The sequence below is a fragment of the Kitasatospora sp. NBC_01560 genome (assembly GCF_045208415.1).
Lineage (GTDB): Bacteria > Actinomycetota > Actinomycetes > Streptomycetales > Streptomycetaceae > Kitasatospora.
Genome location: NZ_CP109364.1, coordinates 6560687 through 6618357, shown reverse-complemented (window position 1 = coordinate 6618357; position 57671 = coordinate 6560687). Strand labels below are relative to the sequence as shown.

Below are 57671 nucleotides of genomic sequence, written 5' to 3'. Positions count from 1 at the left end.
GGCTTCCCAGTCAAGGGCTGCGGTAGCGGTGGGTGGGAACCTGTTCAGGCTCGCCGCTTCGAGCTCACGGCTCTCCCCGAGGCCCAGCCTTAGGACCAGGTGCCCTTCACTAACACGGCGGTCGTTCATGAAGCCAGGGAGGAGATCCGGGCGACTGCCGTAGGAGTTTCTTTCAGTCACGTGTTCCGCCTCAACCAGGGAGCGACACTCGTACCGGGCCATCGGATAGCCCACTTGCGAACCGACGCGCCCTTTCCAGTCATGACATTTATGTGCGTCCCCTTTTTGGAGTCGACGTCAAGGCGAAATTCTCGATAATCTCCACCACTTCTTCCCGTGAACCCAACCAGCTTTCCATAGGTTTCAGTGGCGGCTTCGAGTCGGCCGATAAGCGGTGCCCTTGAACCTGCGTCAAGGCTTCCTACCAGATCCAGTCCGGTGTTCCTGGCCTGCTCAAACGAATCCGTGTCAAGAGTTACCTCACTCCTGGGATTCTCGGGATTACATTCGCAGGTCGGGGAGTGCCCATCAACCGCGCCACCGCAGTTGTGAACCAGAACCGGCGTGGTCCCCGCCAGCACATAGTACGTGTGGAGCAGGTTGACCGTCAGGTTGTGGGTGGTGACGGCGTAGGGGTAGTTGCGGACGGACGTGATGGTGAGAGTGGTGCCGTCCGGCTGGCGGAGGTGTTCGCCGGGGGTGAGGTCGCCGGCGTCGACCCACTGGTGGCGGGTCTCGCTCCAGTAGGGGTGGTGGTAGGTGGAGGTGATCTTCGCCTGGTCGGCGGCGGGCGGGCCGCGGGGGTTGGCGTCGTCGGTGAGGGTGAGGTCGGTGAAGTCCTTGTCGTCGGGGGTGGTGATGGTGGCGGTGACGGTCTCGGGGTGGGTCTCGCCGGTCTGGGGGTCGGTCGCCATGACGACGTCGCCCTCGTGGACGTCCTCGATGTTCCTGAGGCTGCCGTCACCCATCAGCACCTTGGTACCGGTGGGGAAGCTGTTGCGGACCAGGGAGCAGCTGGAGCCCGCGGCGTCGTCGGCTTCCGAGGCGACGGCCTTGCTCTCCGTTCCCGCCGCGTCCGTTGCCGTTTCTTTGGCCGCTTTTTCCTCTGCCGCCTTGGCTGCCGCCTTCTCTGCCGCTCTTGCCTCCGAGGCCGCCGTTTTCGCGCCGACCAGGGCGGCTTCGGCCTCCTTGGCTGCGCGTTCGCCGGAGCGGATCATGTCGTAGGCCTTGTCGATCTCCTTGTAGATCTTGAGGGCCTTGATGCCGACCTTGATCGCCTTGAAGAGCTTGCCCCAGGGCACCGCGTTGAGCGCGGTGTTGACGCAGGCCATCACGTCGCCCTTGGTGAAGCAGTCGCGGGCGTCGTTGAAACCGATCAGGTCACCGATCAGGTCGACGACCTTGTGCACGATCTCGTCGCGCTTGCGCTTGCCCTCCCTGACGACCTGGTCGGCCGTGTCCTTCTTCGCCTGCGCCTGCTGCACGGCGGCCGTGGGCGGCGGGGTCACGGACGGGGTCGGCGGCGGGCTGTAGATGAACACGGCGTCGACGGCCTGGCCGTTGCTGCGCGTGCTGGTGCGGTTGTTCTCGCACTCTGTCGGGTTGTCGCAGCCGACCTTCAGCCCGTTGGCGTCGGACTTGTTGATCGGGCTGTTGTTGGCGTACGCGTAGGCGTTCCACTGCTGCGGGTCGCCGGCGTCGGTGATCGGGTCGGGGCTGATGAAGCGGCCGGCCCTCGGGTCGTACTCGCGGGCCCCGAGGAGGGTGAAGCCGGTGGCTTTCTCCTTGGTGCCCCCGACGAAGCCCTTGTCGCCCGCCCAGACACCGGCGTCGGGCTGGGCGCCGCGCTCGTTGCCGAACGGGTCGGTGGGGCGGCGGTGCTGGGCCAGGCTGGCGAAGTCGATCTGGACACCGGCGGTGCCGTGCGGGTCGGTGGACTGGTAGGCGAGGGTCGAAGTGCCGCTGGCGGTGGTGCGGGTGATGGAGAGGCCGTTCGGCGCGCCGTAGGAGCGGACGTCGGTGACCACTCCGGTCGTGGTGTCCAGGGTGAGCTGGTCCGCGCCGAGGTTGAGCGTGGTCTTTCCGGGGTCGCGGCGGAGCAGTTGGCCGCCGGCGATGTCGTACAGGTAGCTGGTGGCGTCGCTCTGGCCGGTGCCGGTGATCTGGTCGAGCTTGCCCTGGGCGTTCCAGCTGAGGTTCCTGGTGCCCGGGGTGTCGGTGATCGACGTGGTGTTGCCCGCGGCGTCGTAGGTGTACGAGGTCACCGCGGTGCCGTCCGGGCCGGTCTGCGTCGACTTCATCAGCGCGTGCGGGCCGCCGGTACCACCGCCCGTCCTCGGGTCGGCGGACGGGGTGTTCGGGCCGGTGCCGAAGGTCTGGGTGGTGGTGACGTCCTTCGACGCGTCACCGGTGACGTCCTTCTGGACCAGCTTGGTGCGGTTGCCGATCAGGTCGTACTCGTACTGCTGCCAGTACGGCGCCGGCCCGCCGACGCTCGGCGTGCCCGCATCCACCGCCGGGCCGTTCTCGTTGGCGCAGGCGCCGGTGGCCGGCACGTTCGGCTGGTCCAGGGTGGTCTGGGTGCCGGTGTCGGTCCAGGCCTGGGTGAGCCGGCCGAGGTAGTCGTGATTGAAGCACTGCAGGTCGGCGACCTGGCCGTCCTGGGCGTTGCGGGCCGAGGTGACCTGGCCGAGCGGGTTGTAGGTGTAGTCGACGACGTCGACGCTGGCGGTCGGCGCGTTCTCCTTGTCCAGGATCGAGCGGGTGACCCGGCCGGTGGCGTCGTCGATCATCATGGTGGCGACGACGTTCGCCCCGCCACGGCCGAGCGTGGTGCGGAACGCCCGCCCGTAGGGGTCGTACCGGACGTCGGCGATGAAGGTGCTGGCCGGGTCGCTGCCGAAGGTGCTGGTCAGGGCGGCCAGCTGGCCGACGTCGTCGGTGGTGAACTTGAGCTTCTCCCGCCCCATGCCGGCCACCGCGGGCATCAGGGTGGTCAGCAGGCGGCCGGCCGCGTCGTAGGTGTTGTCGGTCGCATAGGTGCCGGCGAGGTTGCCCTCGACCGCGGGGATGGTGGTCCTGGCCCCCAGTTCGCGGTAGCCGACGTCGTAGCCGGTGATCTCCGACTTGTACGCCGCGCCGGTCGCGCCGCCGACGTACCGGGTGCTGGAGGTGGGCTTGCCCTTGGCGAGGGTGTCGTAGACCCAGCCGGCCACCTGCTTGGCCGGGTCGGCCGCGGTGCCTTCGTAGGCGGCGACGGTGCGGCCGAGCAGGTCGGTGACGCTGGTGGCGCTCCTGCCGCGGGAGTCGGTGACGGTGACGAGGTTCTTGCTGTCGTCGTAGCTGGTCGTCCCGATGCCCGAGTCCGGGTCGGTGCCCTTCACCGGACGGCCGAGCAGGTCGTACTCGTACGTCCACCGGTTGCCGGCCGCGTCCTTGCGCCAGGCCTCCTTGCCCTCCGGGGTGTAGCCGTACGTCGTCTCGTCGTACGCGCCGGTCGGGGTGTTGGACTTGTACTGGCGCAGGGCGACGGTGTTGCCGCGGCCGTCCATGAGGGTCGCCGTGGCGTACCCGCCGGCCGGCGGGACAGTGCGGATCTCGTCGGCACCCGCGTACTCGGTGCGGCTGCGCCACTGCTCGATGCCGTAGGACTGGAAGACCGAGTCGGTGACCCGGCCCATGCCGTCGTACGTCTGGACGGTCTGGGAGGGGATCTTGCTGTCCGGGTTCACCCCGCCGTTGGGCAGGAACAGCTGTCCGGCAGGGGATTCCTGGTCGTTGTAGTACGCGGCGCTGGTCTTGGTCTGCCAGCTGTGCGAGTCGAACAGCGCGTCGGTGATCATGCGGCCGGGCGCACCGGACGGGGTGCTGGCCTGGGTCTGGCGGATGCGGCCGAGGCCGTCGTAGATGGTGTAGCTGGACGTGTAGGTCTTCAGGTCTCCCATGAGTGCCTGGCTCAGCACCTGGGAGGGCGAGTTGGTGCCGTTGACCGCGTACGAGAACTTCCGGTTCGGCCGGTTCGGGTTGCCGGCCCGACTGTTGCCCGGGCTCCACCCGGCGACCGCGCGGCCGAGGGCGTCGAAGTCCTGCTCGGAGACGCGCCCGTTCTCGTCCTGGACCTTCAGCGGCGAGCCGCGTCCCACGTCCAGGGTGCTGACGGCCTGCCAGCCGAGCGGGTTGGTGTGGGTGATCTGGGTGGGCAGCTGGCCGGTGGCAGGTGAGTAGGCCGTCCTGGTCTCGGCGCCGGTCGCGTGGGTGGCGTCGGTGCGGCTCGGGTCGACGGTGCTGGTGACGCGCCCGTAGTCGTCGAAAGTGGCCCGGGCGGTGGCCCGGTAGACCGGCTTCCCGGTGCCGTCGTACTTCTCCAGCACCTCGGTGCCGGTCTGCTCGGCCTTGGCTCCGGCCTGGCCGAACGGCAGGTTGTCGAAGTAGGCGCGGGTGTCGGCGACCGTGTTGTCCTTGGTCGCTGTCTGGCCGCACGCTCCCCTGAGCAGCAGGGTGCGCGAGGCGAGCTGCGTCACGGCGCCGTTCGGGCCGGTGGCGTAGGTGAAGGCGGTGCAGAGCAGTTGCTCGGGGTGGGCGAGGTCTCCCTTGTCGTAGACGACGGTGGGCCGGGCGACGAGCGTGCTGTCGTACTGGGTGGAGCTCTCGCTGGTCCGCCAACCGCTGACCAGCTTCTCCCTGGACGTCACCTTGGCGGTGTTGACGGCGCGCGCGGTGATCGCCGGCATGCCGCCGGACTGGTTGCGGGTGGCCGTGACCGGGCCGAGCCAGGGGTCGGACACCACGGTGGATATGACGTTGCCGTTCTCGGCGTCGTAGTTCGTGGTGTCGCGGATGTAGCCGGCGAGGACGTTCTCGTCCTTGATGCTGCCGCCGTGGACGTCGGCGACGTCGGCCGTGCGCTTGGTGCCGTTGGCCAGGACGTCGCCGTCCATGCCGCGCAGGAAGGTGGAGACGGTCTTGGTGCGCGGCGCCTCCACCTCGCTGCCACTGCCGGACAGGGTGGTCACCTTGGCGTAGCCGCGGAAGTCGTCCCAGGTGCGGGTCTTCGGGTCGGCGAGCTCGGAGTCGTTGCGATGCCAGGCCGCGCCACCGTCGTACCGGTAGTCGGTGACGACGGCGACCGCCCCGGCCACGGAGTCCTGCGTGGTGACGGACTCGACCACGATCTTGTTGAACCAGTCGTTGACCGGGTCCGGTGCGGACTGCCCGGGCAGGTACCACTTGACCGGCATGCAGGCCATCTTGTTGTCGTCCTCGGAGGACGGCATCCGGCCGGCTTCGCGCGAGCACTCGGCGGGCCTGTAGACGATGTTGATGAGGCCACCGGTCTCGGTGGTGATCGTCTGGAGACGCGGGCGCTTGTACGGCTCGACGGAGGCCTTGGTGCCGTCGGGCCGGGTGATCTGGCCGTCGACGCGGTTGGCGATCTGCTGGGGCGTGAAGGAGACCGCCGGGATGGTGATCGGCGTCCTGCCGTTGCTGCCGGTGCGCTGGACGGAGTCCAGCCAGAGCGACGGCGAGGTGCCGTCGCCCGGCTCCTGGAAGGACTGGTTGAGCGCGAAGGAGTCGACCGGACGGTAGCCGGCGCCGTCCAGCACCTCGGTGTCGATCTTCGTCAGACGCTTGCTGGTCCAGAAGGTGGGTGAGTAGACGGTGCAGTCGCCACCGGCGTCGCAGGTCTGGTCGACGGGCGTGTCCGGCCAGGACTTCGCGTTGGCCTTGGTGCGCTGCGACGGGTCGCAGCTGATCGTGTCGCTCGGCAGGCAGCGCTCGTCGGTGCGGAACCACACCTGAGCGGCCGGCTTGGCCTTGCCCTTCGCGGCGATCTGCTCGGGCAGGCGCTGGCCGTAGCCCACCCACACCGGGTAGCTTCCGCGCTGGTACTGGGTGCGGGTGCCGTTGCCGTTGTTCTGGCCGCCACCGCGCGCGTAGCTGTTCTGCTCCTGCTCGTACCGGTAGGTGATCAGGTTCTGGTGCGGGTCGACGACGTGGTCCAACGACCACTGCCAGCCCATCTGCGACCACGAGTTGGTGGCCGGCGAACCAGCCTTCAGGCACGGGTCCTGACCGCCCGGCCAGTACACCGGCACCGTGGAGACCGAGTTCGCGGCCTGGTCGGTGCCGTCACCGCCCGGCAGGTGGTTGGCCCCGAAGTAGAACTGCGTGCCGTCGACGGTGGTGACCCGCCAGGCCTCGCCCTTCCAGGCGCCGTTGTTCTGGTCGGTCAGCCGCTCGACCTTGGTGCCGTCCTCGCCCTGGAGGTGCCAGACGCACGAGGTGTCGTCCCGGACGAGCTGGCCCGCGTGGCCGGCCAGCGACAGCGACAGCAGGTCGCCGCCCCAGCACTGGTCACCGGACTTGTCGATCCCGGCGTCCTTGCACCCCTTGTAGCCACGGGTGATGGAGCCCGGGTGCCAGTTCCAGCCCTCGCCGATCCAGGACGGCTGCGCGTTGGTGGACGCCGTCCGGCCGTCGGCGGCGGAGGAGTCGTAGCCGAGCGAGACCTCGGGCGCGGCGCCGGCGAGCGCGGAGGGCAGCTCGACGGTGTACCCGTAGGTGAAGTTGCCCGCGTTGGCACCGGCCTGCCAGGAGGCCGACGGGGTGATCGGCGAGGCGGAGAAGTCACCGGCGCTGCCGGACGGACCGGCCTCGACCGCGAGCGCGAGCGCCGGGGAGGCCGACGCCGGAGCGGCGAAGGCGCTGGAGGAGGAGGACTTGGCCGCGACGGCGGCCGGCTGCGGCACATCGACCTCGGCCACCAGCCGGCCCGCGCCGTCACGGTGCGAGGCGACCGGCGTCCGGGTGGTGCAGCCGGGCGCACCGGGCGTCGTCAGAGCGCAGCCGGGCAGCTGCACGACCCGGGCCCGGGAACCCCAGTCGGCACCGGCGGCCTTCGCCCAGGCCGTGGTGTCGATACCGACCTGGACCCGCCCCGGCCGGCCGCCTTCACCGGAGTCGGTGAGGGCGACGAGCGCGCCGGTGACACCGGCGGCCGCGGCGACGCCCTTGTCGGCCACCTCGGCCTGGAGCCGGGCGGGGCCACCCTTGGCGGGGGCGAGAGGTGCGTTGTTCTTGGCGGCGGCTGCGGGTGCCTGCGTCGGGGTGATCCAGACGGGCAGCGAGCCGGCCTGCACGGCAGCGGTCGGGGCAGCAGGTGCAGGAGCGTCCGCGGCGGCCTGGGCGGAGGCCTGTGCGGCCGCACCACCGAGTACCGCGGTGGCTCTGCCGGACGGGGGCCCGGGGTCCGCCGGGGGCTTCCACTTGACGCCCGGGTCGACCTGGTGACCGGCGGGCTTCGCGGCGGAGCCCTTCACCGGCTTGGTCTCCGGCACCGGGGTGTTCGGCGGCACCCAGATCTTCTCGTCCGCGGTCGCGGCCGCGACCGCCTCGGCCGAGGGGATCGTCACCATCGACATGAGGACCGCGAGCGCCGCGGCTGCCGCCAGGCGTGAGCTGCGCGAGCGCGTGAACAAACGGGCACGACGAGACAACTGATCCCCCCACAGAATCCCTGGATCTCGGGCGCGGCCGTGGATCGGCCCAAGTCAACGGGCACCTTATGGGCGGCCGATCGCCTACAGATAGTGCAGGACGGGAATCCCCTGGTGTGATCAGAGTCACTTCGTATCCAATGCATCATCAGGTCGAACAAATCGGACAGGTTGTCGACAAAACTCTTTGACACCTCGTCGAATGTGGCGGCAGCGTGCGGCTGATCTCTGCTCACCTTCACAACTGATCTCCACTCACCTCACCTCCGAGGACAGGTTCTTCATGTCGAGCCCACAACCTCCCGTGCCCACCGGCCGGAGACGCCGCGTCGCCGGCCGGGCCTTCGGAGCAGTCCTGCTCCCGCTCGCCTGCACCGCGGCCCTCACCCTCGGCGCCGGCCTGCCGGCCGCCTCCGCGGCGGCCGCCGCTCCCGCCCCCGACCGCAACCACGGCCCGGCCGACCCCTCCTGGCCGCCGACCCCGGCGAAGGCCGGCGGGGGCGGCACCTCCGCGACCGTCGCCGCGGCGAAGGCCACGGCGAAGAGCACCGGCAGGCCGGTGCAGATCGACGCCCTGACCACCCCCACCGGCACCACCACCGCCAACCCGGACGGCACGCTCAGCACCACGTCCGCCCCGGTGGTGGAGCACGTCAAGAACGCCGACGGCACCTGGCGCGCCGTCGATGCGACGCTGCGCGCCAACCCGGACGGGACGGTCACCCCGGTCGCCGTTCCCTCCGCGCTGGCCTTCTCCGGCGGCGGCAAGGGCCCGATGGCGACCATGACGACGGCGGACGGCAAGAAGCTGGCGCTCAAGGCACCCTTCGACCTTCCGAAGCCCGAACTCGACGGTGCCGGTGCGCTCTACCGGTCCGTGCTGCCCGACGTCGACCTCCGGCTGAGCGCCACCACCGCGGGCGGCTGGCGGCAGGTCCTGATCGTCCGGACCGTCACGGCCGCGGCGAACCCCGAGGTCCGCAAGCTCCGTCTGGACGTCCTCGGCGACGGCCTGACCGTCAAGGCGGACGCGCACGGCAACCTGACCGCCGAGGACGCCGCGGGCACGCCGCGCTTCACCGCCCCGGTCCCGGCGATGTGGGACTCGACCCCGGCCCCCGCCGACACCGCGGCGCCGCCGGCGCCCCGGACCCGCGGGAAGTCCGCCGAGGCTCCGCCACCGGACAGCGCGTCGGCCCCGGTGCCGTCCGGCCCCGAGGGACCGGGCAACCACGCCAGGCGGGCGTCGATCGCCACCGTCGTGAACGGCGCCGGCATCGAGCTGACTCCCGACCCGGCACTCCTCGGACAGGGCACCGGCCCCTGGTTCATCGACCCGGGCTGGAACCCGAGCGTGGACAACGGCTCCCAGGCCTGGGCGCAGGTCCAGGAGGGCTGGCCCGAGACCATGGAGTACAACGGAACGGTCTACGACCAGGACAAGCCCGCCGCCGGGTACTGCGACTTCGTCCAGCCCTCGCCGTGTGAGCGCAAGGGCCGCGAGCGCGCCTACTTCCAGATCGGTCTGAACCCGCAGTTCCGGGATGCCACGGTGCTCAGCGCCAAGCTCTACGCCAACGTGGTGGCCTCGTCCAGCCCCGGCACACCCACGCCGATGAACCTGTACTCGACGGGCACCGCCAACTCCAACCCGATCAACCGGTGGACCCGCTGGAACGCCCAGCCGTGCCAGGACGTGCCGATCCAGAAGGCCTGCGGCAAGGTCACCACGACATGGATGAAGGGCACCGGCGGGATCGAGTTCGACGTGGCGGGTGTGATGGCCCAGGCCGCCCGTGAGCACTGGGACGGGTGGACGTTCGCCTTCGCGCCCGACGACGAGACCTACAGCGCCTACCGTCAGCGGTTCGCCAACAACCCGCACATCTCCGTCACCTACGACTTCCAGCCGCACGTCGGCTCCCCGCAGGTCAGCCCGACCCCGGGCTTCGCGGCCAACAGCGACTACCGCTACCAGTGCCAGTCGCCGGACAACCTGTACCCGTGGACCAACCCCGGGTGGATCGGCGTCAACAGCAACATCAACCTGAGCAGCGACACGTGGTCCCCGACCGGCGAGCAGCTCTGGACCGCCTTCAGCATCTGGGACGACGACGACGGCGGCGCCACCAAGATCCACGAGGTGAGTTGGAACAACTCCGGCCGGGTCGGGGTCGACGTCGGTCCGCTGACCGACGGCCACCAGTACGGCTGGTTCGCCCGCACCGGCGACGGCACGCTGGACAGCGCCAACGGCCCGATGTGCTACCTCCGCATCGACCGCACCCCGCCGACCGCCCGGATCACCTCGACCGACTTCCCCGAGTCGGGGACGCTCGGCGGCCACCCGAAGATGACCGGCCAGCAGGGCACGTTCACCCTGACCGGCACCGATCCGATCCCGGCCGGCGGCGCCCGCTCCTCCGGCCTGGCCTGCGCGCGCTGGACCAACGACCCGGTCAAGGCCTCGGCCACCGGGTGGACGTGCAACGACGGCGGCAACATCGTCAAGATGGACGGCAACGGCAACTACCAGCTGCCGTACACGGCGTGGCGCTGGGGCACCAACTTCCTCTACCTGCAGGTCCAGGACAACGCCGGCAACATGTCGCAGCCGGTCGCGTACACCTTCTACGTCCCGCACAACCCGGCCGGACCGGACCCGGTCTACGGTGACCTCGACTCCGACGGCAACCCGGACCTGCTGCTGCCCGACAGCACCGGCAGTCTGCGGCTGACCGGCGCCGGCGCGGACCCGCACGCCTCCCCCAACGCGGTCAAGTCGTCCGCTCCGGGTGGCAACGGCTGGGGACAGGTGGACATCACCCACCGCGGCTCGTTCAGCAACCGGAACTACGACGACCTGATCGCGCACCGGCCGGGCGACGCCTCCGCCTCCCTCTACGCCAACGACGGCATCGTCGGCCGGTTCGACGGCCAGGCCCCGGTCTCGCTCCACAAGCCCGTGGACTGCGCGCTGCCGGACGCCGACGGCACGACGATCACCTGCTCCGACTACGGCTACGGCCCGGACTGGTCCTCGGTGACGCAGATCGCGGCCTTCGGCTCCCCCGAGGGCGACACTCCGACCACCCTCGCCTCCGGGCTCAAGGGCCTCCCGGCGACCTCTCTGCTCTTCGTCGACAACGGCCGGCTCTGGCTGGCCCGCTCGGACGGCGGCAAGCAGCTCGGGACGGCCGTGCTGCTGTCGCAGAACAACCAGGACTGGAGCCACTACGACCTGATCGCCCCCGGCCCCGCCAAGGGGACGGACACGCCCACCCTCTGGGCCCGGTCCAAGAACGACAGCACCATCCACGCCTACGCGTTCAAGAAGAACGGTTCGGCGTTCGACACCACCGCGTTCGCCGACCCCACCCAGGGCTGGATCGCCGGCGGGGTCGACCGGAGCCTCTACCCGAAGGTCGGCTCCAGCGGCGACATCACCGGTGACGGCATCCCCGACCTGTGGGCCGTCGACACCAACCAGCAGTTGGTCGCGTTCCCGGGTACCGGCGCCAAGGCCTCCGGCGCCGACCGGAGCGGCCCGACCGTGACCGGGCTGGAGCAGGCGCCGGCCGTGCTCGGCAACCTCAACCGCCCGGTGGCCAACTGGCTGGCCTCCCCGAACGGCAGCAACACGGTCACCGACGGCCAGGGCAAGGCCGACGGCACGGCCTCCGGAGTGAGCTGGGGCTGGGACAACGTCGGAGGCCGTGGCACCACGGTCGCCCAGTTCAGCCCCGGAGCCGGCTCGAACATCACCACCCAGGGGCCGGTGGTCGACACCCGGAAGAGCTTCACCGTCTCGACCTGGGTGAAGTCCGGCCCCGCCGGCGGCGTCGTCGCCGGCCAGACCGCCGACCACGCCAGCGACTTCATCATCTACAACGACGGCGGCACCGGCCCCTGGCGCTTCGCGATGAGCTGGCGCGACACCGGGGAGGGGTGGCCGTTCCACTACACCAGCACCGTCAACGCGAACGCGACGTCGCGGGTCGGGGTGTGGACGCAGCTGACGGTGTCGTTCAACGCCGACACCGGGCTGATGTCGCTGTACGTGGACGGGATCCTGGCCGGTACGGGCTACCACCCGGCCGGTGAGAGCTCCCCGCCCTCGGGCCCGTTCGTACTGGGCCGTTACAAGGCGGGCGACCAGCTGAGCGCCTCCTTCGACGGCGCCGTCGGCAGCACCGCCGTCTTCCCGTACGCGGTGGCCCCGGCCGCGCCCGACGCCACCGGCCTCATCCGCTCCGGAGTCAACGGGAACACGTGCGTCGACGACGCCGGCTTCGGCCGCGCCGACGGCACCCCGATCCAGGTCTGGGGCTGCCACGGGGACACCTCGCAGCAGTTCGCGTACGGCAGCGACGGCAGCGTCCGGGTGCTGGACGGCTGCATGCAGCCGGTCAACGGCGGCCGCGACAACTTCGTGAAGATCGAGTACCACAGCTGCAACGGCACCATGACGCAGAAGTGGCTGCCGCTCGCCAACAACACGCTGTACCACCCGGACTCCGGGCGCTGCCTGGACCTGACGGGCTGGGACGCCGGCAACGGCAACCAGCTCCAGCTGTACGACTGCCACTGGAGGGAGTCGCAGCAGTGGTACAGCGACCTGGTCCGGACCGCCGTGCTCCCCGCTCCGCCGACGTCCTGACGTCGGGGGCCTGAGCGTGCCCCCCGGGCCCGTCGTACCGATCGGTGCGGCGGGCCCGGGGGCGTTCCGGGGAGAAGTGGTGAAGGTGATAAATGCGACAAAATAGTCATACCCGTCGGCGGCGTTGACACCGGCTGGGCCAACTGGTGGGCTTTGGGCCGATGTGGTCGTTGCCTGGCGAGGAGGCTCCTGTGCAAGCCCGAGTGTCCGTCGCCGCCGGACGGCGGCTGCGCCAGCAGCTGGAACAGAGCCCGTCACTGCGGGACGTACTGCACCACCCGGCCGCGGTCGCGGCGCGGCAGTTGACCGCGCGGACGTGCCGTCAGCTGGCGCCGCGGACGGCCGACCGGCTGATCGCCGATCTGAAGGGGACGCCGCCGCTGCTGGCCTCGGTGCGCGCCGAGCGGGCGCGGGCCGAGCGGCCGGGGGCGCCGAGCCGGCGGACGCTGCAGATCGCGGCGACGCTGTCGGCGGCGGCCGTGGTCGGCGGGCTGCTGGTGAGCGGGCCGGGTGTGGCGTACGCGGCCGGGCCGGGGCCGGACGTGGTGAGCACCGCGGCGCAGACGCCGCTGGGGAGTGTGAGCAACCCTCAGGTGTTCCCCCGGCCGCAGGAGCTGAGTGCGGCCGGGAAGCCGGTCGTGGTGCCGGCGGCGGTGACGCTGGTGACGGCGCCGAAGGCGGACCACGGCGCGGTGGACGCCGTCCGTGACGTGCTGGGCGTGGCCGGGGCGACGGCGGTGACGCCGCAGGCCGACGCCGGGGTGCCGGCCGCCGGGTCGCTGGTGGTGTACATCGGCGGGCCCGCCGAGGGCGCCGACGGCGAGGTGGACCGGGTGCTGCGGGAGCTGACCGTGGCCGCGGGCGGCAAGGACAGCGCCGCCCCCTCGACGGCGGGGATGGCGGCGGGCGGCTACGTGCTGTCGGCGGGTCAGCTGCCGGCCGCGGGCGGCGGGACGTACGGCGCCGTGGTGCTGGCCGGGGTGGACGGGGCGGGCACCTTCTACGCGGCGCAGTCGCTGCGCCAGCTGCTGGCCGCGGTGCCGGCGGGGCAGGGCCAGACCGGGCAGGGGCAGGCGGCGGGTGCGGCCGGCCTGGGGCTGCCGGGGATCACGCTGCGCGACTGGCCGTCGGGCGCGCCGGTGCGCGGGACGGCGGAGGCCTTCTACGGCACGCCGTGGAGCGCGCAGCAGCGGCTGGACCAGATGGACTTCCTCGGCCGGTCGAAGCAGAACTTCTACCTGTACGCCCCGGGCGACGACGCGTACCGGCTCTCACGCTGGCGGGACGGGTACCCGCAGGCGCGCGCCGAGGAGCTGAAGGCGCTGGCCGCCCGGGCCCGGGAGAACCACGTCACGCTGGGCTACGCGATCGACCCGGGGCAGTCGCTCTGCTACAGCTCGGGCAAGGACGCGGACGCGCTGGTGGCGAAGCTGGACGGGCTGCGCAAGCTCGGCTTCGGCGCCTTCCAGCTGCAGTTCCTGGACGTCTCGTACGACGAGTGGCACTGCAGCGAGGACCGGTCCAAGTACGGCACCGGGCCGGCGGCCGCCGCCAAGGCCCAGGCCGAGCTGATCGCCAAGGTGCAGGACCGGCTGATCGCCAAGAACCCGGGGCTGGCGCCGCTCTCCGTGGTGCCGACCGAGTACCACCAGCAGGGTTCGACCCCGTACCGCAAGGCACTGGCGGCGGCGCTGCCGGAGGGCGTGCAGGTGGCGTGGAGCGGGGTCGGGGTGATCCCGGAGAAGATCACCGGCGCTCAGACCGCGGAGACCGCTGCGCTGTACGGGCGGCCGCTGGTCACCATGGACAACTACCCGGTGAACGACGCCAACCCGGACCGGCTCTTCCTGGGCGCCTACACCGGCCGGGACGCGCAGGTCGCCACCCGGTCGGCCGTCATGCTGACGGGCGCGATGGAGCAGCCGGTGGCCTCGCGGATCGCGCTGGCCACGGCCGGCGACTTCGCCTGGAACCCGGACGGGTACACGCCGGAGGACTCCTGGCAGGCCGCCCTGCGGTCGCTGGCGGGCCCGACCGGCGCCACCAGCACGCCCACCGGCGCGGCGCTGGCGGCCGTCACGGCGCTGGCCGGCAACAGCGCGTCCTCCCCGCTGTCCAAGCAGGAGTCCGGCTACCTGGCGCCGTCGCTGGAGCGGTTCTGGGCGACGGCCGAGCCGAACGCCGGGGCGGCTCCGGAGCTCGCCAAGCTGATCGAGGCGGCGGTGCCGCTGCGGGAGTCCTTCGCCGCGATGGCGAGGGCGCAGCAGACGCTGACGGCCACCCCGGCCACCGCCGCGCTGGCCGCCGAGGCGGGCCCGTGGCTGGCCCCGCTGCGCGACTACGGCCTGGCCGGTCAGGCGGCGCTGGACATGCTGCTGGCGCAGCGCGGCGGCGACGGTGCGGCGGCCTGGAAGGCCCGGGTGGAGCTGAACAAGCTGCGCGAGCAGCTGGGGCAGAGCCCGGCGACGGTCGGCGCGGGCGTGCTCGGGCCGTTCCTGGAGCGGGCCGTCCGCGCGGCCGACAACTGGGCCGGTGTGGTCGGCGGCGGGATCACCCCGACCACCACCCTCGGCACGGCGCACGACCACCTGCCGGCGCTGATGACGGACGGGGTGGCGGACACCTTCTACTGGAGCTCGGCGCCGCCGCAGCCCGGCGACGCCGTCGGCCTGGACCTCGGCGGCGGCCGCCCGGTCGGCAGTGTCACCGTGCTGATGGGCTCCTGGGGCAGCGGCCCGGACGGCGGGAGCGCGCTGGACGACTACATCCGCGACGGCGTGCTGGAGTACTCCACCGGCGAGGGCGGCTGGAAGCAGCTGGCGCAGGTGAAGAACCAGAAGAGCGTCACCGCCCAGCTGCCGGCCGGCACCGTGGTGCGGGCGGTGCGGCTGCGCGCCACCGCCGCCCAGAAGACGGCCGTGGCGGTGCGCGAGTTCTCGGTGACGGCGCCGGACGAGGCGCCGGCCAGTGTGACCGGCGGTCCGGCGGCGCTGCCGGGCGCCTCGGCGGCCGCGGTGCTGGACGGCAACCCGGACACCGCCTACCGGGCGGCCACCGCGCCGACCGCGGCGGACGAGCCGCTCACCGTCGAGCTGGGCGCCGCCCGGCCGCTGGACCGGCTGACCATCCTCACCGACCCGACCGTGCGGGCCAGTGCCACGGTGGCGCTGCGCCGGGCGGACGGCACCTGGGTGGAGATCGGCACCGTGCAGCCGGGCTACAACGAGCTGCCGGCCGGCGGCCAGAGCGCGGACGCGTTCCGGCTGGCCTGGAAGCCGGGCGGGGAGCCGCCGGTGGTCAACCAGGTGATCCCCTGGTACGCGGACGTCCCGGCGGCCCGGCTCAGCCTGGCCGACGCGGCGCTGGACGTGGTGACCGGGGCGGCCGCCCCGGTGCAGGCCCGGGCAATGGTCGAGGCGGGCCGCCCGGAGGGCGTGTCCGGCGAGCTGCGGGCCGAGGTGCCGGTCGTCGCGAAGGGCCTGACCGTGGCCCCGGTGTCCGGGGTGAACGTGCCGCGCGGCGGCCGGGTGGGCGTGCCGCTGCTGGTCAGCGCCACGCCGGAGACGCCGTCGGGGACGTACCAGGTGCCGGTGCTGTTCGTCGCCGGACAGACCACCGTGCGGCAGGTGCTCCAGGTGCACGTGGTGCCGCCGACCGGCGGGCCGGACCTCGCGCCCGACGCGCAGGCGAGGTCCTCGGCCGACGAGACCTCCGCCTTCCCCGCCTCGGCGGTGGCGGACGGCGATCCGAAGACCCGCTGGTCCTCACCGGCGAAGGACGACTCCTGGGTGCAGCTGGAGCTGCCGAAGGCCGCCCATCTGGGTTCGGCGGTGCTGCACTGGCAGGCCGCGTACGCCTCCGCGTACAAGGTGCAGACCTCGGCGGACGGCGTGAGCTGGACGACGGTGGCGACGGTCGACGACGGCAAGGGCGGCAACGAGACGGTGCGCTTCGACGCGCCGGGGGCGAAGTTCCTGCGGGTGCAGGGCGTGGCCCGGGCCACCAAGTACGGCTACTCGCTCTGGGGCGTCGAGGTGTACGCCGTCACTCCGGCGGCCCCGCCGGCCGGACAGCAGCCCGGCACGCCGCCCGCGCCGGTCGTGCCCGCTACCCCGGCGAACCCGCCGGCCACGCCGCCGGCCGCCCCGGCCGCAGGGGCCACGGCGCCCGCGAAGCCTTAGGAACCCGCACGCGGCCGTAGGAAGCCGTAAGCGGCGGGCCGCCGCGCTCCCCGGTGGGGTGCGCGGCGGCCCATGAGGCGTACCGAAGGTATGACGGGCAAGCCCTTGTGGAGCGGGTCAGGCGGAGAGCGGTTCGGGCTGCTCACCGCGGCGGACGGGGGCGGAGTGGGCGGAGTGCGCCCGGCCGAGCGGCAGGGTGTGCCCGGCGTCGGTATGGTCGAGGTGCTCGTACTCGCCCCACTGCGGGGCTCGCAGCTGGTCACCTCCGCCGTACGGCTCCAGGTAGGGCCGCCAGCGCGGGTCCTTGATCCCGGTGCCGATGATGCGCCAGGCCAGGCCGCTCGGCGGGGCCGGCGGGCGCTTCATGCGCCAGCCGAGTTCGGTGAGGTGGCGGTCGGCCTTGGTGTGGTTGCAGCGGCGGCAGGCGGCCACCACGTTGTCCCACCGGTGCTGGCCGCCCCGGCTGCGCGGGATGACGTGGTCGACGCTGGTGGCGGCGGCCCCGCAGTAGACGCAACGGCCGTGGTCACGGGCGAACAGCGCCCGGCGGGTGAGCGGGACGGGCCCGCAGAACGGGACCCTGACGAAGCGGGTCAGACGGACGACGGACGGCGCCGGAAGGGCGCTGGTGGCGCTGTGCAGAGTGACCCCGGAGTCCTCCAGGCTGACCGCCTTGTGATTGAGGACCAGGATGAGTGCGCGGCGCATCGATACGACGCCGAGTGGCTCGTAGGACGCGTTGAGGACCAGGACATGCGGCACGGATGCCTCCTTGGACGCCTGCGGCGCGTGGCTCGCGCCGGGACGAGCGGTTCGACCGCGCAACGGGTGCGTGATCTCCCCCAGTGTCGCCTTACGCCTTTGTACGGCGCCACCACTCCTGTGTAACGGACCCGGCATGAACTCCCGGTGTGCTTTCCGTCATACCCCGTATGCCCGGGCGGAGGACGCGTTGCACCCGGGCGCCCTCCCGGAGGGCGGCGCGGGTTACGGCGCGGGTCGCGGCTCGGCCGGTCGGAGCAGCGCGGGGCGGCGGCCGGCCGGGGCCCGGCCGGGGCGTCACCGGGGCCCGGCGGGGCGGGCGCCGCAAGGGTGGTCGTAGGGGTACCGCGGGGCGACGCGGGGCGCGCCGCAGGAGCGCTTCGGGGGCGGTGGAGCGGGTGCTGAGGGGGCGGTCCGGGGGCGGATCACCGGCGTGCCGGGGCGTTGACGGGGCGTCCGGGCACCCTCCGCGCGCCCGGCAGCGGCGCCTCCCCGGCCCCACCGGACGACCGCCCGACGACCGCCCACAGCCCGCCCGACGACCGCGTACCCGCTGCCAGGACGCGGCCCGACCGCCTGCTGACCGGCCGCCGATACCCGGCCACCCCCTCCCGCGGGCCGCCCGCAGACCGCCGGCGGACCGCCCGGCGGCCGACCGGCGTGTCCGGCGGGCGGTTCGGCGGCGGATAGGCTAAGGCGGACGGTCCGCAGGCCAGGGGCATGCTTCCGCGGCAGCGGGCTGTGCCCAGCCCCCTGCAGGAAGGTCCCGCACGTGTTCCGGTCCGGTGCCGCCGGCATCCTCGCCGACGCGTCCACGACGCTCACGTCCACGACGGACTCGTCCACACCGCCGAGCCCCTCCCCGAGCCCCACCGCGCCCGCGCTGCCGCAGCTCGACCTCAGAATCCCGACCAGCGCGCAGGAGGTCAGCGACACCACCAAGCAGGCGGCCGGCTGGTTCGACTCGCACTGGCAGGAGTGGCTGGCGAGCGGGGTACGGATCGTCTTCATCATCGTCCTGGCCCTGGTGCTGCGGGCCGTGGTCCGCAAGCTGATCACCCAGCTGATAGCGCGGATGATCAAGCCGGGCGAGGGCGACGAGGAGCCCGGGCGGTTCGGCGGCCTGCTGGCCAACACCGGGGTGGTCAACCCCGAGCGCCGTCAGCAGCGTTCGGAGGCGATCGGCTCGGTGCTGCGCAGCGTGGCGTCGTTCACCATCCTGGGCACGGCCGCGCTGATGGTCCTGGCGGCGCTCGGGGTGAACCTGGCCCCGCTGCTGGCGAGCGCCGGTGTGGCCGGTGTGGCGATCGGTTTCGGCGCGCGCAACCTGGTCACCGACTTCCTCTCCGGGGTCTTCATGATCATGGAGGACCAGTACGGCGTCGGCGACGAGATCGACACCGGGGTGGCCACCGGCACGGTGCTGGAGGTCGGCCTGCGGGTGACCAAGCTGCGCGGTGCGAACGGCGAGATCTGGTACATCCGCAACGGCGAGGTGAAGCGGATCGCCAACATGAGCCAGGGCTGGTCGACGGCCTCGGTGGACGTCCAGATCGGCTACAAGGAGGACCTGCTCCGGGTCGAGGCCCTGATCCAGGAGACGGCGGAGGCGCTGGCCAAGGAGGCCCCGTACGACGAGCTGGTCTGGGCGCCGATGTCGATCCTGGGCGTGGAGTCGGTGGCGGCGGACTCGGTGGTGCTGCGGGTCGAGGCGCGGACGGCGCCGGGCCGGTCGCTGACCGTGGCGCGGGCACTGCGCCAGCGGCTGAAGACCGCCTTCGACCTGGCCGGGATCAAGGTCAAGGAGGAGGTCACGCCGGCCGGCGCGGCGGCCGCGGCGGCGGCCGGGCCGGTCGCGGCCGGGGTGGTGCTGGCGACCGCGCCGATGGGCACGGAGGCCGCCGCGCCGTCCGCGCTGGCGGACCCGGCCTCGCCGCGCTACCTCGCGACGGCGCCCATACCGGCGCCGGTCAGGCCTGCCGAGGACGTCACCAAGTCACCCTGACCGCCTGCGAAAGCAAGCCGAAACCGGACGAATGCCCCGCCTCCCGAACGCCGGGGGGCGGGGCTTCCGCGTCGGCCGGTAACGCTTCGGCATCCACCGCGGAAAGGGCCATTGACACGCTCCGACGGGGACCGTACGGTCCTGTCTCAAGCGACTGGAAAGTTTCCTAACTATTCGCCCAGGGCCCACCCAGGGCCCACCCAGGGCCCACTCACGACCCCACGCCGACGCCACCCCGGGCCCACCCCGGCGGCTGCCCCGACCTGCAGGAAGAGGAGGATCTTCGCGTGACCAAGACGACCGCCAAGGCCCCCCTCGCCGGCACTCCCAGCCTGCTCCGGGCCATCAACGACCGCGCCGCCCTCGAACTGCTGCTGGAGAACGGACCGCTCTCCCGCACCCAGGTCGGCACCCTGACCGGGCTCTCCAAGCCCACCGCCTCCCAGCTGCTGGCCCGCCTGGAGGCGGCGGGGCTCGTCCTGCCGGTCGGCACCACCGCCGGCGGCCCCGGCCCCAACGCGCAGCTGTACCAGGTCAATCCGGCCGCCGGTTACGTCGCCGGGCTGGACGTCACCACCGGTCACGTCCGGGTCGCCGTCGCCGACATCACCGGCACCACGCTGGCCGAGCACCTCGTCCCGGCCAAGGGGTGGCCCGCCGCCGGGACGGTCGCCCGGGTCGCCGAGGCCGTCGCCGAGACGGTGCGCGCCGCCGGGCTCCCCGCGGGCAGCCTGCACACCGCCGCGATCGGCGTCGGGGGCGCGCCCGACCCGGTGACCGGCAAGCTCCGCTACGCCTCCCACCTGCCCGGCTGGCACTCGCCGCGGCTGGTGCAGGAGCTCTCGGAGGCGATCGGCGCCCCGGTGTCGATCGAGAACGACGTGAACCTCGCCGCCGTCGCCGAGCAGGCCTCCGGCGCCGCGCGCGGGTTCGAGGACTTCGTCCTGCTCTGGGCCGGCGAGGGCACCGGCGCCGCGATCGTGATCGCCGGCCGGCTGCACCGCGGCTTCACCGGCGGCGCCGGGGAGGTCGGCTACATGCCGGTGCCCGGCTCACCGGTCGTGCGGGACGTGCGCCGCCGCAACTCCGGCGGGTTCCAGGAGCTGGTCGGCGCACCCGCCGTCCGCGCCCTGGCCAAGGAGTACGGGCTCGGCGCGCCCACCGCGGAGGAGTCGCTCGTGAAGGCGCTGGAAACCCCGGGCGCCGGCGACGAGTTCCTCACCGAGCTGGCCGGCCGGATCGCCGTCGGCCTGGCCGTGATCGTCGCCGTCGTCGACCCCCAGCTCGTGGTGGTCTCCGGCGGGGTGCCGGGTGCGGGCGGCGAACGCCTGCGCGCACTCGTCGAGGAGGAGCTGGCCAGGATCTCGATCGCCCGGCCGGAGGTCCGCAGCAGTGCCGTGCCCGGTTCGCCGGTCCTCACCGGTGCACTGCAACGCGCCCTGTCCGCCGCCCGCGAGGCGGTCTTCTCCACCCACTGAACCACCCACTGCACCACCCACTGCACCACCCACCGAGCCACCCCCGGATCCACCCACCGACGCTCCCCGGCGCACCACGGCACCACCGCACCACGGCACCACCGCATGACCGCACCACCGCTGACGCGCCACCTGCACCCACCTCTCCCCCAACCCCCGAACGCGGGACCCGAGGCAATGACGCCTGCCCGCGCACCCCCAGGAGGATCTCGAAGTGCACTCCACCACCTCCCGCAGAGGCCGCCGCACGCTCGCCGCCGTCACCGGCAGCGCCGTGCTGGCCCTGCTCGCCACGGCCTGCACCGGCACCAACGACGCCGGCGGCAACGACGACTCGGCCAGCGGCAAGGACGTCACCATCTCCTTCTGGCACGGCTGGAGCCAGGACTCCGAGGTGAAGGCGATCAACGACAACATCGCCGCCTTCGAGAAGGCCCACCCGAACATCCACGTCAAGGCCACCGGCAACATCGCCGACGACAAGGTCAACCAGGCCCTGCGGGCCGGCGGCGACGACGCCCCGGACGTGGTCTCCTCCTTCACCACCAACAACGTCGGCATGTTCTGTTCGACGAAGGCCTTCGCCGACCTCAAGCCCTTCCTGGAGAAGGACAAGATCGACCCGGCGAAGACCTTCCCCGCCGCGATGCTCAACTACACGCAGTTCCAGGGCAACCAGTGCTCCCTGCCGCTGCTCGGCGACGCGTTCGGCCTCTACTACAACAAGAAGGCCTTCGCCGACGCCGGCATCGCCGGCCCGCCGAAGACCTTCAGCGAGTTCGCCGCGGCCGCCGCCAAGCTCACCGTCCCCGACGGCGACAGCTTCAAGCAGCTCGGCTTCATGCCGCTCTACCACGGCTACGAGTCCACCACCGAGCACTTCCTCGGCCAGTACGGCCCGAGCTACTTCGACGGCTCCGGCAAGTCGAGCATCGCCACCGACCCCAAGGTTGCCGCGATGCTGAACTGGCAGAAGGGCCTGGTCGACAAGCTCGGCGGCTACGACAAGCTGGACAAGTACCGGGCCACCTTCGGCGAGGAGTTCAGCGCCAAGAACCCCTTCCACACCGGCCAGGTCGCGATGGCGATCGACGGTGAGTGGCGGACGGCCTCGCTCGCCGAGAACAAGCCCGACTTCGAGTGGGCCACCGCGCCGTTCCCGGTGCCGGACGACCAGGCCGACACCTGGGGCCGCGGCTACCAGACCGGCACCATCGTCGGCGTCGCCAGCAGCAGCAAGAAGCAGGCCGCGGCCTGGGAGCTGGTCAAGTTCCTGACCACCGACACCGACGCCGTGGTGTCGTTCGCCAACGCGATCCACAACGTGCCCAGCACCTTCGCCGCGCTCGACTCGCCGAAGCTGATCAGCGACCCGAACTTCAAGACCTTCCTGGACATCGCGAAGAACAAGAACTCCGGCACCACGCCCGCCAGCGTCAACGGCGGCGGCTACATCGTGTCCCTGCAGAACCTCGGCTACGCCTACGAGTCGGGCCAGCAGGCCGATCTGACGGCGGGCCTCGCGGCCACCGCCAAGGAGATCGACGCCGCCATCGCCCAGGCCAAGTAACAGCGCGTACGGTCCACGGAGCTCCCATGTCACTTGCGTCCGCCACCCGCAAGGGCGCCGGACCGACCGTCCCGGCGGCGCCCTCCACGCAGCACCTGCTGCGCCGGAAGCGCCGCCGGGAGGCGGCCCGCACCCTCGCCTTCCTCTCCCCCTGGCTGATCGGTTTCGGCGTCTTCTTCCTCTACCCGCTGATCTCGACCATCTACTTCTCGTTCACCAAGTACAACGGCTTCGGTGCCCCCACCTTCAACGGCCTGAAGAACTGGGACTACGTCTTCAACGACCTCCCGGCGTTCTGGCAGGGCCTGCGCAACACCGTCTGGCTGGTGTTCGTGATGGTGACCCTGCGGGTGGCCTTCGGCCTCGGCATCGGCCTGCTGATCACCAAGGTCAAGACCGGCGTCGGCTTCTTCCGCACCGCGTTCTACCTGCCGTACCTGGCACCGCCGGTGGCCGCCACCGTCGCCTTCGCCTTCCTGCTGAACCCCGGCACCGGCCCGGTCAACCACTTCCTCGGTGACCTCGGGCTGCCGCAGCCCGGCTGGTTCGCCGACCCGGACTGGTCGAAGCCCGCACTCACGATGCTCGCCATGTGGGGCATCGGCGACCTGATGGTCATCTTCATGGCGTCCCTGCTCGACGTCCCGAAGGAGCAGTACGAGGCGGCCGAGCTCGACGGCGCCGGCCCGTTCCAGCGGTTCCGGTACGTCACCCTGCCGAACATCTCGCCGATCATCATGTTCGCCGTGGTCACCGGGGTCATCCAGACCATGCAGTACTACACCCAGGCGATCGTCGCGGGGAAGGTCGCCGGCGGCATCGCCGGCAACTCCGGGCAGCAGTTCGAGCCCGGCTACCCGCAGGGCTCCACCTGGACCCTCCCGCAGATGGTCTACAACCTCGGCTTCCAGCGCTTCAACTACGGCGCCGCCTGCGTCGTCGCCCTGGTGCTGTTCGTCATCTCCATGGCCGTCACCTCGCTCCTGCTCCGCCGCAAGTCCGGCTTCATGGCGAGCGACGACTAGCAGCCCGTGAGGACACGATCATGACTCTGAGCTCCACCCTCGCCGCGAAGGCCCCCGCCCCGGGGGCCGCCGGGCGCCGCCCCCCGACCGCCGCGTCCCGCGCGGCCCGCCGCCGCGCCGCCCTCAACTGGGTGGCCGTGCACTCGCTGGCCATCGCCGCCACGCTGTTCTTCCTGCTGCCGTTTGTCTTCGCCTTCCTCACCTCGGTAATGACGGACAGTCAGGCACTCACCACCGACTACTGGCCCACCTCCTGGGAGTGGGGCAACTACCTCAAGGTCTGGGACACCCCCGGCTTCCTCACCTGGTGGCGCAACACCCTGCTGTACGCCGGCCTCGGCACCGTGCTGACCATCGTCTCCAGCCTGCCGGTGGCCTACGCGCTCGCCAAGTTCCGCTTCCGGGGCCGCAACCTGGCCCTGATGGCCGTCATCGCGATGATGATGCTGCCGCCACAGGTCACCGTCATCCCGATGTACCTGTTCTGGGCGAAGCAGCTCGGCCTCGGCGGCTCGCTCTGGCCGCTGATCGTCCCGATGGCCTTCGGCGACGCGTTCTCGATCTTCCTGCTGCGGCAGTTCCTGATGACCATCCCCAAGGAGTACATCGAGGCGGCCCGGATCGACGGCTGCGGCGATCTGCGCACCCTGCTCAAGGTGGTGCTGCCGATGGCCAAGCCGGCCATCGCCGCCGTCGCCCTGTTCCAGTTCTTCTACTGCTGGAACGACTACTTCGGGCCGCAGATCTACGCCAGCAACAACCACGAGGCCTGGACGCTCTCGTACGGCCTGGAGTCGTTCAAGGGCGCCCACCACACCAACTGGAACCTCACCATGGCCGCCACCCTGCTGGTGATGGCGCCGGTGATCGTCCTCTTCTTCTTCGCACAGAAGGCCTTCATCGAAGGCGTGACACTGACAGGGGTCAAGGGCTGATGTCCGCACTCAAGCTGGCCATCGTTGGCGGCGGTTCGACGTACACCCCGGAGCTGATCGACGGCTTCGCCCGGCTGCGGGACACCCTGCCGATCGGCGAACTGGTGCTGATCGACCCGGCCGCCGACCGGCTGGAGCTGATCGGCGGGCTGGCCCGCCGGATCTTCGCCAAGCAGGGCCACAGCGCAATCGTGTCGACCACCACCGACGTCGAGGCCGGGGTCGCCGACGCCGACGCCGTCCTCCTCCAGCTCCGGGTCGGCGGCCAGGCCGCCCGCAACCAGGACGAGACCTGGCCGCTCGAATGCGGCTGCGTCGGCCAGGAGACCACCGGCGCCGGCGGCCTGGCCAAGGCGCTGCGCACCGTCCCGGTGGTGCTCGACATCGCCGAGAAGGTCCGCCGTGCCAACCCCGACGCCTGGATCGTCGACTTCACCAACCCCGTCGGCATCGTCACCCGGGCCCTGCAGAACGCCGGCCACAAGGCCGTCGGCCTCTGCAACGTCGCCATCGGCTTCCAGCGGCGGTTCGCCGGGCACCTCGGCGTCGACCCCGAGCTGATCCGCCTCGACCACGTCGGCCTCAACCACCTCACCTGGGAGCGCGGGGTCACCCTGCTCGACGCGCCCGGCGCCACCACCGGCCGGGAGGTGCTGCCCGAACTGCTCGGCGGCTTCGGCAAGGAGATCGCCGAGGACCTCCACCTGCCGCAGCGCGTCATCGAGCGGCTCGGCGTCGTGCCCTCCTACTACCTGCGCTACTTCTACCAGCACGACGTCGTGGTGGAGGAGCTCAGGACCAAGGGCTCGCGGGCCGCCGAGGTCGCCGAGATCGAACGGCAGCTGCTGGAGATGTACGCCGACCCGGCCCTCGACACCAAGCCGGAACTGCTCGGCAAGCGCGGCGGCGCCTTCTACTCCGAGGCCGCCGTCCAGCTCATCGCCGCCCTGCTGGGCACCGACGGCCGCACCTCCGTGCAGGTCGTCAACACCCGCAACGACGGCATCCTGCCCTTCCTGCCCGACGACGCCGTCATCGAGGTGCCCGCCGAGGTCGACGCCGCCGGCGTCCGCCCGCTGCCGCAGCGCCCCGTCGAACCGCTCTACGCCGGCCTCATCGCCAACGTCACCGCGTACGAGCACCTCGCCCTCGACGCGGCCCTGCACGGCGGCCGCGACCGCGTCTTCGACACCCTGCTCGCCCACCCGCTGGTCGGTCAGATCGAACTCGCCGACCAGCTCACGGACCGGCTGCTCGCGCACAACCGCGAACACCTCGCCTGGGCCTGACCGGCCCGCACCCCCGTCCGGTCCGCGCCCCCGCCCGGGAGTCGCGGACCGGACCGCGAGGAGACCGACCACCCCGGCCGGGCCCAACGGCCGGGCCACGTACGAGCCGCGGGAATCCGATGACCCACCAGCCCGAACCGCTCCTGCCCGGCGTACTCGCCATCGACGCAGGGAACTCCAAGACCGACGTCGCCCTCATCGGCGCCGACGGCACCGTCCACGGCTCCGCCCGCGGCGGCGGCTTCGCCCCGCAGCGGATCGGCGGCGCCGCGGCCGTCGCGGGCCTCGCCCCGCTGGTCGAGGAGGCGGCCGCCGCAGCCGGCCTGTCGCTGCGGGACGGCACCCTGACCACCCACGTCAGCGCCTGCCTCGCCAACGCCGACCTCCCCGTGGAGGAGAAGGCACTGCGCACCGCCCTGGAGTCGCACCCCTGGGGCGTCACCAACACCGTCGTCAACGACACCTTCGGCCTGCTCCGGGCCGGCACCGACGGCCCGCGCGGCGTCGCCGTCGTCTGCGGCGCCGGCATCAACTGCGTCGGCCTGCTCCCCGACGGCCGCACCGCGCGCTTCCCCGCCCTCGGCGAACTCACCGGCGACTGGGGCGGCGGCAGCGGCCTCGCCACCAGCAGCATGTGGCACGCCGTGCGCGCCGAGGACGGCCGCGGCGGGCCCACCGCCCTCGCCGGGGCCATCGCCGACCACTACGGCCTGCCGAGCACCGGCGCGGTGGCCGAGGCCGTCCACCTCGGACAGGTGCCGTACGTGCGGCTGCACGAGATCGTCCGGGTCCTGTTCGCCGTCGCCGAGGCCGGCGACCAGGTGGCCCTGAAGCTGATCGACAAGCAGGCCGACGAGATCGTCCGGCTCGCCGTCGTCGCGCTCCGGCGGCTCGGCCTGCTGGACGAGCCCGCGCCGGTCGTCTTCGGCGGCGGCGTGCTCGCCTCCCGGCAGCCGCTGCTGCTCGACAATGTGACGGCCCGGCTCGCCGCCGCCGCCCCGCAGGCCGAACCGCGCATCGTGGTCGCCCCGCCCGTGCTGGGCGCCGCACTGCTCGGCCTCGACCACCTCCGCGCCGGCCCGGCCGCCCAGGCCCGGGTGCGCGAGGCGTACGACCCGGCCCACCCGGTCGCCGCCTGAGCCGGACCGGGCGCTCCCCCGCACTCCACCCTCTGCACTCCACCCTCTGTACTCCGCCCCCGACGGGTCCGCACACCCGTCGGGGGCGGGCATCGTGGTGACCGGGCGGGACGGGCGGGACGGGAACCGCGGGTGGGGCTGCTGCGTGTACCGGGATGCCGTAACCGGCCCACACCCCGGGGGACTCGAACCATGACCGCCACGCGCCGCCTCCTGCTCGCCGCCCTGCTGTGCGGCGCCGCCCTCACCGCCTGCACCTCGTCGAAGGACGCCCCGGCGACGGCGGCACCGGCCACCGCGACACCGCGGGCCGTGCCGCCGCCCGTCACCGCCCCGACGGCGTCCACCGCACCCTCGGTGAGCAGCAGCAGCCCGGCGACGCCGACCCCCGCCTGCGCCTCCGCGGCCTACCTGCCCGGCCACCGGATCGTCCAGCTCACCACCGTGAGCGCCACCTCGCTCACCGCCCGCCCGACCAGGTTCGTCTGCGGCCCCGACGTGCCCGGCGACGGCCACTACGAGGCCGACGGCACCCCCGCCCCGTACGCGCTCACCCCGATCGCCACCGCCACGCTGGTCGACCTGGAGCACGGCGAGGGCGCCACGGTCGTGCCACTCACCGTCCTCGTGCAGCACGCCGACGACTGCCTGGCCAAGCGCGAACCGACCCGCCCGTACGGCTGCTACGGCGACAAGTACGACCTGGTGTCGGACTCACAGGGCCGGATCACCCGGATCTCCGAGCTCTACCAGCCCTGACGGCGGACTCCCTCCAAGATCCCCTGTACCGCTCTGGAGAGGTCGTGCCCCGGCCGAAGACCCGCAGGAGGTCGGGCAGCAGCTGCTCCAGGGCCGCCCGGCCGGCGGCGTTACGGCCTTCGATCCACTGGAAGACGCCTTCCGGCCGCGCCGGCACCCTGCCGACCTCGCTCCAGGCGTCGGTGTCGTGCCGGTGCAGGACGGCGGAGTTGGCCGCCATCGACCATGAGGTAGACGGTGCCGCCCTGGATCAGCAGCCCGTTGACGGTGCCGCCGGACTGCTCGTTGCGCACCGATTCGACCATCCGCCCAGTCTCACAGCCGCCGTCCCGCCTGGCAGACGGTTCTACCGGATTCCCGGCCGGTCGGTTTACATGCCCGAATGGACCACGAACGAGAGGACCGCCGGCGCTGGCTGGTGCTGGCCGTCGGGATGTTTGCGATGACCTCCGGGTGCGCGTTCCAGTTCGGGCTGCCCTACCTGATCCCGGCGCTGCGGGACGACGGGCTCTCGCTCTCGCAGGCCGGGCTGCTGGCCGCCTGCCCGACCGTCGGGCTGGTGCTGACGCTCGCCGCGTGGGGCGCCGCCGCGGACCGGTGGGGCGAGCGGTGGGTGCTGGCCTCGGGGCTGGGGTTGGGCGGACTGGTGCTGCTGGGGGCGACGGCGGTGCGCGGCACGGTCGGGCTCGGCGTCTGCTTCCTGCTCGCGGGCGCGGCCGGGGCGTCGGCGCACGCGTCGAGCGGGCGGCTGATCCTCGGCTGGTTCCCGGCGCGGGAGCGCGGGTTGGCGATGGGGCTGCGGCAGACCGCGCTGCCGCTGGGCGTGGCGGTGGCGGCCCTGCTGCTGCCCCCGCTGGCCGGGCACGGGCGGGCGACGGCGCTGGGCGTGCTGGGCGGGCTGAGCCTGGGGGCGGCGCTGCTGGTGGCCGTGGCCGTACGGGATCCGGCCCGGTCCGCCGCTGACGGCGCCGGCGGGCCGGCCGGGAACCCGTACCGGACGGCGGTGTTGTGGCGGCTGCACGGCGCGGCGACGCTGCTGGTGGTGCCGCAGTTCACCGTCTCGGTGTTCGCCCTGGTCTACCTGGTGGACGAGCACGGGTGGGCGCCGTCGGCGGCCGGGCCGCTGCTGGCCTGCGTGCAGGTGGCCGGGGCGGGCGCGCGGCTGGCGGCGGGGCGCTGGTCGGACGTGGCGGGCAGCCGGGTGGCCCCGCTGCGGCGGCTGGCGTGGACGGCGTCCGGAGTGCTGGCGGTGCTCGCCGCGGGCGCGTTCGCCCGGTCCGGAGTGGCGGTGGCGGCACTGCTGGTGGCGGGGGTGCTCACGGTCTCCACCAACGGCCTGTCGTTCACCGCCGTGGCCGAGTACGCCGGTTCGGCGTGGGCGGGGCGGGCGCTGGGGGTGCACACCACGGTCCAGAACGCCGTCGCGGCGTGCGTCGGCCCGGCGGTGGGCGCGCTGATCGGCGCGGCCGGGTACGGCTGGGCGTACGCGCTGGCGGTGGCGTTCCCGCTGGTGGCGGCGGCGGTGGTGCCGTCGGTGCTGCCGCCGTCGGGGCCGTCGTCCACAGCCTCGTCGGGGCCTCCGTCGGGGCTTCCGTCGGGGCTTCCGGGCGGGCGGGGTGAAGTGGCCGGGAAGTCACGCCGGCCGACTTCTCGCGCCGGCGGGGCTTGACCTCAACCGCACTTCATGGTGTCCCATGGGAACCAACGGCGGAGATCACCGCCGCTCCCGGGGGGATCCGGGAGCGTCCGGTGGGATTCCGGTGGGACTCCGGTGGGCGCCCACGGCGTCACCCTGTACGTGATCGCCCGGCAGCCGGAGGGCTGGAAGATCGTGACCGGTCGGAACAGTGCGGTCGATGCCCCGTCCGCAGGGTGACTGACGACCGGTCCCGTGGCTGGGGGCCGCCTCCGATCCATCGATCGTGCCAGGAGGCGGCCCCCTACCACTGCTTCGCCCGGGCGAATCGGGTCGTGACCCGAAATCCTGTTGCCGGGGGCGGTGCCCGCACATGATCCTCCCGGCATGGACCTTCCACTGCGGGTGATCGAGCTGGACGACCTGACGCTGCGCCGCTTCGACGGCGAGGCGGACCTCCCGGAGTTCTTCCGGGTCATCGAGGAGTCGCTGGAGCACCTGCGCCCGTGGATGCCCTGGGTCGCCGAGCACAGCCTCGGCAGGACGGCCGAGTTCCTGGCCCGCCGCGCGGGACTCTGGGCCGGCGGCGAGGCGTTCAGCTACGCGATCGTGGCCGACGGCGCGATCGTCGGCGCCTGCATGCTGTTCCGGCCCAGCGAGGCCGCGGACGACGTCCGTGAGCTCGGCTACTGGCTGCACCCCGCCGCCACCGGCCGCGGCCTGGCCACCCGGACCGCCCGCGCCCTGGTCGACCAGGCCTTCCGCCTCCCAGGTGTCGACCACGTCGAGGTCGTCCACGACACGGCCAACCGCGCCAGCGGTGCCGTCCCGGCCCGCCTCGGGTTCACCGAACACGCGCGCCGCCCCGCCGAGCATCCCGCTCCGGCCGGCACCGGCGAGAACCGGATCTGGCGGCTGACCCGCAGCCAGTGGGAGACCGCCGCAGCCACAGAGGTGCGGTGACGGCCTCGCCGCCGGACGCGGGGGGACGTGGTCGGCCGGGTCGGCCCGGTCGGCCCGGGTCGCGAGGGGGCGTCCGCGCTCAGGCGGCGCGCTGGCCGTGGGTGAGGAGCGGCAGGGCGCGGCCCAGGTTGGCCAGCGCCTGGTGGACGCGGGCGTTCTGGGCCGGGCTCATCCGTGCGGCAAACTCGACGGGGTGAGTGAAGCGGGCACCGTGCAGACGGCTGCGACGCTGCGGCGGGACGGTGATCAGGGCGGCCTCGCCGTCGGTGACGATGCCGCCGTCGAAGACCAGGTTCAGCCGCTCCAAGTAGCGGTCGGCCGGGGTGAAGTCGACGGCGAGCAGCTGGGTGGGGCGGCGGTGCAGACCGGTCTGCGCGTGCAGGTGGCGGGCGGCGGCCAGGTGCGGGGGTTCGTTGGGCAGCGCCGCGCCGCCCGGGAGGATCAGCCCGTCCAGGAAGTCCGGATCCACCAGGAGGACGTGGCCGGCCGGATTGCGCAGCAGGATCAGGCAGCCCAGGCGGCAGGCCGGGGGCTTGGCGAGGAGGCGCGGGTCACGCACGGTCGTTCTCCCTTGCGGGCGTGCGGCGACGCGGTCGGGGGTCGCCGCGGTGGTGGTTGCGGTGGTAGTGGTTGCGGTGGTGATGACGGTGGATGCGGCGGATGCCCGCGGCGAGGCCGGCGGCGAAGAACAGCCACCAGGCGAGGCGGGCGAGGAGCTCAGCCCGCATCGGCCTGCCGCTCAAGGCGCAGGCCCTTCCGCAGCAGGTCGGTGATCCGCAGGATCTGAACCGTCCGGGCCGAACCGAGCTCGATCAGGTAGGCGCCGGTCAACCGCCCGTAGTTCCAGTCGACTTCGACCGACGGGAGCTTGGCGCCGGCCAGCGCGAGGACGGCGACCAGATCCTCGACGGCGAGGGCCGCCTCGCGCCGCTGCTCGGCGGTCGCCCGGTTGAGGATCGCCCCCATCACGCCACCCGCCGGTGCGCCCCGAAGGCCCGGTAGGCGGATTCGGCGGCGAAGAAGGAGGAGAACCCGGCGAGTTCGCCCGAGGCCTCGCACAGCCACTCCCCCGAGACCTCGTCGCACACCCGGTAGAGACGCTCGGCCGCGTCCCAACGCACCCCGTAGCCGGGGAGTTTGGCCACCGGGTCGATCCGAACAGGTCTCATGGAAACCCTCCGCAGTCGCAGTTTCACGTTCTGTGCCCATCGTGACCCGCGCGCGGTTAGCATCGGAAGCAAGAAACGACTTGTGGTCGGCTTCGACGAGAGTTGGGGGAGCAGCCTTGAACAAGAAGCACATTGACCCGACGTCATCCCCTTGGGCCCCCTTCGGCGTCCAACTCCGCAGGTCACGCGAGGGCCGGGGCCTCACCCAGGCCCAGCTTGCGCGGAAGTGCAAGTACGACCCGTCCTACGTCTCCTTCGTCGAACTTGCGCAGCGGCCGCCGAGCGAGAAGTTTGCCGTCACGGCGGACCAGATCCTGGAGACCGGTGGGACGCTGTCGCTGATGTACTGGCAGCACCGCCACACGGCCCTGGTCCCGGGCTTCCCGGAGTACGCCAACTACGAGTCGCGAGCGGCCGAGATCCGAATGTTCGAGATCAACGTAATTCCCGGACTTCTTCAGACCGCAGAGTATGCGACGGCGCTGGAAGCCGGTCATGTCAGGCAGGGCAGCGCCACTCAAGAACAAGCCGACGAGCGCGTGAACTTCCTGGCAACTCGCCAGCAGTGTCTGACGCGAACGCCTCCGCCCCTGATTCACGCCGTGCTCGACGAGAGCTGCATTCGACGGCCTGTTGGCGGCCGAGAAGTGATGGCTGCCCAGCTCCAGCAGCTTGAGGCGTCGGCACAGCAGCCAAACATGCTCATCCAGGTCGCACCCTTCGCACTTGGCGAGGATCGACCATTCATGCGCATGGTTTTCCTCCTTACCATGCCCGATCGCAGAATGCTCGGATACTCCGAAAACGAGCAACGCGGCTTCCTCGACCGTGACGTCGAGACCGTCCATTCACTGGCCAAGAGCTACGATCGGCTTCAGATCGAGGCGCTGAACCAGGCCGCATCCGTGGCGTTGATCCGCGCGGTACGGAAGGACTTTGAGGATGGACCTTGACCTGACCGACGTTCCCTGGAGGAAAAGCTCGTACAGCGGCGGAGGTGGCGCCTGCGTCGAGGTGGCCCCCGGCTTCGGCAGCGTCATCCCGGTCCGCGACTCCAAGGACCCGAGCGGCCCCGCCCTCCTCTTCCCCACCGATGCCTGGCAGTCCTTCGTCACGGCCGTCCGCACCGGCGAGTTCGGCACCGGGCGCGGGCCCGCCGTCCGCTGAGGCGGCGGGAGCACACCGCACCACCGCCCCCGGAGTGGGAAGTCGGCCGCGCCGACTTCCCACTCCGGGGGCACCACCCGCACCCGTCCTCGGGCCTGCTCGCCGCCGGCCCTCGTCCATGGAGCGGGCACGGGCCGCGAACTACCTGGCCGGGACGACGTTCTCCGCCTGCGGCCCCTTGGGGCCCTGGGTGACGTCGAACTCGACCTTGGCGCCCTCGGCCAGCTCCTTGAAGCCGGTGCCCTGGATGGCGGAGAAGTGGACGAACACGTCCGGGCCGCCGCCGTCCTGCTCGATGAAACCGAAGCCCTTCTCGCCGTTGAACCACTTCACAGTGCCTGTTGCCATCGGTGCCGTTCCTTCGTCGAATGTGCCACGGCACGCTCCGGGCGTGCCGGCCGTGCCCACACGCGGCAACGGCGTCTGAAGCATGCATTCCCGCCGCTCGCCGAAATCCCGTTTCGCCTCCGTGTCAACGAAGCCCACCCGTTCGGGTGACCGGTCCGGCACCGCGGTCCGGCGGACCCGGTGCCGAAGGGCCGTGCCAACCCGGTCGACAGACATCACTCGGGTGGCGCAGAGTCGCCTCATGCCTCGTGTCTCTCAGCTCTCCCTCCCGGACCGGTACCGAACACGACCCGCAACCCTCGCCGACGCGCCCGCCATCCACCGGCTGCTCGACGCCTGCGAGCGCGACCTGCTCGGCGTCACCACGGGCAGCCCGGAGAACGGCCCGGACAGCATCGCCGCCGACCTCGCGCTGCCCGGCCTCGACCCCGCCCTCGACACGCTGCTGGTGCTGGACGCGGCCGGCGCGGTCGTCGCCCGGGCCTGGGTGCACGGCGGGCGGCGGAGCGCCGTGGACGTCCACCCGGCCCACCGGGGCTCGGGGTTGGGCGGGGCGCTGCTCGGCTGGGCCGAGGGGCGGGCCCGCGAGCTGGGCAGCGAGCGGATGTCGCAGACCCTCCTGGACGGCGACCATGCCGCCGAGGCGCTGCTGCGCTCGCGCGGGTACGGACCGTTCGTCACCCAGTGGCTGCTGGAGATCGCGCTGCCCGCCGGGCCGGTGGCGCCCGCCCCGCCGGACGGGATCACCGTGCGACCGTTCCGGACCGGGGACGAGCGGGCCGCGTACCGGCTCACCGAGGACGCCTTCGACGAGTGGCAGGTGCGGCGCAAGCCGTACGAGGAGTGGGCGCTGCACACCGTCGGGCGGGACACCTTCGCGCCCGCGCTCTCGCCGGTGGCGTTCGCGGGCGAGGAGATGGTCGGCGCGGTGCTGTCGCTGGACGTGCCGGCGTCGGGTGAGGGGTACGTCGAGCGGGTCGCAGTGCGGCGGGACCACCGCAACCGGGGGATCGCCCGGGTGCTGCTGCGGGAGGCGTTCGCCGCGTTCCACCGGCGCGGGCGGACGGCGTGCACGCTGTGGACGCACTCGGAGACGGGCGCGCTCGCGCTGTACGAGCGGGTGGGGATGTCGGTGCGGCGCAGCTCGACCGTCTACGGCAGGGCACTCGGCACCGGCACGCCGTGAGAGCGCCCGGACCGGGGAACACCCCGGTCCGGGCTCCGGTAGTCGCGGTGCGGTGCGGTCAGCCGTGGTGCGGTGCGGTCAGCCGCGGGGGCTCGCCGAGATCCGGGCGAGGACGGCCGCCGCCTGCGCCGGGTGGCCGTGGAACCAGGCGGTCAGGTGCTCCCGGACGGCCTCGGCCACGCACGCGCGGACATGCGCGTTGCCCAGGAAGTCGCGGCGCGCCCCCAGGAACTCGGGGTGATCGACCTTCACCGACACCACGGCCACCAGCCCCGCGCCGAGCTGGGCGGGGGTGAGGTCGGGGTCGGTCGGGCGGAGGATGTGCCGCTCCCGCGCGTAGGTGTTGGCCGCGGCCGCCAGGCCGTCGCGGAAGCCGAGCTCGTGCACGCCGCCGTCGTCGGTCCGCCGGTTAGTGGCGTAGCTCGTGACGTGTTCCTCGTGGGAGTCGCACCAGCGGAGGGCGACCTCCACCGTCCCCTCCATGGTGGCGTACTCGCGCTCGAAGGCGATCACGTCCGGGTGGAGGGGGGAGACGCAGCTCTGCTCCGCGAGGGCCTCCCCCAGCCCGCCGGGGAAGTGGAGGCGGTCCGCCCGGGGCTCACCGGGGTCGCGGTCATCGGCCAGGGTGATGTCCAGCTCGCGGTTGAGCGAGGCCACCTCCCGGAAGTGCCCGACCAGCGTGTCGAACGAGAACTCCAAAGCCTCGAAGACCTCCGCGTCCGGCCGGAAGGTGATCACCGTCCCGGTGTCGCCGGCCGGTCCGCTCCGGGTGGGCGGCGCGACCTCCTCGCCCCGCTCGTACTCCAGGACCCAGCGGGCGCCGTCGCGGCGCACCTCGGCCGTCAGACGGCTCGACAGCGCGTTGACGACGGACAGTCCCAGCCCGTGGGTGGCAAAGCCGCCGTCCAGCGAACGCCGGCCGGCGGGCCGGGCCCTGCCGCCGATCACGGTCAACCTGGTCCGCAGCGAATCGCCGCCGCCGTCGTGATCGACCGGGAGGGCCTCGCCGTCGTGGTCGATCCGCACGCCACCGTCGGCGGTGAGGGTGACCACGACACGGCCGCCGGCGCCGCCGATGACCTCCTCCAGCGCCCACTCGGCGGCCTCGAACACCAGGTGGTGGAGCCCGCGTTCACCGACCGATCCGATGTACATCCCGGGCCGCTTCCGCACGGCCTCCGGGCCCGTCAGGACCACGATCACCGTGGCGTCGTACGCCGTGGATTCCTCGCTCATGATGCCCCCTCCGAGGGTGTCCGGCAGAACTCCCCCAGCCTAGGAGATATTCGAAGAAACAGCAGGTCAGAGGCGTTGCAGCGAAGCTGTGGACGGGCCCCTGACGGGCGATCGGGAGCGCCCGGCCGCCAGGGGGTGCGGGCGGGTGGGGCAGGGCCGCCGAGGGCCCCCCGAGGGCGCCCGAGGCACCGTTGGGCGCGGCGGCGGCGCCACGAATTCGAGGAAATTTCCACGCCGCCCCGACGCGGCCGCCCCGGGGGCTCCCCGGCGCACCCGTCGGCCGGCTCAGGTGAGCCGGCGGGCGAGTTCGGCCGGGAGGGGGTACGGACGCTCGGGCGGGAGGAGGCGTTGGGCCTGGGCGGCCCGGCCGCCCTGCACCAGGGCGGCGATCTTCCGGACCTGCGGGGTGAGGTCGGTGATCCCGGTGATCCACTCCTCGGCGTAGCTGCGGATCAGCGAGCGGCCGACGCCGACCTGGATGCTGTACTGGTTGAGTGCGGCGCCGCGCAGCGAGCGCTCCGGATCCCACTGGACGTGCACCTCGGCGCGGGCGACGGCGGCCGGGTCGGCGGTGGTCGGGACGGCGCGGGCGAGCGCCTCCTCCCAGCCGGCGCGGGTGATCCGGACGGCGAGGACGCGCTCCTGACCGGGCTTCTGCGCCCAGTTGCTGCGGTGCATGAGCCAGCGGAACGACGGCTTGATCCACGTCATCCGGCCGAAGGAGAACGGCGGCACGAAGCGGCCCGCCGCCACCGCCGGACCGGCGACGGCCGGGGCGTACGCCTGGTAGACGACGATGGTGTCGGCGTCGTGGTCGGCACGGATCTCACGAAGACTCGGCTGCTCCATGGCGGTCCAGCCTGCCGGTGCCGGGCACCTTGCGGCGAACGGTTTTCCGCGGGCCCGCAGCCGCCCCCGGCCGGGCGGGCGCCGGACAGCCGCCGGGCGGGATCGGCCGGGCAGCGCCGGAGCGGCCCCGCGCCCCGCCTCCCGGCCGGTCGGGGGCGTCATGAGTCCGATAAAGTCCGCCCCCGGGGCTACATGATCACCGGGGGCGGGGCAGAGCGGCATGGCAACGGGAAGCGATCCGCAGAACGACCGGGGCATACCCGCCGAACTGGGCGTTCACTGCCTCGGCCTGCTCGACGACGTCTCCCGCACCGGGCGGCTGCTGCGCCGCTCCGAGCTGGAGGCTCTGCGGGCGATCGGCGAGCGCGGCAGCGAGGCCGGGCACGGGCTGCGCGAGCTCGTCGCGTACTGCCTGGGTGTCACCCGGCAGGCCTGGCAGACGCTGCCCGGGGTCACCGCCGCCGCCAGCGTCACCGAGCTGCGCCGCACCGGCGACGCCGTGCTGGCCGCCACCGAGGCCGCGCTCGCCGCACTCGGCGAGGGGCACGAGCGGGCGCAGCGGACGGCCGCCCGCCAGGAGGAGGCGGCCCGCCTGGCGTTCATCGACGACCTGCTCTACGGACGCAGTGACCTCGGCCTGCTCGCCGAACGCGCCGAGCGGTTCGGGCTGCGGCTGGCCGGTGGGTACACCGTCGCCGTGGCGGTCGGCGACGAGCCGTACACGGCCACCCACCCGCTGGTGCACCGGCTGGACCGGGAGCTGGTCGGCCGGTTCGGCGAACGTGACGTCCTGCTGGCGAGCAAGGACGGGCGGCCGGTCTGCATCGTGACCGACAACGACCGCGCCGTCCTGGACGCCTTCGCCGAGCTGGCCCTGCGCCCCGGCCCCGGCTACCGGCCGGTGCTGCGGGTGGCGACCGGCCGGCGGCACTCGGGCGCGGGTGGGGTGGCCCGCAGCTACGAGGAGGCGCTCGGCACGCTCGACTACGCGGAGCGGCTCGCGCTGCCCGCGAAGCGGCTCAGGGCGGAGGAGTTGCTGGTCTTCCCCGTCCTGATGCGCGACCGGGCCGCCATGGCCGACCTGGTGCGCAGTGTGCTCGGCCCGCTGACCGCGGCCCGGGGCGGGGCGCGGCCGCTGCTGGAGACCCTCGCGGTGCAGGCCGAGGCCGGGTACGTGAACGCGGAGGCGGCCCGCCGGCTGGGGCTCAGCGTGCGGACGCTCGGCTACCGGCTGGAGCGGATCCGGACGCTGACCGGCTACGACCCGGCGGACGCCCTGCACCGCTACACCCTGGAGACGGCCGCGATGGGCGCCCGCCTGCTGAACTGGCCCGAGCAGCCGCTCTGACCGGCGCCGCCCGGCTCGACACGCACCCGTAGCCGTACGCGCGCCCGCCGTACCCGTAGCCGTACCCGCGCCCGCCGTACCCGTACCCGTACCCGTACCCGTACCCGCCGTACCCGTCCCCGTACCCGTACCCGCCGTACGCGCACGGCCGCGCACACCGGCGCCGACCGCCCCGGAGCTGCACGTACCGGGGTGTCAAAACGGCGTCAAGACTGCCGGATCCTGGCAATGTGCGGACCCCTCCCCACCTGCCACGATCTCCGGGGCACCGGGGTACGGCGCCGCCGGGGTGAGCACGGGGGGTGTGGCGGGGATGGGGGGTTTCGTCCAGGCCGCACTGGGCTTTCCGGCGGCGCTGTTCACGTTCGCACTGGTGGTGGTCGTCGGCTACTGGCTGCTGGTGCTGCTCGGCGGGATCGGGTTCGACGCCCTGCACGGGGGTCATGGGGTCGGACACGGGGGCCATGACATCGGGCTCGGCCACGGGCACGCGGGTCACGGGCTCGGCCACGGGCACGGAGGGCACGGCGCCGACCCCCACGTCGGCGCCGGCCCCCACCTCGCCGCCACGGCCGGCCACGGCACGGCCCCGCCCGGCCACGGGGGATCGCCGGCCGGGCTCGGGCTGGGCGGGGTGCCCGTGACGGTGGCGGTCTCGCTGCTGATCGCACTCGCCTGGTTCGTCAGCCTGACCGGCTCCGTCCTGACCACCGGGACGCTCCCGCGGATCCTCGTCCTGCCGGCCGCCCTGGTGGCCGCCTGGTGCGGCACCCGGCTGCTGGTGAAGCCGCTCGCCCGGCTGTTCCCCCAGGAGCGCCCGGCCAGCCGCGGCGACTTCGTCGGCCGGGTCTGCGTGATCCGGACCGGCCGGGTGACGACCGCCTTCGGTCAGGCGGAGGTCACCGCCGAGGACGGCTCGACGGCGACCGTGCAGGTGAGGTCGCTGACCGACGAACCGGGCCTGGCGGCCGGCCGGACCGCCCTGATCTTCGACTACGACGGCGCCGGCGAGCACTTCCTCGTCACGCCGTTCGAGCCCGGGCCGTTCGACCCCGCGCCGCCCCACTCCGCGCCGTCCGACCCCGCGCCGTCCGACCCCGCGCCGCCCGGCCGCTGAGCGCCGCCACTCCCCTTTTCACTTCCGCACCAGGCTCTTCTGCAAAGGACACCGTGATGGACACCATCGCCGTGGGCCTCGGCGTGCTCGTCGCCGTCGTCCTGCTCATCGTGCTCGCCATGCTGCTGTTCGTCGGCCGGCTCTTCCGCAAGGTCGAACAGGGCAAGGCGCTGATCATCTCCAGGACGAAGAAGGTGGACGTCACCTTCACCGGCACCGTCGTCCTCCCGGTGCTGCACAAGGCCGAGTTGATGGACATCTCGGTGAAGACGGTCGAGATCCACCGGGCCGGCCGGGACGGCCTGATCTGCCGGGACAACATCCGCGCCGACATCCGGATCTCGTTCTTCGTCCGGGTGAACAAGACCGTCGAGGACGTCATCAAGGTCGCCCAGGCGATCGGCACCGTCCGGGCGAGCGACCCGGACGCGGTGCAGGACTTCTTCGCCGCGAAGTTCTCCGAGGCCCTGAAGACGGTCGGCAAGCAACTCGACTTCACCGATCTCTACACCCACCGGCACGAGTTCCGCGACCAGATCATCGCCGTCATCGGCACCGACCTCAACGGCTACACCCTTGAGGACGCGGCCATCGACCACCTCGAACAGACCCCGATGAACCAGCTGGACTCCAACAACATCCTGGACGCCCAGGGCATCCGCAAGATCACCGAGCTGACCGCGATCGAGCACGTCCGCACCAACGAGTACCAGCGCACCGAGGAGAAGGAGATCACCCGGCAGAACGTGGACGCCCGCGAGGCCGTCCTCGAACTGGAGCGCCGCCAGGCGGACGCCGAGATCCGCCAGCGCCGGGAGATCGAGACCCTGCGGGCCACCGAGGGCGCGGTGATCGCCCGCGTCCAGGAGGAGGAGCGGCTCACCGCGCAGGCCGCCTTCCTGCGCACCGAGGAGCAGTTGGGCGTGCAGCGGGAGAACCAGGCCCGCGAGGTCGCGGTGGCGCAGAAGAACCGCGAGCGGGTGATCGCGGTGGAGACCGAGCGGATCGAGAAGGACCGCCTGCTGGAGGTCATCGGCCGCGACCGGGAGACCGAACTCGCCCGGATCGCCAAGGACAAGGAGGTGGAGTCCCAGAAGCGGGAGATCGCCGACGTGGTCCGCGAGCGGATCGCGGTGGACCGCACCGTCGCCGAGCAGGAGGAGTCGATCAAGTCGCTGCGCGCAGTCGAGGAGGCCGAGCGGATGCGCAGGTCCGTGGTCATCCAGGCCGAGGCGGAGGCGCAGGAGAAGCTGGTCAAGGACATCAAGGCCGCCGAGGCCGCCGAGCAGGCCGCCACCCACAAGGCACGCGAGGCGCTGGTGCTGGCCGAGGCCCGGCAGCGGGCCGCCGAGCTGGACGCGGCGGCCAAGATCCGGCTCGCCGAGGGCGTCCGGGCGGAGGCCGCGGCGGAGGGGCTGGCCCGGGTGGAGGTCCGCGAGCAGGAGGCCGCCGCGATCGAGAAGGTGGGCCGCGCGGAGGCCGCCGTCCTCGCCGAGAAGGCCCAGGCCGCGGCGCTGGAGATCGGCGCGAAGCTGAAGGCGGAGGCCGCCGGTCTGACCGAGAAGGCCGCCGCGATGGCCAAGCTGGACGAGGCCTCGCGCGGGCACGAGGAGTACCGGCTGCGGCTGGCCGCCGAGAAGGACGTCCGGCTGGCCGGGCTGGACACCCAGCGGCAGATCGCGGAGGCGCAGTCCGCGCTCGTCGCGGCCGGGCTGGAGAAGGCCAGGATCGACATCGTCGGCGGGGACACCGTCTTCTTCGACCGGCTGGTGCAGTCGGTGACGGCGGGCAGGAGCGTGGACGCGTTCGTCGCGCACTCCGACACCGCCCGGGCGCTGGCCGGCCCCTGGCTGGACGGCAGCGCGAACTTCACCGAGGACCTCACCCGGGTGCTCTCCTCGGTCTCCACCGCCGACGTGCAGAACCTCACGGTGTCCGCCCTGCTGATGCGGCTGATCGGCTCCGGCGCCGGGGAGCAGGCCGGCCCCCTGCGGCAACTCCTCTCCTCCGCGCAGAAGCTGGGCCTCGCCGAGACGCCGCTCGCGGTGCTCGCCGGCGCCAACGGCAGCAAGTGACGACGGGAACGACGACCCATGGACGTCCTCGACGCGGCCGGTGCCGGACCGGCCGCCCCCTCCACCGCCCCCGCCACCGCTGCCGCCACCGGCCCGGGTGCGCGGCTCGACGCCGGCACCTACGAGGTGCTGCGCGACCGGCTCGCCCGGGCCGCCGCCGGGCTGGCCGACCGCGCCCGCGCCCTCAACGCCCGGCGGGCCGAGGAGTTCGGCGCCCGCGAACTGCGGCTCACCGGCAGCGGCCGGATCACCACCGAACGGGCCTGCCTCCCGCAGGACCTCACGGCCGTCGGCGGGCTGCTGCTGCTCGGCCGCCGCCCCGCCGAGGGGACCGGGGCGGGCCCCGCCGGGGCCGCGGACGGCTCCGGGACCGGCCCGGCCGTCGAGGACGTGCTCACCCTGCACCACCCCGACCTCACCCCGGCCGGGCCCGGCTTCCTCGACGACCCGCGGCTGCGGCAGGACTTCGCCGAACTCCACCGCTACTACCGGGACGCCCGGCTCGAACAGCTCCGCCCCGTCGGCGGCCGGCTGCTGGCCGTCTTCCGCACCGGCCCGGCCGCCGGCGACGTCCGCGTGCTGCGCTGGCAGCTCGACGACGGCCGGCCCGCCTACCTGGACGGCCGCGGCGAGCGCGACCACACCCCCGCCGACGGGCAGCAGGTCGACTGGACGGCGCTCACCCGGGACGACCGGCTCCCCGGCCGGGTGCCCCGGGCCGCCCTCGGTGACGACCTGCTGCTCGCCGTGGAGGGCGGGGCACTCACCCTGACCACCCCGGCCGGCGCCGTCCTGCACCGCGAGCCGCTGGCCGAGCCGCTGCAAACTCTCGCCGACGCGCAGGTCGCCCACGCCCGGCTGGGCACCCTGCTGCTGGTGCGCGTCCGCCCGTACCAGGAGGAGACCGTCCGCCACCTGGTCTGCCACCTGCCCACCGGGCGGGTCACCCGGATCGACGCGCTCGGCCAGGCCTGCCTGCGGCTGCCCGCCGACCAGGGCGTCGCCTTCCCCGGCGGCTGCCACCTCGCCGACGGCACCGTGCGCACCTTCGACCAGCCGGTCGACGGCCTCGCCCACGAACGGACCGTCACCGCGCCCAACGGCGAGGACGTCCTCCATGTCTTCCGCTCCCCCGCCGACGGCCGCACCCTGCTGCTCCCGTACAACAGCGTCCGCCAGGAGCCCGCCGCCCCGCTGCTCTGCCAGGGCTTCGCGCTGCTCGACGACGGCACCCTCGTCGCCCTGCGGCCCGCCCCGGACGGCCCCTCCCGGCTGCACCCCGTCCAGCTCTGGGAGACGCCGTTCACCAGTGAGCGGTACGCCGCCGAACAGCCCGCCGGCACCGGCCCGCTGGCCCGGATCGGCAACGCCGACCTCGTCCGCGGCCTCGCCGACTGCCTCGCCCTCGCCCGGCTGGCCGCCGCCGGCGCCGACACCCCGGCCGGCCACCGGGCCGTCCTGGAGGCCTGCACCCGCGCCGCCGACCGCCACCACTGGCTCGGCGAGCCCGGCCTCGGCGGCCTCCGCGAGCCGCTGGAGGAGATCGGCGCCACCGCCCGGCAGGTGATCGCCGAGTACGAGAGCGTCGCCGAGCTCACCGCGCACGCCGCCCGGGCGACCGACCGGACCGCCGAGCAGGTCGACGGCCTGCTGCGGGTCGTCCGCGGCGAGACCCTCGCCGACGCCACCGCCTGGGTCGACCGGCTCGGCGCACTGCGCCGCGCCCAGGGCGCCGTCGCCGCCCTGCGCGACCTGCCGCGCGCCGACGCCGGACGCATCGACGGGCTCGCCGCCCGGCTGGACGAGGGCCTCGCCGAGGCCGCCCGCCGCGCCGTCACCCACCTCGCCGAACCCGACGCCTTCGCCGACCACCGCCGGCGGGCCACCGCCCTCGCCGAGGAGTGCGCCGCGCTCGCCACCACCGCCGCGGCCGGCCCGCTCGGCGAGGAGCTGGCCACCCGGACGGAGGCCCTGCAGACCGTCGCCGAACTGGTCGGCGGGCTCGACCTGGCCGACGCCGCCACCCGCACCGCCATCCTCGACCGGCTCGCCGACGTCCTCGGCCTGCTCAACCGCGCCCGCACCGCCCTCACCACCCGCCGCCGCGAGCTGCGCACCCGCGAGGCCGCCGCGGAGTTCGCCGCCGAGACCGCCCTGCTCGCCCAGGCCACCACCGCCGCGCTCGCCGCCGCCGACACCCCGCAGGCCTGCGACGACCGGCTCGGCGGGCTGCTGCTGCTGATCGAGCAGCTGGAGACGCGGTTCGCCGACGCCGACCCGGCGTTCACCGACCTGCTGGCCGACCGCCGCACCGGGATCCACGATGCGCTCACCGCCCGCCGCCAGCAGCTGCTGGACGACCGCGCCCGCCGCGCCGACCGGCTCGCCGCCTCCGGCGACCGCGTGCTGGACACCCTGCGCCGGCGTCTCGGCACGCTCACCACACCCGCCGCGATCGACGCCGCCCTGGCCGCCGACCCGGCCGCCGTCAAACTGCGCGACCTCGCCGCCCGGCTCACCGAACTCGGCGACGGCGTCCGCGGCGAGGAGCTCCGCGGCCGGCTCCGGGCCGCCCGCGGCCAGGCCCACCGCGCGCTGCGGGACCGCGCGGACGCGGCCGCCGACGGCCCCGGCACCCTGCGGCTCGGCCGCCACGTGTTCACCGTCACCACCCAGCGGCCCGAACTCACCCTGGTGCCCCGCAACGGCCGGCCCGTGTTCACCCTCACCGGCACCGACTACCGCTCCCCCGTCACCGACCCGGCGTTCGCCGCCACCGCACGGTTCTGGGAGCAGCCGCTGGCCTCCGAGACGCCCGCGCTCTACCGCGCCGAGTACCTGGCCGCGAGCCTGCTGCTGGCCGCCGAACCGGACGGCCTGGACGCCCTGCACCGGGCGGCGGCCGACGGCACGCTCGACGAACTCGTGCGCCGCGAGGCCGAGTCGCGGCACGACGAGGGCTACCAGCGCGGCGTCCACGACCACGACGCCGCCGCCGTCCTGCGGGCCCTGCTCGACCTGCACGCCGGCGCCGGCCTGCTCCGCCACCCCGCCGCCGCCCGGGCCGCCGCCCGGCTCTACTGGGCGTACGGCGCGGACGAGCGGCAGCGGCTGGTCTGGCGCACCCGGGCCCGCTCGCTCGGGCTGGCCCGGGAGGCCTTCGGCACCACCCCCGCGGTGGCCGCCCTGGCCGCCCTGGCCGCCGAACTCGACCGGGCCGTCGTGGAGTTCGATCCCTGGGCGGCGGGCGCCGGCCGCTACCTCGCCGAGGAGCTGACCCGGCCCGCCCTCGCCTTCAGCACCCCGCCCGGCGTCACCGCGCTGCTCGACAAGTTCCGGGCCGCGCCGGAGGCCGCCGGGCTCACCGAGGCACTGGCCGCGCTGGCCACCCTCCCGGCCGGGCCGGAGCTGCTCCCCGCCCGGCGCCAACTCGCCCACGCCTGGCTGGAGTCCGCCGCCGCGGCGGAGCCCGCCGAGCTGGCCGAGGCGGTGGCCGTCCTGCTCTGCCCGGACCAGCCCCGCCGCCCCGCCGAGGCCGCCGTGGCCGCCCGGCTGACCGGCCTGCGCGGCGACCACCCGCGCCTCGGCGACGGCACACTCGACCTGCGCCTGGACGAACTCCTCGACCGGGTCGAGGAGTTCCGGGCGAACGAGGTGCCCGCCCACCGCGCCTACCAGCGGCTGCGCGGCGAACTGCTGGCCGCCGAGCGCGACCGGCTCCGGCTCGACCAGTACCGGCCGGCGCCGCTCAACGGCTTCGTCCGCAACCGGCTGATCGACCAGGTGTACCTGCCGCTGGTCGGCGACAACCTGGCCAAGCAGCTGGGCACCGCCACGGACGGCTCGCTCGACCGCAGCGGGCTGCTGCTGCTCGTCTCCCCGCCCGGCTACGGCAAGACCACCCTGGTCGAGTACCTCGCCGAGCGGCTCGGCCTGCTGCTCGTCCGGATCGACGGCCCCGCCCTCGGCCACCGCGTCACCTCGCTCGACCCGGCCGAGGCGCCCGACGCCGCCGCCCGACGCGAGATCGAGAAGATCGACTTCGCCCTCCGCGCGGGCAACAACGTCCTCCTCTACCTGGACGACATCCAGCACACCTCGCCGGAGTTCCTGCAACGCTTCATCCCGCTCTGCGACGCCCAGCGCCGGATGGACGGCGTCCAGGACGGCGAGGCCCGCACCCGGGACCTCCGCGGCAAGCGGTTCGCCGTGGTGATGGCCGCCAACCCGTACACCGAGTCCGGCCGGCTCTTCCGCCTGCCCGACATGCTCGCCAACCGCGCCGACGTCTGGAACCTCGGCGACGTCGTCGCGGGCCGCGACGACCTCTTCGCGCTCAGCTTCGTCGAGAACGCACTGACCGCCTCCCCGCACCTCGCCCCGCTCGCCGGCGCCGAACGCGCCCACCTGGACGCCCTGCTGGCGCGCGCCGCGGGCGAGCCCGACCCGGCCGCGGCCGCCCTGCCCTGGCCGCCGGCCGAGACCGGGCGGATGACCGCCGCCCTGGCCGGGCTGCTCCACCTGCGCGCGACCGTCCTCCTGGTGAACCGCGCCTACGTCGCCTCCGCCGCCCAGGACGACCGCACCCGCACCGAGCCGCCGTTCCTGCTGCAGGGCTCGTACCGGACGATGACCCGGCTCGCCGGGCGGCTCGCCCCGGCCATGACCCGCCCCGAACTCGACGCCCTGCTCACCGACCACTACCGCGCCGAGGCCCAGCCGTTCGGCGCCGGGGGCGAGGCCCAGCTCCTCAAGCTGGACGAACTCCGCGGCACCCTCACCCCGGCCCGGGCCGCCCGCTGGGCGGAGCTGAAGGAGGCGTGGCGCCGCACCGGCCCCCTCCCCGCCACGGAAGTTACCGTTCGGTAGCATCGCCGGGAGGGAACGACGGTCGATGCGAGGGGGCGCAGTGGAACAGCAGCGGACGGCGGTGGTGTCCGGCGGCGGGACGGGCATCGGGCGGGCGATCGCCGCCGAACTCGCCGGGGAGGGCTACCGGGTGGCGATCGTCGGACGGCGGGCCGACGTCCTGGCCCGGACGGCCGCCGAGATCGGGGCCGGCACCCTGGCGGTCGCGGCCGACCTCACGGTGGCCGCCGAGGTCGAACGGGCCGCCCGGGAGCTGGCCGTGCTCGGACCGGTGGACGTCCTCGTCAACAACGCGGGCGCGGTGATCACCCCGCCCGCCGACGCCGGCCTGGCCGCACTCGCCGACGCCTGGCGGCGCGACCTGAACACCAACCTGCTGACCGCCGTCCTGCTCACCACCGCGCTCGCCGGGCAGCTCAGGCGCCCCGGCGGCAGGCTCGTCCTGATCAGCTCCGCCGCCGCCCAGCGCGGCGGCGCCGGCCCGCACTCGGCCGGCTCGTACGCGGCCGCCAAGGCCGCCCTGCACGGCTGGGCGTTCGGCCTGGCCCGCCGGTTCGGGCCGGACGGGATCACCGTCAACGTCCTCGCGCCGGGCTACGTCGAGGACACCGAGATCTTCGGCGCCGACTGGACGCCGGAGTTCCACGCCGACAAGGTCGCCGCCACCCTGGTCGGCCGGGCCGGCACCCCGGAGGACGTCGCCGCCGCCGTCTCCTACCTGGCCTCGCCCCGCGCGGGCTACCTGACCGGCCAGATCATCGGCCTCAACGGCGGTGCGGTGCTGGGCCGCTGAGGGCGGCGGGGGCGACGGAGGGGACGGAGGCGGCGGGGGCGACGGGGGCGACGGGGGCCCGTAGCCCCGCCGGTCTCAGCGCCGGGCTGCTGCCAGCAGGTCCGGGACGGTGGCGAGCTTGACCCGCGGCCGGCCCGCCGCCTCGCCGAGGGCACGCTCCGTCCGGTCGATGGCGCGCAGCTCCTTCAGCCCCACCGCGTCCGGGCGGCGGCCGCGCACCAGGCGGGCGAACTCCTTGCCGCTGCCCGTCGGCGCGGCCAGCAGGCCGGCCGCGGCGTCGTCCATGAAGGCGTCGACGGTCTCGTGAGCGCAGGCCCGGTTGGCGCCGATCCCGCCGGAAGGGCCGCGCTTGGCCCAGCCGACCAGGTAGGTGCCGGGCAGCGGCCGCCCGGTGGCCGGGTCGAGCACCCGGCCGCCGCGGTGCGGGACGGCGGCGGCGGCCTCGTCGAACGGCAGCCCCGGCACCGGCACGCCGCGGTAGCCGATGGACCGGACGACCAGGCCCGCGGCGATGGTCTCCGGCCCCGCCTCGACGCCCGTCACCCGGCCCTGCTCCTGACCGGCCAGGCCGGTGGGCGTGGTGAGGAAGCGCAGCACGATCCGGCGGCCGGGGCGCGGCGGGCCGGCCAGGTCGACCGTCTCCAGCGGCAGGCCGGCGAGCAGCGCGGCCTTCGACCCCGGGGCCGCCGAGGCGAGCGCCGCCCGGACCTCCGGGTGGTCCTCGACCACCAGCTCGACGCCGGGCAGGTGCTGGAGGGCGAGGAACTCCGGCCTGGTCCAGGCCGCCTGCTCCGGACCGCGCCGGGCGAGCAGCACCACCTCGCGCACCCTGCTGCCGCGCAGCGCGGCGAGGGCGTGGTCGGCGATGTCGGTGGCGGCGAGGCGCTCCGGATCGAGCAGCAGGATCCGCGCGACGTCGACGGCGACGTTCCCGTTGCCGATGACGACGGCCCGCTCGGCGGAGAGGTCGACGGCGTCGGCGGGCACCGTGGGGTCGGCGTTGTACCAGCCGACGACGGTGGTGGCGGGCAGGCTGCCGGGGAGGTCCTCGCCGGGCAGGCCGAGCCGGCGGTCGGCGGCAGCGCCGACCGCGTAGACCACCGCGTGGTGGTGGGCGGCCAGTTCGGCGTGCGTGACGTCGCGGCCGACCTCCACGTTCAGGTGGACCGTCAGGCGCGGGTGGTGGAAGACGGACGAGAAGCTCTCGGCGATCCGCTTGGTGGCCTGGTGGTCGGGGGCCACCCCGTGCCGGAGCAGGCCGCCGGCGACCGGCAGGCGGTCGATCATGGTGATTTCGGCGCCGGTGGTGCGCAGCAGCGACTGCGCGGTGTAGCTCGCGGACGGGCCGGTGCCGACGATGGCGATCCGCAGCGGCCCGAGGGCGAGGTCGTTCGGCAGGCTGCGGGGGAAGGCGGGCTCGCCCCAGGCGTGGTCGTTGGGGTGCTCGCGGAAGTAGTCGCGGTTGAGGTCGCCGAAGACGGTGTCGGGGCCGGCGAGCCGGTCGACGGGGAAGACCGCGTCGACCGGGCAGGCGTCCGCGCAGGCACCGCAGTCGATGCAGGCGGCCGGATCGATGTACAGCATGTCGGTGCTGCCGAAGTCCGGTTCCTCGGGCGTGGGGTGGATGCAGTTGACCGGGCAGACGGAGACGCAGGAGGCGTCGTTGCAGCAGGTCTGGGTGATCGCGTAGGCCATGGCCGGGTGAGGTCCTCGCTGCGTGGGGTGCGTCGGACGGCGTCGGGCGCGGTGGGGATGGGGATGGGGATGGGGATGGAGGTGAGGGTGGGGGCGGGGGTGGGGGTGGGGGCGGGGGTGAGAGCGGGCCCTGCGGGGCCGCTCAGAGCATGTGGACGCGGCGGTAGACGGCGGCCGAGGCCTTGGTGAGCAGCCCGCACTCGGCGAGGAACGCCATCAGGTGGCGCGAGCTGGTGCGCATCATCGCCTTGCGGTGCTCGTTGGCCCGCGCCTCGGCGACGGCCCGCTCGCGGTCGAGCCCGGCCGCGGTGTAGACGCCCGGGTGCACCATGCTGCTGACGATGACGTAGGCCCCGGCGGCGATCCCGGTCGCGGCGGCCCGGCGGCGGGCGGGCGAGGCGCCGCGCATCCGTTCGCGGATCTGCTGCCGGGCGAACTTCATGTGCCGGGACTCCTCGACCACGTGGATCCGGGAGGTGCCGCGGACGATCTCCAGGACGTTCTCGCCGCGCATCCAGTCGCGCTGCATGACGTCGAGCACCTCCTCGGCGACCAGGATGCCGCCGTAGGCGAGCTCGCCCCGGGCGGTGGCCTTGAAGAGGCGCCCGGCCTGGGCGATCACGGTGGCCGGCCGGTACTGGGGGACGCCCATCTTCTCGCAGGCGCGGGCGAACATGATCGAGTGCCGGCACTCGTCGGCGATCTCGGTGAGCGCGAAGCGGAACTCGGCGCTGGCCGGGTCCTTGAGGTACTGGTCGCGCAGCACCATCTGCTGCAGGATCATCTCGAACCAGATGCCGGTGGTCATGATCGAGCAGACCTCGTGCCTGGTCAGCACGACCCGCTGCTCCTCCGCCATCTCGTCCCAGAGCCTGGTGCCGTAGAGCGTGCTCCACTCCGGGTTGAGTCCGTAGTCGCCCGCGGGGAGCGGGGCCTCCCAGTCGATCTCGGTGGCCGGGTCGTAGGAGAGGGTCGCGGCCGAGTCGAGCAGCCGCTTCGAGACGTCGTCGTCGGCCTGGGTGTGGGTGGGGGCGCCGTGGGCGCCTCGCGCTCGGTGGGGCCCTCGGGGTCCCTGGGCCCCTCGGGTTCCGTGGGTTCCCGTCACCGCTCCGGTCCGGGTCATGGCTGCCTCCAGGTACGTGCCCTGCGCGGGATTCCCGCCGACCCCGCTTATTAGACGGAGAGTACAATAAGAGCTTCGGGCCGAGAACCCCTCGCGCACCGACCGGCCCGCAGCGACCGCCCCACCGCACCTCCCGCCACCCGCGCCCGCGCTTGGCGCGCGCCCCCCGCGGCCGCTCCTCGCGCCGCCTGCGGCTGGCGGCCCCGCCCCGCGGAGGGATGATGGCGGAAGACGGCCCGCAGCGGAGACACCCGAGGTGCACACATGGACAGCCGGCGGTTCCCCTTCGTCGACAGCGCGGCAGGAGCCCTGCTCGACGCCGACGGCAGGATCACCCGCTGGACCCCGCAGGCCGAGCAGCTGCTCTCACTGCCCGCCGAGCGGGTCTGCGGGCGGCCCGTCCGGGAGCTGCTCGCCGACCCGGCCACCTGGCCCGCGCTGCTGACCGAACGGGCGACCGAGGCGTGGTCCGGCCGGGCCGTGCTGCGCTCCGGGCGGGGCGAGGAGCTGGGGATCGCCTTCCAGGTGCTCCCGCTCGCCGACGGCGAGCCGGACGCCGCACCCGCCGGGCCCGTCGGGCCCGCCACCGGCGCGTCCCGGTACTTCGTCCTCGCCGCCCCCGCCGGTCTGGTCGGTCAGTGGCGCCAGGACCAGGCCTTCACCCAGGAGCTGTTCCTCCAGGACCGGGTCGGCCTCGCCGTCTTCGACGACCGGCTCCGGCTGGTCAGGACCAACACCCACCTGCTCCCCTACTCCGGCCTCCCGTCCGACCTGAACGGCCACCGCCTGGGCGACTTCCTCCGGCCCGAGGATGCCGCATCCGTCGAGCAGCACCTCCGCCACGTCCTGGAGACCGGCCGGCCGCTGGTGCTCACCGAGGAGCTCGTCCGGACCATCCGGGAGCCGGGCAGCGGCGCCGTGGTGGCCGTCTCCGCGTTCCGGCTCCAGGCGCCCGACGGGCGCGCGATCGGGGTCACCGCGCTGTTCACCGACGTCACCGAACTCCACCGTGCGGGCGAACGCCTCGCCGTGCTGCACCGTGCCACCGCCGCGGTCGGCGCCTCGCTCTCCGTCACCGGCACCGCCGAGGAGCTCGCGGCCGTCCTCGCGCCCGGGCTGGCCGACCAGGCCGTGGTCGAGATCGCCGAGGCGGTGTTCACCGGAGAGGAGCCCGTCCCCGACCGGGACGGGCGGCTGCTGCTCCGCCGGGCGGCCGTCGCACCGGACACGGGGGCGGGGCCGGGGGCGGGTACGGGCAGCAGTGCGGGCAGCGGTGCGGGGGCGCGGTCCGGGCCGGGGGTGTCCGGGGGCCCCGGGGCGACCGTCCGGGTCGACGCCGCCGGGCTCTGCGCCGTCCTCGACTCCCCCACCGGCATGACCGCCCCGCTCCGGGCCCGCGGCACCCTGCTCGGCCGGGTCACCGTCCGCCGCGACCCGGACGGCCCGCCGTACGAGCCCGCCGACCGGGACCTCCTCGGCGAGATCGCCGCCCGCACCGCCCTCGCCCTGGACAACTCCCGCCGCTACACCCGCGAACGCCGTGCCGCCGTCGGCCTCCAGCGCAGCCTGCTGCCGCCCTCGCAGACCGAGACCGCCGCCGTCAGCACCGCCAGCGTCTACCTGCCCACCGACACCGCCACCGGCGTCGGCGGCGACTGGTTCGACGTCATCCCGCTCTCCTCCGCCCGGGTCGCCCTGGTCACCGGCGACGTGGTCGGCCACGGGCTGGAGGCCAGCGCCACCATGGGGCGGCTCCGCACCGCCGTCCGCACCCTCGCCGACCTCGACCTGGAGCCGGACGAGCTGCTCGTCCACCTGGACGACCTGGTCTCCCGGCTGCTCGTCGACACCGCCGAGCCGGACGACGGCCGCGGCCAGAGCGGCTTCCGCGACGACGCCCGTTGGAACGGTGGCTTCCGGGACGACGACCGCCCGGACGACGACGCCGCACCCGGGCACGGGGCGGACGACGGCTGGGGCGACGGCACCTGGCCCTCCGGCGAGCGCACCTCCGCCTACGGCGCCACCTGCGTGTACGCGGTCTACGACCCGGTGTCCCGCCGCTGCGCCGTCGCCTCCGCCGGCCACCCGCCGCCCGCCGTCGCCGCCCCCGACGGCACCGTCGAGTTCATGCCCGTCCAGCCCGGCCCGCCGCTGGGTGTGGGCGGCCTGCCGTTCGAGGTGACCGAGGTCGAGGTGGCCCCCGGCAGCGTCCTCGCGCTCTACACCGACGGCCTGATCCACGGCGGCGGCGACCTCGACGAGGGCCTCGACGAACTCCGCCGCCGGCTGGCCCGGCCCGGCACCACCACCACGCCGCTGCCCGAACTCGGCCGGGCCGTCGTCGGCGGGCGCCCCGCACACCTGCGCGCCGACGACGTCACCCTGCTGCTCGCCCGCACCCGCGCCGTCCCGCCGGAGGCCACCGCCGTCTGGCCGGTGGAGGCCGACCCGGCCGCCGTCGCCCTGGTCCGCGAGCGGACGGCGGAGCAGCTGCGCGCCTGGGGCCTGGAGGACCTCGTCTTCACCACCGAGCTGGTGCTCAGCGAGCTGGTCACCAACGCCATCCGGTACGCCGGCGGCCCGGTGGAGGTCCGCCTCATCCGCGCCGAGCGCCTGACCTGCGAGGTCTCCGACCCCAGCGCCACCCAGCCCCGGATGCGCCGCGCCCACCTCACCGACGAGGGCGGCCGCGGCCTCTACCTCGTCGCCCAGCTCACCAGCCGCTGGGGCAGCCGCTACACCCGGCACGGCAAGACCATCTGGGCCGAGCAGGAACTGCCCTGACCCGAGGCCCTGGCCCCTGACCGGGGCCGGAACCGGCAACAGGCCAGGTCAGGCCGATTTCCGGTTGTCCCCCCGCAGGTTGGTTGACATGATCCACTTCATGCCCACCTTCCCCGCCCCCGACGGCACCCTGCTCTCCTACCGCGTCCACGGCGACGGCGAGCCCCTCGTCTGCCTCCCCGGCGGCCCCACCGACTCCGCCTACCTCGGCGACCTCGGCGGCCTCTCCGCCCACCGCCGGCTGATCGTGCCGGACCTGCGCGGCACCGGCCGGTCCGCCGTCCCGGCCGACACCGCCGGCTACCGCTGCGACCGCATGGTCGAGGACGTCGAGGCGCTGCGCGCCCACCTCGGGCTCGCCCGGATCGACCTGCTCGCCCACTGCGCCGGCGCCAATCTGGCCGTGCAGTACGCGGCCCGCCACCCCGAGCGGGTCGGCCGGCTCGTGCTGGTCACCCCCAGCACCCGGGCCGTCGGCATCGCCATCACCGGCGAGACCCGCCGGCAGGTGGCCGGGCTGCGGGCCGGCGAGCCGTGGTACCCGGCGGCGTCCGCCGCCCTGGCCGCCATCGTCGCGGGCACCGGCAGCGACTGGGCGGCCACCGCCCCCTTCGCCTACGGCCGGTGGGACGCCGCCGCGCAGCAGCACCACGTGGCGGCCACGCCGGACAATCCGGAGGTGGTCGCGGCCTTCGGCGCCGACGGCGCCTTCGACCCGGCGGCCACCCGGGCGGCCCTCGCCACCTGGGCGGGGCCCGTCCTGCTGCTCGCCGGGGAGTTCGACCTCAACAGCCCGCCGCAGTCCGTCGCCGAGTTCGCCGGTCTCTTCCCCGACGCCACGTACACCGTCCAGCCGGGCGCGGGCCACAACCCCTGGGTGGACGACGCCGAGCAGTTCGTCGCCACGGCGGCGGGCTTCCTCGCCTGACGGGCTCACTCGCCTGACGGGCCGGCCCGTCCGACCGGTGTGACGGCCGGACGGCCCGTCCGGCCCGGACGGCCGGTCAGACCCTCGCTGCGGTGTCCGCGCCCGGGTACCCGTAGGGCTGCTCGCCCGGGTGCGCCACCAGCAGTGGCAGCACCGGGGCCGTCCGCACCGGCGCCGCGAGCGCTCCGGCGAGCACCAGGCCGAGCCCGGTCAGGGCGAACGTGGTGCCGATCGCGAACTGCATGCCGATCGCCCCGACCATCCCGAGCTCCCGGTAGAGCGTGTCCGACCCCACGCCCACGATGACGGTCTCGATGATCGGCCCGACCGCCGCGACCAGGCAGCCGGCCATCGCCAGGCGGGCGCTGCGCCCCCTGCGGCGGATGAACGTGCCGGCCACGACGGCCCCCACGAGCGGGACGAGGATCGAGACCCCGGCGGATATCAGGCTCATCAGGGCAAAGCTCGAATGGTCGTTCACAAAGCTCCGTTCGGGATGCGGGCCCACCGGCCGCGGGCCCGTCGCACACGGGCCCGTCGAATGCCGGCACACGGGATCAGGACACGCTGGGGGCCGCCCCCGCGGGATCCACGCCCGCGCGAAAGATACCGGCCCGGTACTGGTGCGGACAACGGACGACCCCCGGCCGACGTGCTGCCGGTCCCGGCGTCCGGGTGGCCCGGAGACGAACACCGCTGGGGACGACCGCGCGTGACGCACAGTCGGTGGCGGCGAGGGCCTCCATCGGTTCGCCACCGGTGGTGAGGGTCCGCCCGCGGGGGCGGCTGCGAAAACCGCTGTCCGAATACCGGAACGCAGTGATAGAGATTCCGGGTGACAACGACACTTGAGTTCCCCGCTCTGCTGCGACTGATCGACGAGCGGTCGACCGCCTTCCGTGCCGCGATCGCCTCCGCTCCCAGCCTCGACGTGCAGGTGCCGACCTGCCCCGAGTGGACGCTGTTCGATCTGGCGGAGCACATCGGCTCGGGGCGCCGCGACTGGGCCGCCACCGTCGCCGCAGGGCCGGCTCCGGCCAAGACCGCAGCGGAGGGCGCCCCGGCGGCGCCCCGGGAGCGCGAGGCCCTGCTGGCCTGGCTGGCGGAGTCCACCGAGCAGCTGCTGGACGCGCTGCGGGAGGCCGGCCCGGATCGCGATTGCTGGACGTGGTGGGAGACGTTGCAGTCGCCGCCGACCTCCGGCGCCGTGGCTCGGCACCAGCTCCAGCAGATGGCGGTGCACACGTACGACGCCCAGATCACCGTAGGCGCCCCGCAGCCGCTGCCGGAGGAGGTGGCGCTCGACGGTGTCGAGGAGTTCCTGTTCACCTGCGTCGCCACGACAAGTGCCTGGCCGCACAAGCCCGCTGTCGTCGACTTCCACGCCACCGAGGGCCGCTCCTGGCGCCTCTCGCTCTCCGCCGACGGCGCACGGACCGCCCGCCTCCCCGAGCCCGGCACCGTACCGGCCACCGCTGCCGACCAGGACCCGGCCACGGCCTTCGTCTCCTTCCGGGGCACGGCCGGCGAGCTGGTCTCCATCCTGTACGACCGCATCCTGGTCGACTCCCTGGAGGTCGACGGCGACCGGCGCGTCTTCGAGCAGCTCGCCGCCTGGGACCCGAGCGCGTAGGACGTGACGATGCGCCACCTCGCGCGCCCCGGGGCATGCCGCCCGCCAACGGCGGCCACCACGCCGTGACGGCCCCGGGGCCGCGGGGGGAGCAGACCGTCACGGCCGTCGTCGCCGCCGGGGCGCGACGCGCGATGAGCCGACGGTCGGTCAATTGTCGGCCGCGGTCGGGCCGGTGACCGGTACCGTGGCGCCGGCGGCGTTGCAGTCCGGTGACACAGCGGGCGCCGTTCCGTCGATTGTCCGCACTAGGTTCGATCGTGCACGACGACGCCGCACGCTGTGTGCGCCGCTGCCCGTACTGCGCTCAGGAGAACCTGCATGTCCACCTTGACGACCCGCCGCGCGACCGCCTTCCGTTCGCTGGCCGGCACCGTCCTGGCAGCCGCGCTGATCGTCCCCGCCGCGACGGCCTGCAGCTCCACGGCAGACACGAAGGGCACGGCCGCCGCCACTCCGTCGGCCCCCGCCGCCACCGCACCGGCCGCCGGCACGCCCAGCACCCCCGCCGCGCCGGGCGCCACCGCACCGGCGGCCCCGCCCGCCACTCCTGCCGCGCCCGCCTCGCCGAAGGCGAGCGCACCGGCCACCACGGCCGCGGCGGCGAAGCCGAAGTCCCCGGGCCGCTCCCAGCCGCTGGTGGACGGCAGCACCGCCGAGGTCCAGCCGGTCGGGAACCAGAACTACACCGCCAGGATCGTCAACGCCGGCGCCGTCCTCGCCACGCTGGAGACGAAGGACGCCGACGCCGGCCTGGACGCCAACGGCATGTTCGTCGTGCTCTCCGTGGACGGCACCGTCCACTCCTGGATGGGCGGCGAGCACCAGGGCCCGGGCACCTTCAAGCTCGCGGGCGGCTGGACGGCCAAGGTCACGAAGGTCGGCGAACTCCACTACCGCGCACAGATCCTCGGTGCCGACAACGCGGTGATGGACACGCTGGAGGCGAACCAGCACGACACCGGGGCCGTCGCCAACGGCTCGTACATCGTGCTCAGCGCCGGCGGCGAGATCAGCTCCCACATGTGACCGGGCACCGGCGGCCGTGACCGCCCCGGCCGCCGGGGGGCGGCCGGGGCTCTCCCGTGTCAGCGATCAGGCCGCTCCGCCCTCCGGGAGCCGGTCAGCCGGTCAGGGTGTTGTGCAGCCAGGGGACGATCACGGCCATCGCCTCGTCGAAGCGCGAGATGGCGCAGTGCCCGGTGTCCGGGATCAGCTCGACCCGGGTGTCCCGGCGACCCTCGAACACCAGGCTGTCCGCCGGCGGGACGTGCACGTCCTCGGTGCCGTTGACCACCAGCATCGGCCCGTTGGCGTCCCGGTCGAGCAGCGGGCGCAGGTCGAAGGCGGCGAACGCCGCCTCGCGCTCGGCCGTGCTCGGCATGGCGTCGAAGCCCAGGGCATTGCCGACGATGCCGTCCATGCCGAAGGCGAAGCCGCGGCCCGGGGCGAAGGAGTGCTCGACGGGGCCGCCGAGCACCACGGCGGCGTCCACCGCGCCGGTCAGTCCGGTCCGGGCTGAGTAGTGGCCGCCCATCGAGATGCCGAAGTGGCCGACCTTCCCGTTGCCGAGCGTGCGGGCGAAGGCGATCAGCCCGTCGACCACCTCGGCCCCGCCGTCCGGGGTCATCGGCAGGTGGGCGGTCTCGCCCGTGCCGGCGAGGTCGAACAGCAGCAGCCGGGCGGGCAGGGCGAGTGCGAGCTGCTCCCACATGCCGTGCAGGTCGGTCTTCCAGGAGTCCACCCCGCCGCTGGCGAGCACGACCGGCGCGTCGGCGGGCAGGCCGGGGGCGGCCATCAGGTGGACCGGCAGGGCGGCCTCGCCGCCACGGTGCGGGAGGGTGAGCGTGCGGCGCTCGAACTCCACCGGGAAGCCGGGGGCGGCGAGGACGTACTGCTCGACCTGGCGGACGAGCGCGGTGCGCTTCGGCCCGTCGGCCAGTGCGGGGAACTTCGCCCACCCGTACGCCTGCGCGGCCTGGCGGTGGCGCCCGGCCGCGGCGTGCCGGGCGGCCAGGGCGGACCACTCGTGCACCCAGCCGCCGGGCCGGTCGGGCCACATCCCGGTGACGGCGGCGCGGACGGCGTCCACTTCGTCGACGGGCAGGCCGAGGGTCATCTGGGGGTAGCGCTCGACGAACAGGTCCTGCGGGTCGACGGGCCAGGTGAAGGGCATGGTGGTACCTCCCGTTGCGCTTAAAGCCGGAACTCTTGCCTTAGCGACTATGCGCTCGGGTCAGGCTTAATGCAAGCCTCCCTGCGTTAAGGTGGTGCCCGAGGTGATCGACACATGACCGAGGAAGAACCGGAGGCGATCCGCCGCCGCCCGGGAGGCCGCGCCGCGCGCGTCCGCCAGGCCGTCCTGACGGCCGCCATGGAGGTGCTCGCCGAGGAGGGCATCGCCCGGCTCACCATCGCCGGGGTCGCGGCCCGCGCCGGCGTCAACGAGACCACGGTCTACCGGCGTTGGGGCACCCGCGAGAAGCTCGTACTGGACGCCATGCTCGCCGGGAGCAGCGCGGGCATCCCCGTCCCCGACACCGGAGCCGTCCGCACCGACCTGGCCGCCTTCGCCCGCGCGCTGGCCGAGTACCTCGCCACCCCGACCGGCCGCTCCGTCGCCCGGGCGGCCGCGCTCAGCTCCGACGACCCCGACCTCGCCGAGGCCTGGCAGACCTTCTGGCAGTCCCGCCTCGACCAGGCCGGCGTCATCGTCACCCGGGCTGTCGAACGCGGCGAACTCCCCGCGGACACCGACACCGCCCTCGTGCTGGAGCTGCTCTGCTCCCCGCTCCAGACCCGCGCCGTCCTCGGCCACCGCCCGATCGAGCCGGACCTGCCCGAGCGCCTGACCAGCCTGGTGCTGGACGGCCTGCGCGCACGGACCGACGGCTGACCCGCGCCCCCGAAGGGCACGGGGGCCGGCTCCCGCCCGTGGCGTGACCACTCCCCTGACGCCGCGGTGTGAGCCGGATCACCGGAACTGCGCGGCCGCGGCGGACAAGGCATTTCGTGAACTACTCACTGCACGCCCGGATACGCACGGGGGACCCCGAAGCGTTCCGGGAGCTCTTCCGTGACCATGCGCCCCTGGTCCACCGGCACGCCGTCCGCGCGTGCGGCGACCGGGACCTCGCCGAGGACGTCGTCTCGCTCACCTTCCTGGAGGCCTGGCGGCTGCGGGACCGGCTCCTCGACCACGAGGCCGGCCCGCGCCCGTGGCTCATGGGCATCGCCGTCAACGTGCTGCGCAACACCGGTCGTGCCGCACGCCGCCACCAGGCGGCCCTCGGCCGCCTGCCCGCCCGCGACACCGTCCCGGACTTCGCCGACGAACTCGTCGGACGCATGGCGGACACCGACCAGCTCGCCGCCGCCCAGCGGGCGCTGAAGAAACTGCGCCGCGCCGAGCGCGAGGTGTTCACCCTCTGCGTCTGGTCCGAACTGGGG

Annotated in this window: 40 protein-coding genes (2 of these 40 running past the window's edge); 26 read left to right on the top strand and 14 right to left on the bottom strand. The window is 73.7% G+C overall.

Annotation, left to right across the window (positions count from 1 at the left end; all coding sequences use genetic code 11):
• Positions 1–180: the 5' end (the start) of a hypothetical protein gene (locus OH807_RS28665; protein WP_406204344.1), read on the bottom strand. 282 nt of this gene lie to the left of the window's left edge; only the first 180 of its 462 coding nucleotides appear in the window; it begins with the start codon at positions 178–180; the stop codon falls past the left edge of the window.
• Positions 177–7415, bottom strand: a complete 7239-nt coding sequence (locus OH807_RS28660) for an RHS repeat-associated core domain-containing protein (protein WP_406204341.1) — start codon at positions 7413–7415, stop codon at positions 177–179. Before OH807_RS28660 ends, OH807_RS28665 begins: the two co-directional genes overlap by 4 nt.
• A 364-nt stretch (positions 7416–7779) precedes the next feature.
• Between OH807_RS28660 and OH807_RS28655 the strand changes: the two genes are divergently transcribed.
• On the top strand, positions 7780–12156 hold the full coding sequence (locus tag OH807_RS28655) for a ricin-type beta-trefoil lectin domain protein (protein WP_406204338.1): 4377 nt from the start codon (positions 7780–7782) through the stop codon (positions 12154–12156).
• A 191-nt stretch (positions 12157–12347) separates the two neighbouring features.
• Positions 12348–16337 (top strand): beta-N-acetylglucosaminidase domain-containing protein, encoded by a 3990-nt coding sequence (locus OH807_RS28650; protein WP_406204335.1) that lies wholly within the window; start codon positions 12348–12350, stop codon positions 16335–16337.
• A gap of 117 nt (positions 16338–16454) precedes the next feature.
• On the opposite strand, the gene OH807_RS28645 is transcribed toward OH807_RS28650, so the two are convergent.
• Positions 16455–17099 (bottom strand): HNH endonuclease, encoded by a 645-nt coding sequence (locus OH807_RS28645; protein ID WP_406204332.1) that lies wholly within the window; start codon positions 17097–17099, stop codon positions 16455–16457.
• A 772-nt stretch (positions 17100–17871) separates the two neighbouring features.
• Between OH807_RS28645 and OH807_RS28640 the strand changes: the two genes are divergently transcribed.
• The 10 genes from OH807_RS28640 to OH807_RS28595 all read left to right on the top strand — a co-directional run bounded on the left by OH807_RS28640 (position 17872) and on the right by OH807_RS28595 (position 29898).
• Positions 17872–19104 (top strand): mechanosensitive ion channel family protein, encoded by a 1233-nt coding sequence (locus tag OH807_RS28640; protein WP_406204329.1) that lies wholly within the window; start codon positions 17872–17874, stop codon positions 19102–19104.
• Positions 19105–19391: 287 nt separating this feature from the next.
• Complete coding sequence (locus OH807_RS28635; protein WP_406204326.1) at positions 19392–20582, top strand: ROK family protein; 1191 nt, start codon at positions 19392–19394, stop codon at positions 20580–20582.
• Positions 20583–20796: 214 nt separating this feature from the next.
• Entirely contained in the window at positions 20797–22152 is a 1356-nt protein-coding gene (locus OH807_RS28630) for an ABC transporter substrate-binding protein (protein WP_406204323.1), read from the top strand.
• 26 nt (positions 22153–22178) lie between these two features.
• Positions 22179–23177 (top strand): carbohydrate ABC transporter permease, encoded by a 999-nt coding sequence (locus tag OH807_RS28625; protein WP_406204319.1) that lies wholly within the window; start codon positions 22179–22181, stop codon positions 23175–23177.
• Between the two features lie 20 nt (positions 23178–23197).
• Positions 23198–24112: a carbohydrate ABC transporter permease gene (locus tag OH807_RS28620; protein ID WP_406204316.1), complete on the top strand. Its 915-nt coding sequence runs from the start codon at positions 23198–23200 to the stop codon at positions 24110–24112.
• Positions 24112–25401, top strand: coding sequence for a 6-phospho-beta-glucosidase (locus tag OH807_RS28615; RefSeq protein ID WP_406204313.1), 1290 nt, complete (start codon positions 24112–24114; stop codon positions 25399–25401). The genes OH807_RS28620 and OH807_RS28615 overlap by 1 nt, the downstream gene beginning before the upstream one ends.
• 119 nt (positions 25402–25520) lie before the next feature.
• A complete protein-coding gene (locus OH807_RS28610) occupies positions 25521–26540 on the top strand; it encodes an N-acetylglucosamine kinase (RefSeq protein WP_406204311.1) in 1020 nt (339 codons plus the stop codon).
• A 192-nt stretch (positions 26541–26732) separates the two neighbouring features.
• The gene (locus OH807_RS28605) at positions 26733–27299 is read left to right on the top strand and encodes a hypothetical protein (RefSeq protein WP_406204308.1); all 567 of its coding nucleotides are present in this window, start codon (positions 26733–26735) and stop codon (positions 27297–27299) included.
• A 382-nt stretch (positions 27300–27681) separates the two neighbouring features.
• Positions 27682–28968: an MFS transporter gene (locus OH807_RS28600; RefSeq protein ID WP_406204305.1), complete on the top strand. Its 1287-nt coding sequence runs from the start codon at positions 27682–27684 to the stop codon at positions 28966–28968.
• Between the two features lie 354 nt (positions 28969–29322).
• Positions 29323–29898, top strand: coding sequence for a GNAT family N-acetyltransferase (locus tag OH807_RS28595; protein WP_406204302.1), 576 nt, complete (start codon positions 29323–29325; stop codon positions 29896–29898).
• Between the two features lie 79 nt (positions 29899–29977).
• On the opposite strand, the gene OH807_RS28590 is transcribed toward OH807_RS28595, so the two are convergent.
• Genes OH807_RS28590 through OH807_RS28575 form a run of 4 tightly spaced genes read right to left on the bottom strand, consistent with a single transcriptional unit; the run spans position 29978 to position 31067 of the window.
• On the bottom strand, positions 29978–30457 hold the full coding sequence (locus tag OH807_RS28590) for an NUDIX domain-containing protein (protein WP_406204299.1): 480 nt from the start codon (positions 30455–30457) through the stop codon (positions 29978–29980).
• Positions 30450–30626, bottom strand: a complete 177-nt coding sequence (locus tag OH807_RS28585) for a hypothetical protein (protein ID WP_406204295.1) — start codon at positions 30624–30626, stop codon at positions 30450–30452. The genes OH807_RS28590 and OH807_RS28585 overlap by 8 nt, the downstream gene beginning before the upstream one ends.
• A complete protein-coding gene (locus OH807_RS28580; protein ID WP_406204292.1) occupies positions 30616–30864 on the bottom strand; it encodes a hypothetical protein in 249 nt (82 codons plus the stop codon). The genes OH807_RS28585 and OH807_RS28580 overlap by 11 nt, the downstream gene beginning before the upstream one ends.
• Positions 30864–31067 carry a hypothetical protein gene (locus OH807_RS28575; protein ID WP_406204289.1) on the bottom strand — a complete coding sequence of 68 codons (204 nt, stop codon included), beginning with the start codon at positions 31065–31067 and terminating at the stop codon, positions 30864–30866. Before OH807_RS28575 ends, OH807_RS28580 begins: the two co-directional genes overlap by 1 nt.
• 116 nt (positions 31068–31183) lie before the next feature.
• Between OH807_RS28575 and OH807_RS28570 the strand changes: the two genes are divergently transcribed.
• Both OH807_RS28570 and OH807_RS28565 read left to right on the top strand, forming a co-directional pair.
• Positions 31184–32020, top strand: coding sequence for a Scr1 family TA system antitoxin-like transcriptional regulator (locus tag OH807_RS28570; protein WP_406204286.1), 837 nt, complete (start codon positions 31184–31186; stop codon positions 32018–32020).
• Complete coding sequence (locus OH807_RS28565) at positions 32010–32234, top strand: DUF397 domain-containing protein (RefSeq protein ID WP_406204283.1); 225 nt, start codon at positions 32010–32012, stop codon at positions 32232–32234. Before OH807_RS28570 ends, OH807_RS28565 begins: the two co-directional genes overlap by 11 nt.
• A gap of 141 nt (positions 32235–32375) precedes the next feature.
• On the opposite strand, the gene OH807_RS28560 is transcribed toward OH807_RS28565, so the two are convergent.
• Positions 32376–32582 (bottom strand): cold-shock protein, encoded by a 207-nt coding sequence (locus OH807_RS28560; protein WP_406204280.1) that lies wholly within the window; start codon positions 32580–32582, stop codon positions 32376–32378.
• Positions 32583–32823: 241 nt separating this feature from the next.
• On the opposite strand from OH807_RS28560, the gene OH807_RS28555 reads away from it, so the two are divergent.
• Entirely contained in the window at positions 32824–33768 is a 945-nt protein-coding gene (locus OH807_RS28555; RefSeq protein WP_406204276.1) for a GNAT family N-acetyltransferase, read from the top strand.
• A 78-nt stretch (positions 33769–33846) separates the two neighbouring features.
• On the opposite strand, the gene OH807_RS28550 is transcribed toward OH807_RS28555, so the two are convergent.
• Together OH807_RS28550 and OH807_RS28545 are read right to left on the bottom strand one after the other, a co-directional pair.
• Positions 33847–35004 carry an ATP-binding protein gene (locus OH807_RS28550; RefSeq protein ID WP_406204273.1) on the bottom strand — a complete coding sequence of 386 codons (1158 nt, stop codon included), beginning with the start codon at positions 35002–35004 and terminating at the stop codon, positions 33847–33849.
• A 285-nt stretch (positions 35005–35289) separates the two neighbouring features.
• Positions 35290–35853 (bottom strand): DUF4291 domain-containing protein, encoded by a 564-nt coding sequence (locus OH807_RS28545; RefSeq protein ID WP_406204270.1) that lies wholly within the window; start codon positions 35851–35853, stop codon positions 35290–35292.
• A gap of 220 nt (positions 35854–36073) precedes the next feature.
• Here OH807_RS28545 and OH807_RS28540 point away from each other — a divergent pair, with 220 nt between their 5' ends.
• The 5 genes from OH807_RS28540 (at position 36074) to OH807_RS28520 (ending at position 46055) form a co-directional block, all read left to right on the top strand.
• The gene (locus tag OH807_RS28540; protein ID WP_406204267.1) at positions 36074–37201 is read left to right on the top strand and encodes a PucR family transcriptional regulator; all 1128 of its coding nucleotides are present in this window, start codon (positions 36074–36076) and stop codon (positions 37199–37201) included.
• 313 nt (positions 37202–37514) lie between these two features.
• Positions 37515–38318, top strand: coding sequence for a hypothetical protein (locus OH807_RS28535; protein ID WP_406204264.1), 804 nt, complete (start codon positions 37515–37517; stop codon positions 38316–38318).
• 56 nt (positions 38319–38374) lie between these two features.
• Positions 38375–40393, top strand: a complete 2019-nt coding sequence (locus tag OH807_RS28530) for a flotillin family protein (protein WP_406204262.1) — start codon at positions 38375–38377, stop codon at positions 40391–40393.
• An 18-nt stretch (positions 40394–40411) separates the two neighbouring features.
• Positions 40412–45262 carry a DNA repair ATPase gene (locus OH807_RS28525; protein WP_406204258.1) on the top strand — a complete coding sequence of 1617 codons (4851 nt, stop codon included), beginning with the start codon at positions 40412–40414 and terminating at the stop codon, positions 45260–45262.
• A 25-nt stretch (positions 45263–45287) separates the two neighbouring features.
• Positions 45288–46055 carry an SDR family NAD(P)-dependent oxidoreductase gene (locus OH807_RS28520; protein ID WP_406204255.1) on the top strand — a complete coding sequence of 256 codons (768 nt, stop codon included), beginning with the start codon at positions 45288–45290 and terminating at the stop codon, positions 46053–46055.
• 75 nt (positions 46056–46130) lie between these two features.
• Here OH807_RS28520 and OH807_RS28515 read toward each other — a convergent pair whose 3' ends face one another.
• Entirely contained in the window at positions 46131–47750 is a 1620-nt protein-coding gene (locus OH807_RS28515; RefSeq protein WP_406204252.1) for an FAD-dependent oxidoreductase, read from the bottom strand.
• Between the two features lie 142 nt (positions 47751–47892).
• Entirely contained in the window at positions 47893–48873 is a 981-nt protein-coding gene (locus OH807_RS28510; protein ID WP_406204250.1) for a diiron oxygenase, read from the bottom strand.
• 264 nt (positions 48874–49137) lie between these two features.
• On the opposite strand from OH807_RS28510, the gene OH807_RS28505 reads away from it, so the two are divergent.
• Both OH807_RS28505 and OH807_RS28500 read left to right on the top strand, forming a co-directional pair.
• A complete protein-coding gene (locus tag OH807_RS28505) occupies positions 49138–51660 on the top strand; it encodes a SpoIIE family protein phosphatase (RefSeq protein WP_406204247.1) in 2523 nt (840 codons plus the stop codon).
• Positions 51661–51760: 100 nt separating this feature from the next.
• Positions 51761–52588 (top strand): alpha/beta fold hydrolase, encoded by an 828-nt coding sequence (locus OH807_RS28500; protein ID WP_406204244.1) that lies wholly within the window; start codon positions 51761–51763, stop codon positions 52586–52588.
• A 76-nt stretch (positions 52589–52664) separates the two neighbouring features.
• On the opposite strand, the gene OH807_RS28495 is transcribed toward OH807_RS28500, so the two are convergent.
• Positions 52665–53042, bottom strand: coding sequence for a hypothetical protein (locus tag OH807_RS28495; RefSeq protein WP_406204241.1), 378 nt, complete (start codon positions 53040–53042; stop codon positions 52665–52667).
• 381 nt (positions 53043–53423) lie between these two features.
• Here OH807_RS28495 and OH807_RS28490 point away from each other — a divergent pair, with 381 nt between their 5' ends.
• Positions 53424–54221, top strand: a complete 798-nt coding sequence (locus tag OH807_RS28490; RefSeq protein ID WP_406204238.1) for a maleylpyruvate isomerase N-terminal domain-containing protein — start codon at positions 53424–53426, stop codon at positions 54219–54221.
• A gap of 321 nt (positions 54222–54542) precedes the next feature.
• Positions 54543–55250 (top strand): hypothetical protein, encoded by a 708-nt coding sequence (locus tag OH807_RS28485; protein ID WP_406204235.1) that lies wholly within the window; start codon positions 54543–54545, stop codon positions 55248–55250.
• Between the two features lie 94 nt (positions 55251–55344).
• On the opposite strand, the gene OH807_RS28480 is transcribed toward OH807_RS28485, so the two are convergent.
• Positions 55345–56397 carry an alpha/beta hydrolase gene (locus OH807_RS28480; RefSeq protein ID WP_406204232.1) on the bottom strand — a complete coding sequence of 351 codons (1053 nt, stop codon included), beginning with the start codon at positions 56395–56397 and terminating at the stop codon, positions 55345–55347.
• 114 nt (positions 56398–56511) lie between these two features.
• On the opposite strand from OH807_RS28480, the gene OH807_RS28475 reads away from it, so the two are divergent.
• Positions 56512–57117: a TetR/AcrR family transcriptional regulator gene (locus OH807_RS28475; protein ID WP_406204230.1), complete on the top strand. Its 606-nt coding sequence runs from the start codon at positions 56512–56514 to the stop codon at positions 57115–57117.
• Between the two features lie 116 nt (positions 57118–57233).
• A protein-coding gene (locus OH807_RS28470) for an RNA polymerase sigma factor (RefSeq protein WP_406204227.1) crosses the window boundary here: on the top strand, positions 57234–57671 show its 5' portion. 201 nt of this gene lie beyond the right edge of the window; only the first 438 of its 639 coding nucleotides appear in the window; it begins with the start codon at positions 57234–57236; its stop codon lies off the right edge, out of view.

What these genes read in the sequence shown, in the direction of transcription:
- OH807_RS28660 (WP_406204341.1), bottom strand. Translation starts at nt 7,415, where the DNA reads ATGGTGACGATCCCCTCGGCCGAGGCGGTCGCGGCCGCGACCGCGGAC.
- OH807_RS28655 (WP_406204338.1), top strand. Translation starts at nt 7,780, where the DNA reads ATGTCGAGCCCACAACCTCCCGTGCCCACCGGCCGGAGACGCCGCGTC.
- OH807_RS28625 (WP_406204319.1), top strand. Translation starts at nt 22,179, where the DNA reads ATGTCACTTGCGTCCGCCACCCGCAAGGGCGCCGGACCGACCGTCCCG.
- OH807_RS28620 (WP_406204316.1), top strand. Translation starts at nt 23,198, where the DNA reads ATGACTCTGAGCTCCACCCTCGCCGCGAAGGCCCCCGCCCCGGGGGCC.
- OH807_RS28615 (WP_406204313.1), top strand. Translation starts at nt 24,112, where the DNA reads ATGTCCGCACTCAAGCTGGCCATCGTTGGCGGCGGTTCGACGTACACC.
- OH807_RS28610 (WP_406204311.1), top strand. Translation starts at nt 25,521, where the DNA reads ATGACCCACCAGCCCGAACCGCTCCTGCCCGGCGTACTCGCCATCGAC.
- OH807_RS28605 (WP_406204308.1), top strand. Translation starts at nt 26,733, where the DNA reads ATGACCGCCACGCGCCGCCTCCTGCTCGCCGCCCTGCTGTGCGGCGCC.
- OH807_RS28600 (WP_406204305.1), top strand. Translation starts at nt 27,682, where the DNA reads ATGGACCACGAACGAGAGGACCGCCGGCGCTGGCTGGTGCTGGCCGTC.
- OH807_RS28595 (WP_406204302.1), top strand. Translation starts at nt 29,323, where the DNA reads ATGGACCTTCCACTGCGGGTGATCGAGCTGGACGACCTGACGCTGCGC.
- OH807_RS28585 (WP_406204295.1), bottom strand. Translation starts at nt 30,626, where the DNA reads ATGCGGGCTGAGCTCCTCGCCCGCCTCGCCTGGTGGCTGTTCTTCGCC.
- OH807_RS28580 (WP_406204292.1), bottom strand. Translation starts at nt 30,864, where the DNA reads ATGGGGGCGATCCTCAACCGGGCGACCGCCGAGCAGCGGCGCGAGGCG.
- OH807_RS28575 (WP_406204289.1), bottom strand. Translation starts at nt 31,067, where the DNA reads ATGAGACCTGTTCGGATCGACCCGGTGGCCAAACTCCCCGGCTACGGG.
- OH807_RS28565 (WP_406204283.1), top strand. Translation starts at nt 32,010, where the DNA reads ATGGACCTTGACCTGACCGACGTTCCCTGGAGGAAAAGCTCGTACAGC.
- OH807_RS28560 (WP_406204280.1), bottom strand. Translation starts at nt 32,582, where the DNA reads ATGGCAACAGGCACTGTGAAGTGGTTCAACGGCGAGAAGGGCTTCGGT.
- OH807_RS28555 (WP_406204276.1), top strand. Translation starts at nt 32,824, where the DNA reads ATGCCTCGTGTCTCTCAGCTCTCCCTCCCGGACCGGTACCGAACACGA.
- OH807_RS28550 (WP_406204273.1), bottom strand. Translation starts at nt 35,004, where the DNA reads ATGAGCGAGGAATCCACGGCGTACGACGCCACGGTGATCGTGGTCCTG.
- OH807_RS28545 (WP_406204270.1), bottom strand. Translation starts at nt 35,853, where the DNA reads ATGGAGCAGCCGAGTCTTCGTGAGATCCGTGCCGACCACGACGCCGAC.
- OH807_RS28540 (WP_406204267.1), top strand. Translation starts at nt 36,074, where the DNA reads ATGGCAACGGGAAGCGATCCGCAGAACGACCGGGGCATACCCGCCGAA.
- OH807_RS28535 (WP_406204264.1), top strand. Translation starts at nt 37,515, where the DNA reads ATGGGGGGTTTCGTCCAGGCCGCACTGGGCTTTCCGGCGGCGCTGTTC.
- OH807_RS28530 (WP_406204262.1), top strand. Translation starts at nt 38,375, where the DNA reads ATGGACACCATCGCCGTGGGCCTCGGCGTGCTCGTCGCCGTCGTCCTG.
- OH807_RS28525 (WP_406204258.1), top strand. Translation starts at nt 40,412, where the DNA reads ATGGACGTCCTCGACGCGGCCGGTGCCGGACCGGCCGCCCCCTCCACC.
- OH807_RS28520 (WP_406204255.1), top strand. Translation starts at nt 45,288, where the DNA reads ATGCGAGGGGGCGCAGTGGAACAGCAGCGGACGGCGGTGGTGTCCGGC.
- OH807_RS28515 (WP_406204252.1), bottom strand. Translation starts at nt 47,750, where the DNA reads ATGGCCTACGCGATCACCCAGACCTGCTGCAACGACGCCTCCTGCGTC.
- OH807_RS28510 (WP_406204250.1), bottom strand. Translation starts at nt 48,873, where the DNA reads ATGACCCGGACCGGAGCGGTGACGGGAACCCACGGAACCCGAGGGGCC.
- OH807_RS28505 (WP_406204247.1), top strand. Translation starts at nt 49,138, where the DNA reads ATGGACAGCCGGCGGTTCCCCTTCGTCGACAGCGCGGCAGGAGCCCTG.
- OH807_RS28500 (WP_406204244.1), top strand. Translation starts at nt 51,761, where the DNA reads ATGCCCACCTTCCCCGCCCCCGACGGCACCCTGCTCTCCTACCGCGTC.
- OH807_RS28495 (WP_406204241.1), bottom strand. Translation starts at nt 53,042, where the DNA reads ATGAGCCTGATATCCGCCGGGGTCTCGATCCTCGTCCCGCTCGTGGGG.
- OH807_RS28485 (WP_406204235.1), top strand. Translation starts at nt 54,543, where the DNA reads ATGTCCACCTTGACGACCCGCCGCGCGACCGCCTTCCGTTCGCTGGCC.
- OH807_RS28480 (WP_406204232.1), bottom strand. Translation starts at nt 56,397, where the DNA reads ATGCCCTTCACCTGGCCCGTCGACCCGCAGGACCTGTTCGTCGAGCGC.
- OH807_RS28475 (WP_406204230.1), top strand. Translation starts at nt 56,512, where the DNA reads ATGACCGAGGAAGAACCGGAGGCGATCCGCCGCCGCCCGGGAGGCCGC.